The organism is Arthrobacter sp. TJ-270, from assembly GCF_058269075.1.
On record NZ_JBZCNB010000009.1, the window covers coordinates 1 to 56,899 of the forward strand.

Below are 56,899 nucleotides of genomic sequence, written 5' to 3' on the forward strand. Positions count from 1 at the left end.
CTGAATTTCGTGATCAACTGCAACCTGCAGCGCCTGGACGGGCCTGTCCGGGGTAACGGGAAGATCATGCAGGAACTCGAGGCATTCTTCCGCGGTGCGGGCTGGAACGTGATCAAGGTTGTCTGGGGCCGGGAATGGGATGACCTGCTGGCCCGGGACACCACCGGGGAACTGGTGAACATCATGAACGAAACCGCCGACGGTGACTACCAGACCTACAAGGCCGAATCCGGCGGGTTCGTCCGCGATCACTTCTTCGGCAAGACTCCGGCCACGAAGGATCTCGTGGCGGACATGACCGACGCCCAGGTGTGGGGCCTGAAGCGCGGCGGGCATGACTACCGGAAGGTCTACGCGGCGTACAAGGCTGCCACGGAGTTCAAGGGCAAGCCCACCGTGATCCTGGCCAAGACCGTCAAGGGCTACGGCCTCGGACCGCATTTCGAGGGCCGCAACGCGACCCACCAGATGAAGAAACTGACCATTCAGGACCTGAAGGAGTTCCGGGACTACCTCAGAATCCCGATTCCTGATGAGGTGCTGGAAGCGGATCCGTACGCACCTCCCTACTTCCATCCGGGACCAGAGTCGAAGGAGATCCAATACCTGCTGGACCGGCGTCGTGCACTTGGCGGGTTTGTTCCTGAACGCCGTCCTCACGGTGCAGCTGTGGATTTGCCGGGCGACAAGACCTATGAGGTAGCCAACCGGGGTTCGGGGAAGCAGCAGGCTGCCACCACCATGGCCTTCGTGCGTCTGCTCAAGGACCTCATGCGGGACAAGGGCCTGGGGTCGAGGATCGTTCCGATCGTGCCGGACGAATCGCGTACCTTCGGCATGGATGCCTTCTTCCCGACGGCGAAGATCTACAACCCCAAGGGCCAGAACTACCTTTCCGTGGACCGGGACTTGGTCCTCGCCTACAAGGAGTCACCGGCAGGTGCCATCCTGCACCCGGGCATCAACGAGGCAGGCGCGGTGGCTGCCTTTACTGCTGCGGGCACCGCCTACGCGACGCAGGGTCAGCCGCTGATCCCGATCTACGTCTTCTACTCGATGTTCGGATTCCAGCGCACCGGTGACTCCTTCTGGGCCGCCGGTGACCAGATGACCCGCGGCTTCATAATCGGCGCCACCGCCGGACGCACCACCCTCACCGGCGAAGGCCTGCAGCACGCAGACGGACACTCACCCATCCTCGCCGCCACCAACCCTGCCGTCATCACCTACGATCCGGCCTACGGGTACGAGCTTGGCATCATCATGCGCGCCGGACTTGAGCGCATGTATGGCGGGAAATCCGATGATCCCAATGTCATGTACTACCTGACGGTTTACAACGAGCCCATCGTCCAACCTCCGTTGCCGGCCGGGCTGGACGCAGACGCCGTCATTCGCGGCATCTACCGATTGAAGCCGGGCAACGACGACGACTGCAAGCCAAAAGCCCAACTTCTCGCCTCCGGTGTTGCTGTGCCGTGGGCGCTCGAGGCGCAGGAACTCCTCTCGGACCACTGGGGTGTTTCCGCTGATGTGTGGTCGGTGACCTCCTGGACCGAACTGCGACGCGACGCGCTCGCCGCCGAGGAAGACGCCTTCCTCAACCCCGGCACCGAAACGCGCGTCCCATTCATCACCGAGCAACTCGGTGAAGCACCTGGACCGATCGTCGCGGTCACGGACTACATGAAAGCCGTACCCGACCAGATCCGGCAGTTCCTCCCGCAGGACTTCGCCACCCTCGGCGCCGACGGCTTCGGCTTCTCTGACACCCGCGCCGCCGCCCGGCGGTACTTCAAGATCGACTCACACTCCGTCGTCGTACGCACCCTCGAACTCCTCGCCAAGCGAGGAGAGGTCGATCAGGACGCACCACGCCAAGCCATCGAAAAGTACTCCCTGCTGACCCTGCCCTGACGCTGAGTTGGCAGGGTCAGGAGGAGGAGGAGCCCGCCCACTCGAGGAGCTTCTCCAGCGGCCAGGTGGTGATGATGCGCTCGGCCGGCACGCCGTTGGCCTCGGCCCGTTGTGCACCGTACTGGAGGAAGTCGAGCTGTCCGGGGGCGTGGGCGTCGCTGTCGATGCTGAAGAGGCAGCCGGTGTCGAGGGCCAACTTGATCAGGTCATCGGGGGGATCCTGCCGCTCAGGCCGGGAGTTGATCTCCACCGCCACGTTGTTCTCGGCGCAGGCGTCGAAGACTTTCTCGGCATCGAACTCGGATTGTGGACGCTGCCCGCGGGAACCCTGCACCAGGCGGCCCGTGCAGTGGCCAAGGATGTTGGTGTGCGGATCACGAATGCCGCCGAGCATGCGTGCGGTCATGGTCTGGCGGTCCGCGCGCAGTTTGGAGTGGACGCTGGCGACGACGATGTCCAGCCGGCCGAGCATCTCCGGGGACTGGTCCAGCGTTCCGTCCTCAAGGATGTCCACTTCGATGCCCTTGAGCAGGCGGAAGCCGTCGCCGTCGTCGTCGTTGATCTGGTCCACGATCTGAAGCTGCTCGGTAAGGCGCTCCGCGCTCAGGCCGTTTGCGATTTTCAGGTTGGGGGAGTGGTCGGTCAGCGCGAGGTATTCGCGGTTGAGCGCGCGGGCGGCGTCGACCATGAGCGGGATGGGGCTCCCGCCGTCGGACCAGTCGCTGTGGCTGTGCAGATCACCTCGAAGGAGGGCGCGAAGTTGGGAGCCGCCATCGGCGAGTGCTTCCTCTGACCGCTCCCGCAGGTCGGCGAGATAGGACGGGACCTCACCGTCGAGCGCCTGGGTGATCACCTCTAAGGAGCGCGCTCCGATGCCTTTCATGCGTTTGAGTCGGCCGTCGCGGGCACGCTGTGCGAGTTCGTCAGGCTCAAGGTCGGCGATTGTGGCGGCCGCACGGCGGAAAGCCTGCACCTTGAAACTGGGAGCCAGTTCCCGTTCCAGCCAGAAGGCGATTTCGTTCAGGGCAGCGGTGGCTTCCATAGGCCTATCTTCCATCATTTCCGTCCTGTAGCCGTTTCCGCACGGGCGGTTTTGAGATGTGATGCAGATAACGCTTGACAGTAACCGTGTGACACGGACTACACTGAAATCGGAAATCAACTTCCACAATATAGAAACCTTCTGGTTCCTAGACTATCGCCGGAAACATCGAGTCAAATCGAATTCGTTCGAGGGTAAGGGTGTTCAGCGCTGGCGGTAGCGCTCTAACGAAAGCTGACACCCATGCGCCTTGAAACCCTCAACACCTGTACCCCCGCTGACGCCGCAGCGCAATTGACACCCTGCGTTGATATTCCGCGCTGGGTGAGCGCCATCGTCGATGCACGGCCGTTCTCCTCGGAAGCTGACCTGATCGCCTTCGCCGGGACTGCAGCGCATCCGTGGACGGAGGACGAGATCGACGGCGCCCTGGCGCACCACCCGCGCATCGGCGAAAGGGCCCAGGGGGACACCACCGAAGCGACCATGTCCCGGGGTGAGCAGGCGGGCGTCAGCACCGCCGTCGAAACCCAAACCGCGCTCCTCGAAGGCAACCGCGCCTACGAGGAGAAGTTTGGGCGTGTCTTCCTCATCCGGGCCGCGGGACGCAGCGCAGAGGACATCCTCGCCGCGCTCGACGAGCGACTGCTCAATCCGCCCGAGCAGGAGCTGGACATCATCGCCCAGCAATTGCGTGAAATCGCCATCCTTCGACTCAAGGGAGTCCTTGCAGCATGAGCCGCAGCCACATCACCACCCACGTGCTCGACACCGGAACCGGACGCCCCGCCGTCGGGGTCGCAGCCCGCCTGGACAGGCAGGCGCCGGACGGTTGGCAGGAAGTAGCGAAAGGAACCACCGACGACGACGGCCGCATCACCTCCCTGGGGCCCGAAGCACTGGAGGCGGGAACCTACCGGATCGACTTTGAAACCGGCAGTTACTTCGCCGCCACCGGCACCGAGACGTTCTTCCCGTCCGTCTCTCTCATCTTCGAACTCACCGACCCGGCACAGCATTACCACGTGCCACTTCTGATTAGTCCCTTCGCCTATTCCACCTACCGAGGAAGCTGACAATGACTACGCCAACCATCGAATCAAGCTCCACCGCACCCAACCCCGACGAGAACGCCGCGACCGGCGGCCGCATTGTCCTGGGCCGCAACCAGTACGGGAAGGCGGAATGCCGGCTCGTGAAGATCACGCGCGACACGGCCCGCCACCAGATCGAGGACCTCAACGTCACCTCGCAGCTGCACGGCGACTTCGAGTCCGCACACACCGAGGGCGACAACTCGAAGGTTGTTGCCACCGACACACAGAAGAACACCGTGTACGCATTTGCCCGCGACGGCGTCGGCTCCCCTGAGCAGTTCCTGCTGCGCCTGGGGAAGCACTTCACCGAGAGCTTTGACTGGGTCTCCGGCGGCCGCTGGGAAGCGGAGCAGTACTTCTGGGACCGCATCAGCGATCATGACCACGCGTTCTCGCGCAACAAGTCCGAGACCCGCACAGCGGTCCTGCTCATTGAGAACGGTGTGCGCCACATCGTCGCGGGCATCGAAGACCTCACCGTGCTGAAGTCGACCGGATCCGAGTTCCACGGCTTCCCCCGCGACCGGTACACCACGCTTCAGGAAACCACCGACCGCATCCTTGCCACCGATGTGAGTGCCCGCTGGCGTTACGCGCCGGACACCACGGACATCAACTTCACCGAGATCTACGCCAGCGTGCGCGGGATCTTCCTCGACGCTTTCGCCCAGACCCACTCACTGGCCCTCCAGCAGACCATGTTCGAGATGGGCAAGCAGGCGCTCGAGGCGCACCCGGAAATTGAGGAGATTAAACTTTCCCTGCCGAACAAGCACCACTTCCTCGTTGACCTCGAGCCCTTCGGTCTCGACAACCCGGGCGAGGTCTTCTTTGCAGCCGACCGTCCGTACGGACTCATCCAAGCCACCGTCGAGCGCGAGCGCACCGACGCGGCTCCCAGCGAAGCGGGGATCTGGGCCAACATTCCCGGATTCTGCTGAGAAACGGCTGGGGCGGACGCCTGAACAGCGCCGCCCCAACCGTGAACGGCCGCACACCGGCACGTGTCCGGCCGTTCATCCAACTACTCATGTGAGACAAGGAAGTCATACTCATGAAAGCAGTCAGTTCTACGAAACAACAGGCTAAACCACAGCGTCCCGAGGATGAACGGCTGCCTATCGGCCGTACCTTCACCTACGGATTTCAGCACGTCCTCACCATGTACGGCGGAATCATCGCTGTGCCGCTCATCGTAGGCACCGCCGCGGGCCTATCCCAGGAGGACATCGCCGTCCTGATTGCCTCCTGTCTCTTCGTGGGCGGCGCCGCTACCATCCTGCAGAGCTACGGCATCAAGTTCTTCGGCTCGCAGCTCCCACTCGTTCAGGGTGTCTCCTTCGCGGGGGTCGCCACCATGACCGCCATCCTCAGCGGCGGCGGTGGCCTCCAGACCGTGTTTGGCGCGGTTCTCGTGGCCTCCCTGATCGGTCTGGTCCTCGCGCCCTTCTTCGCAAAAATAATCAAGTTCTTCCCACCTGTGGTCACCGGCGTCATCATCACCACCATCGGGCTGACCCTGATGCCGGTGGCGGCCAACTGGGCAATGGGTGGCAATCCGACCGCCGATAACTACGGCAGCCTCACCAACATTGCGCTCGCCGCGGGAACACTTGCTCTGGTCCTTCTCCTGAGCAAACTGGGCAACGCCGCAATCTCACGCCTTTCCATCCTTCTCGCGATCGTGGTCGGCACGGTGATCGCCGCGCTCCTGGGACTGGCCGACTTCTCGAACGTCGGGAACGGCGCCATCTTCGCCTTCCCGCAGCCGTTCGCCTTCGGCTGGCCGGTATTCGACCTCGCCGCCATAATCTCCATGACAATCGTGATCCTCGTCTGCATGACGGAGACGACGGCGGACATCCTCGCCGTGGGTGAGATCGCAAAGACGAAGGTTGACTCCCGCCGCATCGCCGACGGACTGCGCGCCGACATGCTCTCCAGCGCGCTTGCTCCGGTCTTCAATTCCTTCGCCCAGACAGCGTTCGCGCAGAACGTTGGCCTTGTGGCCATCACCGGCATCCGCAGCCGATACGTTGTCAGCGCGGGAGGACTGATCATGGTGATCCTCGGCCTCCTGCCCATCCTGGCCCGCCTCGTTGCGGCAGTTCCGACGCCGGTGCTCGGCGGCGCAGGCATCGTCCTTTTCGGCACGGTGGCCGCCAGCGGTATCCGCACCCTCGCGAAGGTGGAGTACGAGGGCAACATGAACCTGGTCATCGTCGCCGTGTCACTCGCCTTCGGGATGATCCCCGTGGTGGCACCAACGTTCTACGATGAGTTCCCCACCTGGTTCGGCATCATCTTCCACTCGGGCATCAGTTCCGCGGCCATCATGGCGGTGCTGCTCAACCTGCTCTTCAACCACCTCAAGGCGGGCAACCCGAACCGCGCCTCCGTGTTCGTTGCCAGCCCGCCCCGCATGGTGCGGACGGACGAACTCGCCGCCCTACAGGACGGCGACAGCTTCCAGGGCGGCAAGCTCGTGGCCGCAGACGGCACGGAGATCCCCGTGGTGACCGCGGCGCAGTACGTTGTGGTGAAGGAGAAGCTGGACAACGGCGAAATCAGCTGTGTCGAGGACATCCGCAAAATCTGCGACGAGTCACCCGACAAGGAGCACTAAAGCTCCTGCCTGCCTTCGCACACAGGGAGGCAGGCAGGGATCCCACACCTGGATCAGCAGACAGGACCACTGAGCTGACGGCACACCCCGCCGTCGCCGGTGGTCCTGTGCCGTTTCACCTACTGAAACGAGAAGGCATATGTCCACACGCATCTGGGTCCGCGACCCCCTCGCCATCTTCACCGCCAACGATTCCGACGCCGGTGGCGGGGTGGTCATCGAGGGCACCGCCATCGTGGAGCTCGTCGGAACGGGAACGACGCCGTCGTGCGGCTACGATTCCGTCTTCGACGCCCGCGGCCACGTAGTGCTCCCCGGCCTCATCAATACGCATCACCACTTCTACCAGACACTCACCCGCGCCTGGGCACCCGTGGTCAACGTGCCGCTGTTCCCCTGGCTCGTGAATCTCTACCCCGTATGGGCACGGCTCACGCCGCGCGACCTTGAGCTGGCGACGACGGCGGCGCTCGCCGAACTGCTGCTCTCCGGCTGCACTACAGCTGCGGACCACCACTACCTGTTCCCCGGCGGTATGGAGGAATCCATCGATGTGCAGGTATCCGTGGTCCGGGAACTCGGCATGCGTGCCATGCTGACGCGTGGTTCCATGACCCTTGGCGAGGACGACGGCGGCCTGCCGCCGCAGCAGACCGTGCAGGATGCCGAGGTGATCCTCGCGGATAGCGAGAGGCTGATCAGCCAGTACCACGAACGCGGTGCCGGAGCGCAGGTTCAAATCGCACTCGCTCCGTGCTCCCCGTTCTCCGTGACGACGGACATCATGAAGGCAAGCGCCGCCCTCGCGGAGCTGCATGACGTCCGGTTGCACACGCACCTGGCGGAGACACTCGATGAGGAGGACTTCTGCCGTGAGCGCTTCGGCATGAGGACCGTCGAGTACCTGGACAGCGTCGGCTGGCTGGGGTCGAGAACCTGGCTGGCGCACGGAATCCACTTCGACGACGGTGAGATTGCGGAACTTGGGGCGGCCGGCGTCGGTGTCGCCCACTGCCCGACGTCGAACATGCGGCTCGCGTCCGGTATCTGCCGGGCGGTTGAACTTGAGGAAGCGGGTGTTGCGGTGGGGCTGGGTGTGGATGGGTCGGCGTCGAACGATGCCTCCAACCTGATCCTCGAGGCCCGTCAGGCTCTCTACGTCCAAAGGCTGCGGTACGGTGCTGAGCTGGCTACGCCCGCACGGGCGCTCGGATGGGCGACGCGGGGATCGGCGGCGGCGCTTGGACGGGACGATATCGGGCAGCTCGCAGTGGGGAAGCAGGCCGACCTTGCACTGTTCCGACTGGATGAGCTGCGCTTCTCGGGTAGCCACGACCCTCTCTCTGCCCTGCTGCTGTGCGGGGCGGACCGGGCGGACAGGGTCATGGTCGGCGGGCAATGGCGCGTCGTGGATGGCGCCGTCGTCGGGCTGGATCTGGAGTCGCTCATCGCTGAGCACACGGCAGCGGCGCGGCGGCTCGTGGGATGAACGGCGTGCATATGGTGCTCCTTGCCGAGCAATATTGCGCGACGACCCGCCGTTCCCAATCGATTTCAAAGGTTTCTCAACTAACTTTCCTAAGCTGGGACAAGACTTCTCGCCCATTTATAGGAAGGCCTCGTGGACCCGCACCCCGAAAGTGCCCATCGTTCCACTGCGCCGCGCCGTGCCTTGATTGTCAGTACATCGCGTGACCGCGGTGCGCTTGCTGCGGCCCGCTCGCTCTGTGCCGACGGCTGGACGGTAGGGGTGGGTACCCCAGAAGGCAGGGGGATGCTCTGTACTTCCCGGGCCGTCTCCGCCAGTCACCTTGTCCCTCGTCCCCGCGGGGACGGTGATGCCTTCATCGGGGGCGTCCGTGCTGCCGTGGAGGCCGGCAGGTACGACGTCGTCTTCGGCGGCGGTGATGACTGGATGGCCGCCCTCGCTACCTACCGCAGCAGAATCCCGACGACGGTGGCACACCCTTCGCCGGAGGCGGTCGGGAAGGCCTTGGACAAGGTGCTGCTCGCTGAGAGCGCGGGTCGGGTAGGACTGCCGGCGCCGCGAACGGTACCGGCAACACCGGATGCGCTGGCTGACTGGGACGGTCCGGTTGTTGTGAAGTCCCGGGCCCACTGGTCGCCCGGACAGACCCGGCCGCACCGCATCGAGGCACGGCTGTTCGACAGCGTGGCCGCCGCCAGGGAACGCGTGGAGTACATGGAGCAGCTCGGGGCCGAACCGCTCCTTCAGGAACCCATTCGGGGGCAGCTGGGCGCACTGATCGGGTTTTTCCGGGACGGAAGACTCGAGGGCAGGGTCCAGCAGCAGACACCGCGCCTGTGGCCCACCCCGAACGGCGCCTCCGCACGTGCAACAACAGTCGCCGTCGACCACGCGCTCGCGGAGAAGGTCGAAGCGCTGCTCTCAGACATCGGCTGGTGGGGATTGGTGGAGCTGCAGTTCCTGACCGACGACGACGGCGTTTCCCACCTCATCGACTTCAACGGCCGCTTCTTCGGGTCGATTGCCCTGACGAATGCCGCCCGCCCCGGGCTGGCGGACGCGTGGGGCCGGCTGGCGCTCGGTGAGGCGGTGCCGCACCTGGCTGATGCGCCCCCCGGATTCAGGTACGCGTGGACGGCGGGCGACCTGCGCCGCGCGCGTATCGAACGGCGTGGCGGACTTGTTGCGGACGTCCTCGACACCCTCCGCTGGGCGAGTATGTCAAAGCACAGCGTGTGGGACCCGAAGGACCCCGGACCAACCATGCACCTGATTACGTCCAAGCTCCTGCGGAACAAACCGGCCACGCTTCGGCCTTCCGTCACCTCGTAACCGGCGGGTCAGCGGCGCCGTGCCGCGCGCAGCATGTCGAACGGCACCCGTCCCTCGGGAGCGCGCAGCACCATCAGCCCGAGCGCGTAGGTTCCGCACACCGAGATCGCGACCACGGAAACCGTCATCAGCGCCGGCCCGGGCACCAGGTTCAGCAGGAGAACTCCTACAGCGCCGGCGACGGCGGCCAGGAGAGCCGCGCGCAGCAGGAGGACAAGAGCAGCATGCAAGTCCACGCCGTCGTGCCGGTGTCTGAGAAGCCAGGCGTTTGCGACGGCCGCGAGCACCAGCGATGCGCTTGTCGCCAGCGCGATACCGGCGATTCCCATGACCGGTGCCAGCAGGATGTCGCCGACCACGTTGACCACCATGGCAATGACCGAGACCACCACGGGTGCTTTTGCGTCGCCGAGCGCATACGCCGTACTCACAACCACCTGGCGACACCCCAGGGCCAGTAGGGCGGGCGTGTACCAGAGAACAGCCGTGGCGGTGTCCTCGATGTCCTCCGGAGAGAAGGCACCGCGGCCGAAGGCGATCTCCACGAGCGGTTCAGCGGCAACCGCCAACACGACGCACAGGGGTACGAGGATCGTCACGGTGACGGAGAGGCCGCGGTTCACAAGGCGCCTGAGCTCCGGAAGGTTGCTCACGGAGGCGCTGATCGCCGGGTAGAGCGGCACGAGCAGTGAGGCAATGAGGAGCTGCTCCGGCAGGTTCACGAGGCGCCACCCGTAGGAGAGCGCAGTGATGGCGCCCTCCTCCAGCGTGGAGCCGACCGCGCGGTCCACGAGCGTGTTCACGTTTCCGACGGCGCTGCCCACCAGCATCGGTGGCACCAGCACGGCAATCTCACGGAAGCCCGGATCCTTCAGCTGCAGGCGCGGGCGCACCCGTGTGCCGAGGCTGCGCAGCGGGGGTATCTGCAGCAGGAGCCGCGCGCCGGAGCCGACCACGAATCCGACGGCGAGGGCCGTGATGCCATAGCGGGGACCGAAGAGTCCTGCCGCTGCGATCATGATCAGGTTGAAGGGGACACCCTGCAGGGACGCCCATGCGAAGCGGCCGTGTGACTGGGCCAGCGCGGCGAGAAGGTCGGTACCCGCGACGAGCACTGTAGCGGCGAGCACTATTCGGGTGAGCGCCGCAGCGGTGGCCGTTTCACCGTCGTCGAACCCCGGTGCCAGCAGCGACGTCACCGGGCCGGCGAAGATCCCCATCACGATTCCACCCACGCCGAGGACCACCATGGTGAGGGTGAAGGCGACGTCGAAACCGGTGTGGCCCCTGCACCCGTTCTCCTCGGCAGCCGCTTCCCGGGAAACCACCGGAATGGCGGAACGGGCCATCGCATAGGCCACGAGGCCGAGCACGATGTTCATCAGGCCCTGCGCCACAAGGTAGGCGTCCAGTTCAGCACCTGCCCCGAACACTGCCGCGATGACGACGTCGCGAAGGAAGCCAAGGAGTGTGGATACCGCGGTGAGGCCGGTGACAAGGACAGCCGCCCTCGAGATTGACTTACCCCCGAGTCTGGCCACGAAATCCCACACTATCCTTCCTGAGCGGCACACGGCTGCACCTGCCGGCCGGAGTTGACAGAATACATGCCCCCTTTCCAGCGACTGTCGTTACGCGCCAGACTGGTCCGGTTATACCGCTCAACCACAGGGAGGTCTCATGAAGTTGGAACTTTCGGCAACAGTGCTCGATTCGCCCGACGCGCGGGCGCTCGCCGACTTCTATCGGCGCCTGCTGGGTTGGGAGGTGACGTTCGAGGACGATGACTGGGTCATGCTCAAGGCGCCCGACGGCAGCGCTGGGCTGTCTTTCCAGACCGAGCCGGAGTACGTCAGGCCGGTCTGGCCGGCGGGCGAAGGGGACCCGCAGATGATGATGCACCTGGACATCCGCGTTGAGGACCTCGACGCTGCCGGTGCGCACGCCGTGGAGCAGGGCGCGGAACTTGCGGGGTTCCAGCCGCAGCAGGACGTCCGGGTCTACCTCGACCCTGCCGGCCACCCGTTCTGCCTCTTCGTGGACTGAGCTGGTCCTACGTCCTCACCTGGCCTAACGTGATTCGCCGGCGTCGATTCCACCTGATCCACTTCCGGCGGCACTGCGCTCCTGGATGGTCAGGACAAGCCTGGCATGTGCGTCGTCGGTGAGGGGATACCACCGCATGACGCCAACGGCGAGGAGAAGGACGAGCGCGGGAGCAAGGCCGGCGGCTACACGGATGCCCAGTTCCGCCGTCGCGCTTTGCTCTGTCACCCCGGAAACATAGCCGCCCCAGGCGAGGGCGAAGCCGGCCAACGCGCCGCCGAGGGCCATGCCGACCTTCCGCGTCGAGGCCAGAAGGGCGTAGTTGGTTCCGTCGGTGCGGTGCCCTGTCTTCCACTCCCCGTACTCGACCGTGTCCGCGACCAGGGCCCACAGCAGAATGCTGACGGCGGCTGCTCCCGTCAGGGAGAGGAACATGCCCCCTACTGCGAGCCAGACGAGTTCCTCAGGGGCGGCGAACACCAGAACACCGCCGGCCGCGCCCAGGAGCCCGCCGGAAATGTAGATGCACCGCTTCCCCCAGCGTTGAACGAGGCGCGGGGTCATCAGTGCAAGAACAAGCGTGATGACCACCTGCGCGCCGGTCAGGAATGCAAACAGTTCCAACCGGCCAAGGACATCCCGCAGGTAGAACAACTTCGCGGTGTTCGTGACCACGTTGGCTGTCATGAAGAACAGGGAGCTGACGCACAGGACCTGTAGCGGTACGTTCCGGGCAAGCGTCGCTCGAGCCTCCCGCAGGGAGAGCTTCGGTGCAGAGGAGGGAAGCTGCTCACGTGTAGCCAGTGCGGTGAACAGGTATAGGAATGTTCCGACGAGCGCGAACCCTATGGTCAGTGTGGTCAGGACATCCTGGATGTCGGCACCGCTCTGGAACTGCGGTGCAATAAAAATGCCGAGGAAGGCCGTGGTGGCCAATCCGCCCATCGTCCGGGCGCTCGCCAACCGGGCGCGGTCCCGAGGGTCCCGGGTGAGGGTGCCGGCCAGGGCTCCGTACGGGACGTTCACCAGGCTATACGCGAGGCAATACGCGAAGTAGGAGATGTAGGCGTAGATCAGCGTGCCGTCGGAATCGAGCGTGTGAATGTGGAACATCGCCACGGACAAGCACAACGGGACGGCGCCGAGGAGGAGAAAGGGGCGGAATTTCCCAAGCCGCCGGTGGTGGTTACGGTCGGCAATCCTGCCAGCGAACACGTCGGCTGCGGCGTTGAACAGTCCCGCCAGCAGCAGGAGAGTTCCCGCGGCAGCGGCCGGGATGCCGGCGACATCCGTGTAGTAGACAAGCAGGAACATGCCCGCGGTGGAGAAGGTCATGCTGTTCGCGATGTCGCCGGCACCGTAGGCGGCGACGCTGGTGAAGGGGAGCCGTGTAGGAGTCACTCGCTTCGTCATGGTCCCCGCTTCGGTACTCGTTCGGACTCTGAGGCCCGCCGGAAAACGTTTTCCTAAGCGTAGCGCTCCAGAGCTGCCCGCGCGCGGATGACCTTCCGACTCAGGGGGGAGTAACGAGGGCTATCGAATGCCGTTACCGGGGCTGCTGTGCACCGTGTTGGGCATGCCGGGCCGCCGTCTCGATACGTTCCCGGTGTTCGGCCCACTCATCGGCGCTGCGCTGCGGCATGTTCGGGTCATCAGGACCGCGCCCCATGGCGCCGTCGAGTTGCTCGCGGAGGATGTCCGCGTGGCCGAGGTGCTGGGCAGTCTCGACGCACATGTGAACGAGGATCTGCTGGAGGGTCACTCTGCGGCGTTCCGGTGACCACCACGGAACCTCACCAACGGCATGAAGCGGAAGCGCCTCGATGGTGGCGTCCGTGTGCGCGGCGGAAAAGTGATGGAGTTCGATGATCTCCTCGCGGGTCTCCTCTGCGGTGAGCCACAGATCTGCTTCCGGTGCGGCGTCGTCTTGGAACCAGGGGAGGTCCCGGCCACTGGGTCGGTTGAACACCTCGCCGAAGTAGCCCAACTGGACGCTTGCGACGTGCTTGACCAGGCCCAGCAGGTTGGTTCCCGTAGGTGTAAGCGGCCTGCGCGCGTCATAGTCCGCCAGGCCTTCCACCTTGGTCAGGAGGTCAGCGCGGCGCAGGCGCAGGTATCGGTGCAGAACTTCTTTATCGTCCATGGTGGCACTCTACTGGCTGCCTCTGACAAGGACTATGGGGACTCAGCCAGCCTCCAGATCCCGACGGCGGAAGGCAAAAGCTCCCGCAGCGACCAGCACCAGGGCAATCAGCGCCGCCGTTGCGACAGGAAGAAAATCAAGGTCTTCTGCGGGTACACGCGGCATCAGGCCGAACGGCTCGGCATCGGTGACGGCGTCGGGCAGGTTCAGCAGGGGACCGTAGAGCCCCACGATGATTGAACTCACCAGTAGGAGCCACACCCACCACCGGCCGGCGCGCAGTGCGCCGTAGGAGACTGTTGCCAGACCGGCGAAGCCCATGACAAGGGGAAGATAAACCAGGCCCGCGAGGGCGAAGTCCTCGACAAGGGTCGGGTCGCCTAGCGAGGTTCCCGCCCCCACACCCAGGCCAAGTCCCGTCGCCAGAAGCATGACCGCTGACCCAAACGTGGTGACCGCGAGCGAGCTGACCAACCAGCCTGTGCGGCTGACCGGCGTGGCGAGGACTGCGCCGGTGCGACCGTCAGTTTCCTCGCCCCTCAGCCGGTTGACCGAGACCACCGCGTACACCGCCACCGCCATCGCGAAGAACGCGATGAAGGAGGCGAGCGTTGCCCGCAGGACATCCCCATCCGCGCCCTGGCCGAAGACGGCAGCCAGCTGGGGCTGCACTTCGAAGCTTTCCACGATCCCCTGCCCCATTGAGCCGGTCAGCAGGGCGAAGATGAGGAGACCGGTCACCCACCCGATGATGTTGCCCCGTTCCATCCGCAAAGTCAGTCCGACGGGATGGATCAGTGACGCACGGGCGCTGCCTCGACCGCTTCGCGCCGGAAGCAGGCCGGCACCGAAGTCGCGGTGTGCCGTCAGCAGCACCGCACCAGCCAGCAGCACAGCGAAAAGCCCGATGCACAGCAGGAGCGGCCACCACCGCAGGTCAGTGAAGGCCCGTGTCTGCTGCGCCCAAGCGATGGGTGAAAACCAGGAGAGCGCGCTCCCTCCAGGCTCCTGCGCATCTCCAACGCCGCGCACCACAAACGCCAACGCCAACGCTGCCCCCGCCATGCCGGACGCGGTTCGGGCGTGCTCGCTGAGCTGTGCCGTCACCGCAGCGACGCCGCCGAAGACCAGACCAACGAGGGACATTCCGGCAGATACAGCCAGCGTGTCCTCGAGGACCAGGCCGCTGCTCAACAGGCCGGAAGTGAGAGCGGCCCCGATGGCAGCGTTCGCCACCAGCAGCGCAAGGATGGCGGCGGCCAACGGCGCACGCCTCCCTACGACACCGGCCCGGACCAGCTCCGCCCGGCCGCTCTCCTCCTCCGCACGCGTATGCCGAATCACCAGGAAGATGGACATCAGCGCTGCGGTGACCGCGAGCATGCCGAGGAGCTCGTTGGTCACCATGGCCCCGAAGGTGTAATTGTCGGCGCCGTACCCGGGGCCGGTAAGGAGGGCGCCGGAGGGTTGCTGCATGATGTTCGCGCGGGTCTGCAGCGCGGCCTGGTCAGGGTAGGCGAGCGGGATCACGGCGGCGAAGTAGGCCGCCATCCCGCCTATCCCCAGCGCCCATGCCGGGATCCGTATGCGGTCCCTGCGCAGTGCGAACCGGAGTAGGCGGACGGTTCCGGTTAGGGTTCCGACGCCGCTCTCGGTAGCTCTATGTTTCCGCTGTTCCGCGATGAGTGTGGCGTTCATGGAGCTCACCTCCTGCCGCTGGAGGCGGCGGCGTGGCGCTCACCGTCTCCATACTGGTGGAGGAAGAGTTCTTCCAACGACGGCGGCGTGCTGATCAGGCTGCGGACGCCCAGCGGAATGAGATGTGCCAAGGCGGGCGGGAGGGCGTCGTCGTCGGCTGTGAAGTGCACCCTGTCCTCCTCCTGGCGGACGTCATGGACGCCCGGGATGGAAGCGACCGTTGTCGCGTCGCCATCGCTAACAACGACGACGGCGGTGCGCCGGAGGTGCCGAAGCTCGGCCAGTGTGCCGCTCTGCACGGTCCGGCCCTGCCGGATGATGGTGACGCGGTCACAGAGCGCTTCCACCTCGGCGAGGATATGGCTGGAGAGCAGGACGGTGCGGCCTGCGGCCTTGACCTCCCGGATGCACTCCTGGAACTCGCGCTCCATGAGGGGATCCAGGCCGGAGGTGGGCTCGTCCAGGATCAGGAGTTCGACGTCGCTGGCCAGGGCCGCGATGAGTGCCACCTTCTGGCGGTTCCCTTTGGAGTAGGAACGCGTCTTCTTGGTGGGATCGAGGTTGAACCGTTCGAGGAGCTCACTGCGGCGCGTGCGATCGAAGCTTCCGCGCAGGCCGGCAAACAGGTCGATTGCTTCGCCGCCGGTGATTTTGGGCCAAAGGCTCACATCACCGGGTACGTACGTGAGCTGGCTGTGAAGCTCGACGGCGTTCCAGGGATCCCGTCCGAAGAGCCGTGCAGTACCGGAGTCCGCCCTGAGCAGCCCCAGGAGAATCCGGATGGTGGTCGACTTTCCCGCACCGTTGGGGCCGAGGAATCCATGGACTTCGCCGGGATCGAGCGTGAGGTCGAGTTGGTCGAGTGCGCGTACGGAGCCGAAACTCTTGTTAAGCTGCCGCACTTCGATGATTGCTGACATGGGAACACCTTCTGGGAAGAGTGTTGGAAATACCGGGGTGAGACTGTGTTGTGAAAGCGCGGAGGAGTCAGGGCTGCGGGGGGTCGCCGACATACATGAGGTAGGCGTCCAGCATGGAACGGTCGGTCAGGAGGCCCTGGGTGAAGAGCTCGGTACTGGGCAGGCCCATACGGGCCAGGTAGCCCCGCATTGCGCCGGCGAAGTCCGAGGGGTCGGCCGGCGGGTTGAGGGTCAGGTCCAGCAGCAGGGCGCCGAATCCCTGGACGGTGAGGTACCGGGCGCGGGCCTTCTCGTCGAGTGAGGGAAGGATGGTCCCGGCTTTGACCCCTTCCGCTATCCATTCTTCTGCGTCCGCCGCGAAGTGGTCGATGAAGGACCGCGCAAGATCACCTCCGGCCTGCAGGCTCTGCAGCGCGTAGCCGACCAACGGTGCTGACTCCTCCACGGAGGCCATAGTGAGCAGGAGTTGGTCAGCGGACGCTGGTCGGACTGCCTGCTCCTTGTACTCACGGATCCTCTGGAGAACGTAAGCGTCACAGTTCTCACGGAGGCCCTGCTTCGACCCGAAATGGTGCAGGACCAGTGCCGGACTGACGCCGGCGGCGTCAGCGATGGCGCGCACACTGACGTTGAAGCCCGACCGTCCGAACAGCTCGACAGCCGCGTCGCGCAACCTCGCGCGAGCGGTGAGATCGGTGCGGTCAGCGTCGGCCGCGTTCTTCGAGACTAAACGCATGTTCAGTATGCTAAACGGGTGTTCAGTCGCAGGCAACAGGGTTAAGGGCGGGGCTGTTCCAGGTCCCGCCGCATGATCCATCGGGGGCGTCCGGCACTCGTTGCCTTCGTTTCGGCGACCCGCTCGAACCCGACTTTCTCGAACAGCGCTGTGGTGCCGACGAAGGCCAGCGTCGTGTTGATGCGGGTGCCCTCGGCGTCGACCGGATAGCCCTCGATTGCCGGAGCGCCGCGTGAACCGGCAAAGGTGACGGCTTCCTCCAGGAGCCGGGTGGCAACACCACGACGTCGGAATCCCGCCTTGACCACAAAGCAGATGACGCTCCACACCGGAAGATCGTCCAGTTGCTGAATTGTGCGCGAGCGGGTGAGCCGCCCCATATTGGCCCGGGGTCCGACGGCGCACCAGCCCACGGGTTCGCCATCCAGGTAGGCGAGGAGTCCGGGCGGTGGATCCTCACCGCACAACTGCCGCATCCGGGCAGGCCTGCCTTCGGCGCCCAAAGCACTGAGCTCGGACGACGCCAAACGGGGAGACAGGCACCAGCAAGCCCCGGCGCCCGGCGTTTTCGGCGCAAGGAGGGAGGCGACGTCGTCGAACCGGTCAGCTGTAGCGGGATGGACCTCAACCGTCATGGACGCATGATACGCCGCCCTGCGTGAACCTAGCTGGCGAGATTGAGGTCGTCCGAGATGGCCTGCGCCGCGGATCGGAGCAGCGGTACGGCCTTGTCAGCGAACCCCTCATCCACCCGGGAGATCGGTCCGGAAACCGAGATGGCGGTCGGAGTGGGAGCGTTGGGCACGGCCATCGCGAAACAGCGGACCCCGAGCTCCTGCTCCTGCTCGTCGATCGAGTAACCGCGCTCGCGGATCTGGTCCAGCTCCTCAAGCAGCTGATCAACTGAACTGATGCTCTTCTCGGTGGGCGTGGGCATCCCAGCCCGCGTCACGATGTTGCGCACGGTCTCGTTGTCCAGCTGGGCCAGGATGGCTTTCCCGACGCCGGTGTCATGGGTGTGTGCCCGGCGCCCCACTTCGGTGAACATACGCATCGAGTGCGAAGAAGGTACCTGGGCGATGTAGACGACCATGTCGGAATCGAGCACCGCCATGTTGGAGGTCTCGCCCAGACGGTCCACCAGCATCTTCAACTGCGGACGCGCCAGCGCGCCGAGCTGCTTGTTGGCGCCCTCGCCCAGCCGGATCAAGCGCGGACCAAGGGCGTAGCGACGGTTGGGAAGCTGGCGGGCGTAGCCTTTCATCACCAGCGTGCGCAGGAGCCGATGGATGGTGGGCAGCGGTAGGTCTGTGGAGGAGGACAGCTCGCTTAGAGTGACCTCGCCGCCCGCATCGGTGATCAACTCCAGCAGTTCGAATACGCGCTCCACCGACTGGACGCCGCCACCTGCAGCCTTCTCAGCCATTGGATTTCCTTCCTCATTGGATCGCTCGCGCTGCTCAGCTCGACCCCTGTGCATAGTTTCCCTAACCATATCGTAATTCCACCTGATGGAAACTAGTTTCCCCTCGTTGTTGACATCTGGAGGAGGGGTGACCATGACACGAAGACCGGCTTGTGTTTCCGTAAGACAGATAATAATATCCATAATACGGAAACACAGAGCAGGCCGGGAACGGCCGCACCCAGGAGGATCTTCAATGGCGAGTCCTAGCCCCGGCTACTCAATCACCCTGCGCGTCCAGGCGCCGTCGAGCTTCACCGCTACTGCGGAGCTGGCCGCTGCCGTCGGCTCTGCCGGCGCATCAATCACAGCCCTCGATGTCACCGAGTCGCACCACGACAGCATCGTGGTGGATGTCAGCTGCAACACCACGGACGCCGCGCACGGTGAGCGCGTCCGCGATGCGCTCAACGCGCTGGACGGCGTTCACGTCAAGAAGCTCAGCGACCGCACCTTCCTGATGCACCTCGGCGGAAAGCTGGAAGTCGTCCCCAAGGTTCCGCTGCGCAACCGCGACGATCTCTCCCGCGCCTACACTCCCGGCGTCGCACGCGTTTGTCTTGCCATTGCGGAAAATCCCGACGACGCCCGCCGTCTGACCGTTAAGCGCAACACCATTGCTGTGGTCACAGACGGCTCGGCCGTGCTGGGCCTCGGCAATATCGGCCCGGCTGCCGCGCTGCCCGTGATGGAGGGCAAGGCCGCCCTGTTCAAGCAGTTCGCCAACGTGGACGCCTGGCCCGTCTGTCTGGATACCCAGGACACCGAGGAAATCATCAGCATCGTCAAGGCGCTCGCGCCCGTGTACGGCGGCGTGAACCTTGAAGACATCGCTGCACCGCGCTGCTTCGAAATCGAGAACCGGCTCCGCGCGGAACTGGACATCCCGGTTTTCCACGACGACCAGCACGGCACCGCTATCGTGACTCTTGCCGCGCTCACCAACGCGCTCCGCGTCGTGGACAAGCGAATCGAGAACGTGCGCATTGTCGTTTCGGGCGTCGGCGCCGCCGGGTCCGCCATCATCCAGCTGCTACAGGCCCAGGGCGCGAAGAACATCGTCGCGTGTGACCGCAAGGGCGCCATCCACAGCGGGCAGACCCACACCGACGAGCACCGTCGCTGGATCGCGGAGAATACCAACCAGGACGCCTTCGCCGGATCACTCCATGAAGCGCTGGCCGGTGCGGACGTCTTCATCGGCGTCAGCGGCCCGAACATCCTCGGCGAGGAGCAGGTCGCTTCAATGGCTGACCAGGCGATTGTCTTCGCGATGGCCAATCCTGATCCCGAGATCGACCCGATCATCGCCGCACGCCACGCCGCCGTTGTCGCCACCGGCCGCAGTGACTTCCCGAACCAGATCAACAACGTGCTCGCCTTCCCGGGCTTCTTCCGGGGACTGCTCGACGCCGGCGCCTCCGACATCACGCCGGAAATGCTCGTTGCCGCGGCTGTCGCAATCGCCGCCCGGGTGGACGATGATGAACTCAACGCCAGCTTCATCATTCCCAGCGTCTTTGATCCGCACGTCGCAGGCGACGTTGCCGCAGCGGTTGCCGCAGCAGCTCACCCCTCCGCCGGTTCAGCGGATCAGAGCCCCGCCGCAGTATCAGCAGAGTAGGAGCAGGACATGTCTATCGAACTCACGGATAAGGCGCCGGTCGACGGCGCGGAGACCATCCTCACCCCGGAGGCGCTCCAGTTCATCGAGAAGCTGCACCAGGAGTTCCTGACAACGCGGAACGAGCGGCTGACCGCCCGCGCGGAACGCCGGGAGGAAGTGGCGAAGACCGGCAGGCTGGACTTCCTTCCGGAGACTGCCGAAATTCGCAAGGGCAACTGGACCGTCGCGGCAGCACCCCCGCAGCTTCAGGACCGCCGCGTGGAGATGACCGGCCCGGCATCCCCGGTCAAGATGGCCATCAATGCCCTCAACTCGGGCGCCAAGGTGTGGCTTGCGGACCTCGAGGATGCAAGTTCGCCCACTTGGTACAACGTCGTTGATTCCCAGGTGAACCTGTACCGGGCGGCCCGCGGATCGCTGAGCTACACCTCGCCCGAGGGCAAGGAGTATGCGCTGCGGACGGACGCGCCGCTCGCCGTCGTCGTTGCCCGCCCACGCGGCTGGCACCTCCCCGAGAAGAACATCACGATCGACGGTAAACCGGCCATCGGTGCGCTGGTGGACTTCGGGCTGCACTTCTTCCACAACGCCAGGCACCTCCTCGAGACCGGCAGCGGCCCCTACTACTACCTGCCCAAGCTGGAGAGCCACCTCGAGGCGCGCCTGTGGAATGACCTCTTCGTGTTCGCACAGGACTACGTCGGGGTCCCGCAGGGCTCAATCCGCGCGACCGTGCTGATCGAGACCATACCGGCGGCGTTCGAGATGGACGAGATCCTCTACGAACTGCGCGACCATGCCTCCGGGCTGAACGCCGGCCGCTGGGACTACCTCTTCAGCATCATCAAATACTTCCGCGACGGCGGTGAATCCTTCATCCTGCCTGACCGCGCGTCGGTTGCCATGACGGCTCCGTTCATGCGGGCGTACACCGAACTTCTGGTGAAGACCTGCCACCGTCGCGGCGCGTTCGCCATGGGCGGCATGGCCGCGTTCATCCCCAACCGCCGCGAACCCGAAGTCACGGCCCAGGCCGTCGAGAAGGTCCGCGCCGACAAGACCCGCGAGGCAAACGACGGCTTCGACGGCTCCTGGGTTGCCCACCCCGACCTCGTGCCGGTGTGTCGTGAGGTCTTCGATGCCGTGCTGGGCGATAAGCCGAACCAGATTGACCGCCAACGACCCGAGGTCGAGGTCACTGCAGAGCAACTCCTCGATGTGGAATCCGCCGACGGCGACGTCACCGAGGTGGGCCTGCGCGCCAACCTGTATGTCGCCGTCGCCTATGTTGCGGTGTGGCTCTCCGGCAACGGCGCAGTCGCCATCCACAACCTGATGGAAGATGCAGCAACGGCAGAAATCTCCCGCTCCCAGGTCTGGCAGCAGATCCGGAACAAGGTGGTGCTGGCCGACACCGGCAATACGGTCACCCCCGAACTCGTGAACTCGATCCTCGCGGAGGAAACCGAGAGGCTTCACGGCGAAGTCGGCGACGAAGCGTTCACCAGGTTCTACGAGCCGGCAAGCCGCCTCATCGCAGACATCTGCGTCTCCGAGGACTACACGGATTTCCTCACCCTCCCCGCCTATGAGTTGGTGAGCTGAGTGGAGTTCGCTCTCGGTTTCGACGACTATGCCGCGATCGACTCTAAACTCACGGACACCGATCGCCTCCTGCGCTTCAACTATCCCGGCGACAGCGGCGCGCGGCAGCCCGTGCATACGGTGTATGTTCCGGCCGACCGCTATCAGCCTTCGCTCCCGGTCGACTGGGGGCGTGAGGCGATCGCCGCCGTCGAACGCGCCGGCGGCATGGGCGCGCTGTGCAGCACTTTGAACGTGAACGACGACGTCGGCACGCTGGTGAGCGCGAAGCTCACCGCCGAGCCGATCGAGGACCTGCGGCTCGACTTCGAGGACGGGTACGGCGACCGGCCCGACGACGAAGAGGACGCCGACGCTGCCCGCGCAGCCATCGCTGTTGCACGGGCTGTGCGCGACGGGATCGCGCCGCCGTTCATCGGCATCCGCTTCAAATGCTTCGAGGAGCCGACCCGCCGTCGTGCGCTGCGGACGCTGGATCTCTTTGTGGGCGGACTGCTCGCTGAAGGTCCGCTTCCCGAGGGCCTGGTGCTGACACTGCCGAAGGTGTCGACGGTGGCACAGGTCGAGGCCATGGTGTTCGCATGCGAGCGACTCGAAGCCGTGCATGGCCTTCCGTCAGGAAGGCTCCGGTTCGAGGTGCAGATGGAAACGCCGCAGCTGATCCTGGCTGCCGACGGCACCGTGCCTGTTGCACAACTGCTTCACCGCGCGCAGGGCCGGGTATCCGCCCTGCACTACGGCACGTACGACTACAGCGATTCGCTGCAGATTGCCGCCGCCTACCAGTCGATGGAGCACCCTGCGGCCGACTATGCCAAGCAGGTCATGCAGGTGGCGGTCGCGGGCACCGGTGTCCGGCTGTCGGATGGGTCGACCAACATCCTGCCCGTCGGCACCGACGCCGAGGTGTCTGCGGCATGGGCACTGCACGCCCGGCTGGTGCGGCGCTCGCTGGAACGCGGCTACTACCAGGGGTGGGACCTGCACCCTGCGCAGCTGCCCAGCCGGTTCATCGCCACGTACGCGTTCTACCGGGAGGGCCTTCCGGCAGCGGCCACGCGGCTTCGGAACTACGTGCACCGGATCGAGAGCGCGATCCTCGATGAGCCGGCAACCGCCCGGGCCCTTGCCCGCTTCGTCCACCGCGGCGTGCTCTGCGGCGCCGTCACCGAGGCCGAAGTGAACGATCTGTCCGGCATATCCCTTCCCGACCTGGAAGCCCTCGCGCATCCGCGGAAACTTCCTGAAACAGCTGAGAACATCTAAGGACTAACGTTGAGCAACTACTACGCACCCGAATCCGTACTGCCTCCGCAGACGGACCTGCTGACCGGACGCGCCGTCGTCACCGAGGCCTACACCGTGATTCCCCGTGGGGTCCTTCGCGACATCGTGGTGAGCGAACTCCCTGAATGGACGGGAACCCGCACCTGGATCCTGAACCGCCCGGTGGCCGGCGGCGCGACGACGTTCGCCCAGTACCTCGTGGAGGTATCGCAGGGCGGCGGATCCACTGACCCCGAACCCGAGGCCGGAGTCGAGTCCTTCGTGTTCCTCCTCGAGGGCACGCTCACCGTCAAACTCGACGGCGAACTCCACGACCTCACGCCGGGCGGCTTCGCGTTCGTCCCGCCGGGTGCCGACTGGGAGGTGTCCAATTCCGCGCCGGAGCCCGCGAAGTTCCAGTGGATCCGCAAGGCCTACCAGCCGCTCGCCGGGCACACCCCGAAAGCGCGTGTGGGCAACGAGCAGGACATCGAGCCCGGCGCGATGCCCGGCACGGAGAACAAGTGGCGCACCACCCGCATGCTGCCGACCGATGACATGGCCTACGACATGCACATCAACGTGGTCACCTTCGAACCCGGCGCTGTCATTCCCTTCGCAGAGACCCACGTCATGGAGCATGGCCTCTACGTGCTGGAAGGCAAGGCCGTGTACCGGCTCAACCAGGACTGGGTGGAGGTCCAGGAGGGCGACTACATGTCACTTCGGGCCTTTTGCCCCCAGGCCTGCTACGCGGGCGGGCCGTCCAATTTCCGGTACCTGCTGTACAAGGACGTGAACCGGCAGATCAAGCTCACCTGACCAGGGGCTTTCGCGTCCAGGGCCAGGTGATCAGTGCCCAAAGGGTGAGGGCGACGGCAACTTCAACGGCCAGGTACCAGGGCCAATCTCCCATCAGGTCCAGCACTGAGGCATCGGGAGGCTTGGCGTTGAGAAAACCGTAGTTCGTCCCGGCGATCGCGTTGAACCCGAACACCAGCACAGCCCACACAAGGGTGGCCGTCACAACCGTGGCGTAACCGCGCCAGTTCGGCCGCATTCCGAGACCCCAGGTGAGATATACGGTTGCCCAGAACACCAAAGCGTGCTGGACCCAGTAGTCGATGAAGTAGATATCCGGAAAACCGGGTCTGACAGCAGGAGTGATCATCGCCTGCGGGATCAGGGTAAGCCCCCAGTAGTAAGTCATCGAGAAAGCCCATTTCCGCCGGGTCCACAGGGCGTAGACAGTCACCATCCAGGCGAGGTCCGAAATGTGCAGCGGCAACGAGGAATCAATGTCCCATTGGGAAGGTTGGAGCCGGAAGACCAGCATCGTCAACGCGTACGCCAGGAGCACCGAGGCGAACGCACGTGAGAAGGTACGGCTGCCGGGGCTGCACCGGTATCGACGCCCGAGGATCACCAGCAGTGCCGAACCGACGGTGACTACAACCAGGAGGCCCCAGTGCGTGATTCCGTACGGGGTGAATACCCGGACCGCCCAAGGCAAATCCATGGTGACAGCCTAAGGTTAAGCCGGCTGGTAGGCGGGGTAGTCCGTGTAGCCCTCGGCGCCGCTGGTGTAGAAGGTTGCCATGTCCGGTTCGTTGACCGGCAGGTCTTCCTTCCAGCGACGCACCAGGTCGGGATTGGCGATGGCCGGACGGCCGACGACGACGGCGTCGGCCAGGTCGTTCTCGACCAGTGCGATCGCCTCATCCCGCGTGGTCATGATGCCGAACCCTGTGTTCAGCAGGAACGCGCCGTCGAACTGTTCGCGCAGTTCCCGGACGAGCTCACCGGCGGGCTCCTTATGCAGCACGCTGAGATACGCCAGGCCCAGCGGTGAAATAGCCTGCGTCAGCAGTGAGTAGGTGCGGCGGAGATCCTCATGGTCGAGTTCGGTTGCGCCCTGGACGTTGTGTTCCGGAGAGATGCGGATGCCCACGCGCTCTGCGCCGACTGCTTCGGCGACTGCCTTCACTACCTCGACAACGAACCTCACCCGGTTCTCAGGCGAGCCGCCGTACTCATCATCGCGCTGGTTGGCAGCGGGGGAGAGGAATTCGTGGAGAAGGTAACCGTTGGCGGAGTGCATCTCGACGCCGTCGAACCCGGCCTTGATGGCGTTGAGTGAGCCCTGGACGAACTCCTGAATGACGCCCTGAATCTCCGCGGGCGTCAACGCATGCGGCACCGGGTAGGGCTGCTTGCCCTTGTAGGTGCGGGTCAGGCCATCGATAGCGATGGGGCTTGGGCCGACGACGGTACGGCCGCCATTGGTGTCCCCGTGGGTGACGCGACCCGCGTGCATGACCTGAGCGAAGATGCGGCCGCCTTCAGCATGAACGGCGTCAGTGACCCGTGACCAGCCTTCAAGCTGTTCCTCGGTCACCAGTCCCGGCTGGCCAGGAAAGCCCTGGCCGGCGTGGCTGGGATACGTCCCCTCGCTGACGATCAGCCCAAGGGATGCGCGCTGACGGTAGTGCTCGACCACGATGGGCCCGGGAACACCGTCCTCGCCGGAACGGCAGCGGGTAAGCGGCGCCATGACGAGGCGGTTGGGCAGTTTCAGCTCGCCAAGGGTGATCGGGGAGAACAGCATGCGGGAGGTCCTTTCACGAAAGCATTCATAGGATGAAGCACCGTTGCGGGAGAAGCTATTCCGGGTGGGACGTGGATCACATGCGAAGGCTAGTGCGCCGTAGGCTGGAAGACGCATTGGACAGCGGGCTGAGTGGATGGTCGGCGGTAACCAGCAGGAGGAAGTTCTATGTGGTCCAGTCTGGCGGTGAGCCCAGCGGAAGCTCTGTATGTCGTGCTCTCGGCGGTGGGAATCTACTGCACGTTCCTGATCTTGATCAGATTGCTGGGACAACGCACCATGGCGACCATGTCAAGCTTCGACCTGGCTGCGGTCATTGCGATGGGAGCGGTGGCGGGCAGGGCAATCCTCGGTTACACCCCGACCCTTGCTGCCGGCGCCCTTGGGATTGCAACGCTATTCACCCTGCAGGCAGCTGCTGGGCAGCTGCGCAGAACCCGTCTGGGTGCGTCCGCGGTGAGCAATAGTCCGATTTTGCTCATGGCAGGCCAGGAGATTCTTCACGAGAACCTGGTGCGTGCCCACATTGTCGAGGAGGACCTGTACGCAAAGCTGCGGTTGGCCGGGATCCGGGATACCTCGGAAGTGGCTTGCGTGATACTTGAATCTACGGGCGCGGTCAGCGTGCTGCGGCGTGGAGAACTGATAGACCCTGAGCTTCTGACCGCCGTACGGGATGCCGACCGGCTGCCGGCTGTGCTGCTCAAGCCTGGACCTCTGGAGCGCTGACCGGCTTAAGAACTCAGCCGTGCGCGGCCAGAATCGAGCGGGCTTCCTGGCGGGTGCTGCCGGAACTTTCGATGTGCGCGAGTTCGGCGGGGATGGCCCGGCCCTTTTTGCGCATCGCGGTGGCCCACAGTCGGCCCGCGCGGTAGGAAGAGCGCACCAGCGGGCCGGACATGACACCCAGGAAGCCGATCTCGTCCGCCTCCTGTTGAATGTCCACGAACTCCTGCGGCTTGACCCAGCGGTCGACGGGAAGATGGCGTTCGCTCGGACGCAGGTACTGGGTGATGGTGATCAGGTCGCAGCCTGCCTCGTGGAGATCGCGGAGTGCCTGCGAAATCTCCTCCCTCGTCTCTCCCATGCCCAGAATCAGATTGGACTTCGTGACCATGCCGAGGTTCCGCCCCTGGGTGAGAACGTCCAGTGACCGCTCGTACCGGAAGGCGGGACGGATTCGCTTGAAAATCCGCGGCACCGTCTCCACGTTGTGCGCGAAGACTTCGGGCCTGCAGTCACAGATCGCCTCGATGTGCTCCGGTTTACCTGAGAAGTCCGGGATCAGGAGTTCGACGCCGGTGCCTGGGTTCAGCTCGTGGATCTTGCGGACGGTCTCGGCGTATAGCCAGACCCCCTCGTCCTCGAGATCGTCGCGGGCCACACCGGTGACGGTGGCGTAGCGTAGTTGCATGGCCTTGACCGAGCGCGCCACCTTGGTGGGCTCGAACCTGTCCACGGGGGAGGGCTTGCCGGTATCGATCTGACAGAAGTCGCAGCGCCGGGTGCATTCAGACCCGCCGATGAGGAACGTGGCTTCCTTGTCCTCCCAGCACTCGAAGATGTTGGGACAGCCGGCCTCCTCACAGACAGTATGGAGACCCTCCTTCTTCACGAGGTTCTTGAGCTGGACGTATTCCGGCCCTATCTGGACTTTCGCTTTGATCCATTCAGGTTTGCGTTCCACCGGTACTGCTGAGTTGCGCTGTTCAACGCGGAGCAGCTTGCGGCCTTCTGGTGCCAGTGTCATGGGTTCTCTTCCTTCAGCATTCGACGACGTTGACGGCGAGGCCGCCCAGAGCCGTTTCCTTGTATTTGGAGCTCATGTCCTTGCCGGTCTCGCGCATGGTCACGATCACCTCGTCCAGTGATACCCGGTGCGTACCGTCACCCCAGAGGGCCATTTTGGCCGCGTTGATTGCCTTGGCAGCAGCGATCGCGTTGCGTTCGATGCAGGGGACCTGCACCAGTCCGCCGATCGGATCACAGGTCAGGCCCAGGTTGTGTTCCATGGCGATCTCCGCGGCGTTTTCCACCTGCTCCGGGGTCCCGCCCATCACCTCGGCGAGGCCGGCCGCTGCCATGGACGACGCCGAGCCCACCTCACCCTGGCAGCCCACCTCGGCTCCGGATATGGAAGCCTGCTCCTTGTAGAGCACCCCGACGGCGCCGGCAGTCAGCAGGAACTTCACCACGACGTCGTCGCGGTCCTCCTGCGTGGGGTTTTCCATACCGGGCGCGAAGTGCAGCGCGTAGTACAGCACGGCAGGGATGATGCCGGCGGCCCCGTTGGTGGGAGCGGTGACCACTCTGCCGCCGGATGCGTTTTCCTCATTGACGGCCAAGGCCACCAGGTTGACCCATTCCTGCCAATACTTTGGGTCTCGGTCCTTGTCCTCCTTCAGAAGCCGCTCATGCCAGTCCGGAGCACGACGGCGGACCTTCAGCCCGCCGGGCAGCAAGCCTTCGCGCTTGAGGCTACTTTCCACACAACTCTCCATGACCGAGTAGATGTGCAGCAGGCCGGCGCGAATGTCCTCCTCCGACCGGGAAACCTCTTCGTTGATCAGCATGACCTCACTGATGTTGAGTGAGGCCAGTCTGCAATGCTCCAGCAACCCGGCGGCGGTACGGAAGGGGCGCGGGAGCTCCTGCTTCGTCTCCTCCAACTCCTGTCGGGCGCTGGCCTCCTCGCCTTCGCGGAGGATGAAGCCGCCGCCGACGGAGTAGAACGTTTCCGCGGCAAGGGCGGTGCCCTCGCCGTCGTACACAGTGAACGTCATACCGTTCGTGTGCCGCGGAAGCACGGTGAGCGGACGCAGCACCATGTCCTTGACCCCGTATGGCAGGCAAACGGCGCCGCCCAGTTGCAGCGTCCCGGTCTCCGAGATGACTGCCAGGCGCTCTTCAACCTCATCAGGCAGGATGACCTCGGGATGGTAACCCTCCAGGCCGAGCAGGATCGCTGTCATGGTGCCGTGACCGTGGCCGGTCGCCGCGAGTGAACCGTAGAGGTCCACACGCAGCCACTTGACGTGAACCAGCTTGCCGCTGGCCTTGAGTTCCTCCACGAACACCGCAGCAGCCCGCATGGGGCCCACCGTGTGTGAGCTTGAGGGTCCTATCCCGATGGAAAAGAGGTCGAATACTCCAACAGCCATGGTCGTTCCTTACTTGGGTAGGATCCGCTCTCAGGCGAGGTTTGAGACGCGAGGGTAAAGCGGGTGCGCATTCGCGAGTGCCTCCACCCGGGCACGCAAGCCCGACAGGTCCGCGCCGGCGTCGGCAACTAATGCTTCGGCGATGATGTCAGCGACCTCCGCGAAAGCTGCTCCGCCAAAGCCACGGGTAGCCAGTGCCGGAGTGCCGATGCGCAGCCCGGAGGTAACCATCGGCGGACGCGGGTCAAAGGGCACGGCATTGCGGTTCACCGTGATGTCTATTTCCGCGAGCCGGTCCTCTGCCTGCTGCCCATTCAGTTCACAGTTGCGCAGGTCGACCAGGACCAGGTGCACGTCGGTTCCGCCAGAGATGACGTTGATTCCCTTGGAAGTGACGTCGGGCTGGACCAGGCGGTCGGCGAGGATGCGGGCCCCGGCCAGGACTCGCTCCTGACGTTCCCTGAACTCCGGCGAGGCGGCGATCTTGAAGGCAACCGCCTTGCCTGCGATGACATGTTCCAGCGGTCCGCCCTGCTGGCCGGGGAACACCGCCGAGTTGATCTTCTTGGCGATGGCGGCGTCGTTGCTCAGGATGATGCCCCCGCGCGGACCGGCCAGGGTCTTGTGCGTGGTGGAGGTGGTGACATGCGCGTGCGGCACCGGGGAGGGGTGCAGCCCTGCGGCCACGAGACCGGCGAAGTGCGCCATGTCGACCATGAGGTACGCGCCCACGGAGTCGGCGATACGGCGGAACTCGGCGAAGTCCAGTTGACGGGCGTATGCAGACCAGCCGGCCACGATCAGCTGCGGCTTGTGCTCCTGTGCCAGGCGCTCCACCTCGGCCATGTCGATCCGGTGGTCGTCTTCGCGGACCTGATACGGAATGACGTTGTACAGCTTGCCGGAGAAGTTGATCCGCATGCCGTGCGTCAGATGCCCGCCGTGGGCCAGGTTCAGGCCCATGATGGTGTCCCCAGGCTTGATCAGCGCGTGCATCACCGAAGCGTTGGCCTGTGCGCCGGAGTGCGGCTGTACGTTGGCGTACTCCGCGCCGAAGAGGGCTTTCAGACGGTCGATGGCCAGCTGCTCGATGACGTCCACGTGTTCACAACCGCCGTAATACCGCTTGCCGGGGTAGCCTTCGGCGTACTTGTTGGTCAGCACGGAGCCCTGCGCCTGCATCACGGCCGCGGCCGTGTGGTTCTCGGAGGCGATCATCTCGAGGCCGGTGCGTTGGCGGTTCAGCTCGTCATCGATCTTGGCGGCGATTTCCGGATCCAGGTCGGACAGTTGTGCGTTGAGCGACGGTGAGACAACCTGCTCGAAAGCCGCAGTGGCGGCGGCGGGGTTCACAGTTCGCCGCCGTTTGCTGCCGCGTACTCTTCGGCAGACATCAGGGGGCCTTCTTCGGCCACGGTTACCTTGAAGAGCCAGCCTGCACCGTACGGATCGCTGTTGATCAGCTCCGGATTCACAACCACATCTGCGTTGGTTTCGATGACCTCGCCCGTAACGGGGGCATACAGGTCCGATACGGACTTGGTGGACTCCACCTCACCGCAGGTTTCGCCGGCCGTGACGGTGTCCCCGACCTCAGGGAGATCGACGTACACGATGTCGCCGAGGGCATCGGTGGCCACGGCGGTGATGCCGATCGTAACTGGGCCGGATCCGTCCCCGGCAACCCACTCGTGCTCCGCGGAGTACTTCAGTTCAGCAATAACCTTGCTCATATTTTTCCTTTACGTTTGGAGTTCGTTTGAATGCAGCCGGAGCTATTTTTGGCGCTTGTAGAACGGCAGCGACACAACTTCGAAGGGTTCGGCCTTGCCGCGCAGGTCGATGTCCAGGGCAGTGCCCGCTTCGGCATGCTCGACGTCGACATACGCCATGGCGATCGGATATCCAAGGGTGGGGGAGGGCTGCCCTGAGGTCACTTCGCCGACAACGTTGCCGTCCTTGAGGACGGGGTAGTGGCTACGGCCGGCTCGGCGGCCCAGGCCCTTGAGGCCCACGAGCTTGCGGCCGGTGGTGGAGCCGGCACCGGCCGCCTTGAGCTCGGCCAACGCGGTCTTGCCGATGAAGTCCGATTCCTTGGCCAGCGAGATGACCGGGCCGAGGCCTGCGGCGTAGGGGTTGCCCTCACGGGAAAGCTCGTTGCCGTAGAGCGGCATGCCCGCCTCGAGGCGCAGTGAGTCCCTGCATGCAAGACCGGCAGGAATAAGGCCCTCGTCAGCGCCGGTTTCCAAAAGCGCTTCCCACAGGGCCGGAGCATCGACGTTGGAAACGTAAATCTCAAAGCCGTCCTCACCGGTGTATCCGGTGCGGGCAAGGAGAAGCTGCTGAACAGTGCCGTTGACCGTGATCCCCACTTCAACAGCGGCGTAGTACTTGAGCTCCGTGACGAGGTGGTGCTGCTCGGCCGGGACCAGCGTCAGCAGGATGGCCTCGGTGTTGGGACCCTGGACGGCGATCAGGGATGTTTCGGCTGAGACATCGTTGACGATCACGTCGAAACGGGCCGACCTTTCGGCCAGTGCCGTCGCGACCACTGCGGCGTTGCCGGCGTTCGGCACCACAAGGTACTTCTCCTCGCCGCGGCGGTAGGAGATGAGGTCATCGATGATGCCGCCGTCTTCCTGGCAGATCAGTGAGTACTTGGCTTTGCCCACGGGCACCGTCGACAACTTGCCGGCCAGCGCGTAGTCAAGGAAGGCGCCGGCGTCCGGGCCGCTCACCCAGACTTCGCCCATGTGGGACAGGTCAAACAGGCCGGCAGCCTTGCGCACGGCGTGGTGCTCGGACAGTTCGGAGCTGTACTTCAGAGGCATCTGCCAGCCACCGAAATCGGTGAAGGAGGCGCCGGCCACCTTGTGCTGGTCATAGAGCGATGTGTAGTTCTCAGTCATCGTGGAATCCTTAGTTCTCAAAAGCTGTGAGCGGAGGGCAGGAGCAGACGAGGTTGCGGTCACCCGCGGCGCCGTCAACGCGGCCAACGGGCGGGAAGTACTTGTCCCGGGTCAAGGAGGAGACGGGGAACGCTGCCTGCTCACGCGGGTATGAGCGTGCCCAGTCGGAGGAGACGACGGCGGCAGCCGTGTGCGGTGCGTTGCGCAACGGCGAGTCCTCGACGGAGAAGTCACCGTCGGCCACCTGCTCCATTTCTTGCCGGATGACGATCATGGCTTCGATGAAACGGTCGATCTCCGCCACATCCTCGGACTCGGTGGGTTCCACCATCAGCGTTCCTGCCACAGGGAAGGACAGCGTGGGGGCATGGAACCCGAAGTCGATCAGGCGCTTGGCGACGTCCTCGGCCGTGACTCCCGTGCGCGCCGTGAGTTCGCGCAGGTCCAGAATGCATTCGTGCGCCACGAGTCCGCTTTCACCCGTGTAGAGCACGGGGAAGTACTCACCCAGCCGCGAGGCGACGTAGTTCGCCGCCACCAGGGCCGATTTGGTGGCCTCGGTCAGACCTGCACCGCCCATGAGCTTTACGTATGCCCAGGAGATCGGCAGCACTCCAGCGGAGCCGAAGCGCGACGCCGAGATCGGAACGCCGGCCGTGTTGGTACCTCCGCGGTTGGCGTCACCCGGCATGAACGGTGCCAGGTGGGCCTTTGCAGCCACGGGTCCGACGCCCGGTCCACCGCCGCCGTGCGGGATACAGAATGTCTTGTGCAGGTTCAGGTGGGAGACGTCGCCGCCGAACTTGCCCGGCTGTGCCAGCCCAACGAGGGCGTTCAGGTTGGCGCCGTCGACGTAGACCTGCCCGCCCGCGGCGTGCACGGCGTCGCAAACCTCGCGCACATCCGCGTCGTAGACGCCGTGCGTGGACGGGTAGGTGATCATGATTGCCGAGAGTGCATCCCTGTTGGTCTCGATCTTGGCGTCCAGGTCCGCGTGGTCGATGGTGCCGTCCGCAGCCGTGGCCACGACGACAACCTTCATGCCGGCCAGGACGGCGGAGGCCGCGTTGGTGCCGTGAGCGGAGGCCGGGATCAGACAGACGTTGCGCTGGGCTTCCCCGCGGGAGGAATGGTAGCCGCGGATGGCCAGCAACCCGGCGAGCTCGCCCTGGGAGCCGGCGTTGGGCTGGATGGAGACCTGGTCATAGCCGGTGATTTCGGCGAGGTCGGTTTCCAGCCCCGAAATCAGTTCACGCCAGCCTTCAGTGTGGGAGTCCGGCGCGAACGGGTGGATTGAGGCAAATTCCGGCCAGGAGATGGCTTCCATCTCGGCGGTGGCGTTGAGCTTCATGGTGCAGGAGCCCAACGGGATCATGGTGCGGTCCAGTGCCAGGTCCCGGTCGGAGAGCCTGCGGATGTAGCGCAGCAGCTGGGTCTCCGAGCGGTGCGTGTTGAACACCGGATGCTGCAGGTATTCGGAGGTGCGCAGCACCGTGCCGGGCAGTTCGAACCCCTGGGGTTCCTTCACCGGACCGGCACCGAAGGCGGCGGACACGGCGGAGAGGCTTTCCGGCGTCGTCGTTTCATCGACTGAGATGCCGACGGTGTCGGCGTCGATGAAGCGGAGGTTTATCCCGCGTGCTTCGGCCGCGGAGATGACCTTGGAGGCATCGCCCGGTGCGCGGACGGTGAGGGTGTCGAAGAAGGAACCGCTTATCAGCTCCCAGCCGGCAGCCCTGAGCGTGGTCGCCAGTGCCCGGGCGTTGTTATGGACGGTCTCCGCGATGGCCTTGAGCCCATCAGGGCCGTGGTAGACGGCGTAGAACGAGGAGACGATGGCCAGCAGGGCCTGCGCGGTGCAGATATTGGACGTGGCCTTTTCGCGGCGGATGTGCTGCTCGCGGGTCTGCAGGGCCAGGCGGTAGGCGGGGACCCCGGCGTTGTCCTTGGAAACGCCGACGATGCGTCCCGGAAGCGTACGCTCCATGCCCTCGCGCACCGCCATGTACGCGGCATGCGGCCCGCCGAAGAACAGGGGGACGCCCAGGCGCTGGCTGGAGCCGACGGCGATGTCCGCGCCCTGCTCGCCCGGAGGGGTGATCAGGGTGAGGGCCAGAAGGTCCGCGGCTACGGTCACCAGCGCGCCGCGGTCTTTCGCCTCGGCAATGACGGCGGACTGGTCCCACACGCGGCCGGAGACGCCCGGCTGCTGGAGGACGACGCCGTTGATGTCGCCGTCGGGCAGTCCTTCCGAGAGGTCAGCTACCTCGACCTCGAAACCCAGAGCTTCCGCGCGGCCCAGCACGACGGCGATGGTCTGCGGCAGGGAGTCGGCGTCGAGGACGGTCTTGCCATCACGTGCGGTCTTGTTCTTGTTCGCGCGCCGCATCAGCAGCACGGCCTCGACGACAGCGGTGGCTTCATCGAGGAGGGAGGCGTTCGCAACCGGAAGTGCGGTGAGGTCCTGAACCATCGTCTGGAAGTTCAGCAACGCCTCAAGCCGGCCCTGGGAAATTTCCGGCTGGTACGGCGTGTAGGCCGTGTACCAGGCGGGGGCTTCAAGGACGTTTCGGCGGATGACCGGAGGAGTGACCGTGTCGTAGTAGCCCTGGCCGATCATCTGGACGGCGGTTTTGTTCTTGGCGGCCAGGCTGCGCAGCGCTGTAAGCACCTCGACTTCGCTGAGGGCGCTGTCCAAGCTGAGGGGTTTGTCCTGCCGGATGGAATCGGGGACGGCGCTGTCGACGAGGCCATCGAGGCTGTCGTAGCCGACGGCCTTGAGCATGGTGTCGATGTCGGCCTTGCGGCGGGAACCGATATGGCGGTCTGCGAAGGTTGAACGGGATGAGTGGATCGTCACGAGGAACTCCATCATTCAGGTGATGCGTTTGCACCACGATGATCTGGGTTCCTCCCCGCTCTGTATTGGACCTGAGAGTTTCCGCGTTGCCTGTTGTTGCCAGGCCTCACTTGCACCGTCGGTGAGTCCGGTTACCCGGACTGCTTTCCAGAGTTGCCTCGCCGCGGCGGTACGTGGGCCTGAGAGATTCCTGGGGAGGATTTGCTCCTACGGCGCCTGCTGAACGTACCGGCAGGACTCTCCCGCCGCGGATCCAAGGCACGCATCACTTGAGGGTGACACGCTTCACACCATACCGGTTACTTGAAGGTTCACGCAAGCCGGTGCTGGTCACCGGTTCACCAGGCATCGCCCGGTACGATGACCTCGCCTGTCGCGGTGCCATCCCGGTTAAGCATCCAGCCTACCCGCTTGCGGACGTTGGCGATCACGACGCTTTCAACCAGCTCGAGGTCGGGGATGCGCTCTGCCGCAGTCTGTTCGACTGCCATGATGTCGGCGGCCGTGCGCAGCCACATCATGAACATGAAGTTCGTCGCACCGGTGGTGGAGGCGCACAGGCGTAAGGCGCCGAAGGATCCCAGTTGCGCCGCGGCGTCGTCGTGCCGGCTGGCCGGAAGGCGCGCGAACCACTGGCAGATGATGGGGTACCCGACCAGCCCGTTGGCCACCTCACAGCGAAAGGACAGGACGCCGGCGTCCAGTATTTTCTGGAGTTGCCGCCGGGCAGTCGCCGGGTGCAGGCCGACTACCTCCGCGATCTCGGCTGCGGTGGCGCGACCGTTGCGGCTCAGCTCCTGAATGATCGGACGGTACTTTGGCGGGAGCGCGCCACGGTGGGGGGCACGAACGCCGGCCGCATGTAGGAGTGTTGTCCGCTGGCCGGGGGTCAGCGTGTCGAGCCGCCAGCTGTACGCGCCATAGTGCAGCTTCGTGCAGAACGATGTCTCGTATCGAGTCAGACCGGGTACCTGGTCCAGTTGCGGGTACACGAATTCGACCAGCCAGGTCGGGGTTGGGGTGATGACTGTCAGCATCATGTCCCGGTTCCGGTAACACTCTTCGATAGTGAAGACATCCGGGATTGCGGCGATGGCGCGCACCGCATCCTCCCGTCGGGCTGGATCACACTGCACGTCGTGGAACGACAGGGACATCTGGTCCGGGCGGCCGACGGGATGTGCCGTAATCCAGGCCGCTCCGGCCGCCACCAGGCGGTCCCACCGTGCGGCAAGGGAGGTGGGATGCCTGCCCAGTGCCTCGCCGACAACTGTCCATGGCAGCCGGGGGCCGATCTGTAGTGCGTTGATGAGCCGCAGGTCCTCTTCATCGAGATCCATGCTTGCCTCCGTGATCGCTTTCTTCAGAAAAATCCTCCGGTTTGTAAATTATCAGGGATTTCGGTTCATGTGGTGCAGCTCACTTCACAATGAATAACAAGTGTTCTACCCGTCAGTGACTTACCCGGAAGGCTCCCCATGACGCCCACCCAGATCGTGGAGAATGGCAGCTCGACGAACATTCTCTCCATCGCCAACATGCCCGTGCTGTGGGCGTGTGCACTCGGCGTATTCGCCGTCATCATTCTTCAATCCATCATCTACATTCGCGCCGCACGGAAGGCGGCTCCCGCAGCGGGGATCAGCGGCGCCGAACTTAAAACGTCGTTCCGCTCCGGCGCTGTTGCAGCGATCGGACCGTCACTCGCCGTCGTGCTCGTCGCGATTGCGCTGCTGGCACTCTTCGGTACGCCGGCCGTCCTTGTGCGGATCGGACTGATCGGATCGGCCGCCTACGAGACCGGTGCCGCCAACATCGCCGCGACGACCATGGATGCCACCCTGGGCGGGGCCACATACACTCAGCAGGTCTTTGCGGTCGCGTTCTTCGCGATGAGCATCGGCGGTGCGATGTGGATGCTCACTACGCTGATTGCAACTCCCCTGCTCAAGCGGGGCGAGCATAAACTTGCGAAGGTCAACCCGCTGATCATGACGGTCGTTCCGGCCGCAGCGTTGCTTGCCGCCTTCATCTCTATCGGAATCGGTGAAATCCCCAAGAGCAGCGCCCACCTCATCACCCTCCTTACAGCGGGAGCGGTCATGGCGGTCTGCCTGTACCTGGCAAAGCGGTTGAACCGGGTCTGGCTGCGCGAGTGGGGGCTGGGCTTCGCCATCGTCGCCGGCCTCGTCGTTGCCTACACCGCCCACAGCGCCGGTCTCGGACCAGTCGCGTGACCGCCCAATTGGCCGGAAGGAACAATCCCATGAGCACAACACTGAGTCCTGAACAGGTCACAGCTGATCTCCAGGAATTCGACCGCACAACCTCCCGGTGGGGGCGGCTGACCATGATCGCCGGACTGCTCATCTCCGTGGCGGGACCGCTCTATCTGGTCCTGTTCGGGAACCTCGGCATAACGGCCACCCAGCTGTGGACCGCCCTCGCCGCCGTCCTTGGCACCTTCTTTGTCATCTGGCTTGTGGAGCCGATCACCTACTTCCCGATCCTGGGCCCTGCCGCGATGTACCAGGCATTCATGATCGGCAACATCTCAAACAAACTCCTGCCCTCGGTGCTCGTTGCGCAGACCAGCATCGGCGCCAAGCCCGGAACGGAGCGCGGCAACTTCGCCGCCATCATGGCCATCTGCGGAGCGGCGGCCGTCCACCTCCTGTCGCTGCTGGTTTTCGTAGGAATCATGGGAACCTGGCTGATCAGCGTGGTTCCGGCCGCGGTAACCGACGTCGCCCGCCTCTATGTCCTGCCGGCGGTCATGGGAGCAGTCATCGTTCAGGCCATCATCTCGATGAAGCAGCTGCGGCCGACGCTGATCGCTTTCGCTGTGGTCCTGGTGGTGCAATTCGTTCTGCTGCCGATGGTGCCGGGACTCGCGATGGTCTCCACAGCGATCTCGGTCATCGCCACGATCATCATCGCCTGGTTTGCTCGTAAGGAGACCCAACCCGTCTCCTGAACACCGTGAGCAGTCGACCGAACGTTCCGCAAGAGAGAGACCACGAGAAATGATCACGACACTGGCAACCCCCCTGCTCACTGACGAGCAGCGCGCCGAAATGCACGATCTGTACCGGCACCTGCATGCCAATCCTGAGCTGTCCATGCAGGAGCACCGGACATCCGCACTGATTCAGGCCGAACTTGAAGAAACAGGGATCGAGAACTTCCGCTGCGGTGGCACCGGTGTAGTGGGAATTCTGCGCAACGGGGACGGTCCCGTGGTCGCCTTTCGCGCGGACATCGACGGGCTGCCCATCCGGGAAGACACCGGCGTGCCCTACGCCAGCACCGCCACCGGCAAGCTCGACGACGGCACCGAAGTCCCCGTCATGCACGGGTGCGGACACGACACCCACGCGGCAACGCTGCTGACGGCAGCAAAACTCCTCGCCGGTTCCAGGGACCGCTGGGCTGGAACCATCGTGCTGATCTTCCAGCCCGGTGAGGAAACGGCGGCCGGAGCGAAAGCCATGGTTGAGGACGGACTCTGGGACAAGGCGCCGAAACCGGAAGTGGTGTACGGGCAGCACGTCATGCCCGGGCTCTCCGGCACCATCCAGTACGCCACCGGGCACACCATGACGCAGGCCGACTCCTGGAAAGTCACGCTCCACGGTCGCCAGTCCCACGGGTCTCAGCCGCAGGACGCCGTCGACCCGATTGTCCTGGGGGCGCACATCATCACGCGGATTCAGACGATCGTCTCCCGTGAGGTGGATCCACGGCGGGCGGCGGTGGTCACGGTCGGAACTTTCCATGGCGGGCTGAAGGAAAACATCATCCCCGCCAGCGCCGAGTTCACGCTCAATGTGCGTACCTTTCACGATGCCGTCCGCATGAAGGTGCTTGACGCCCTGCGGCGGATCATCACGGCGGAAGCGAACGCATCCAACGCCCCGGAGCCGACCATCGAGGAGCTCTACACCTTCCCCAAGAACTACAACGACCCCCAGGCCACCGCTCAGGTGGTGGAGGCGTTACAGCAGGAACTGGGGGAGGAAAACGTCAAAGAGGTTGAGCCGCTGATGGGCTCGGAGGACTTCGGTCTGCTCGCGGAGTCCATCGGCGTCCCCTCCGTCTTCTGGTTCTTTGGCGGCCATACCCAGGAGACCCTGGATACAAATCCCGTCCCGATGAACCATTCACCGTTCTTCGCGCCCGCCATGGAACCTACCCTCTCGACCGGGGTGCAGGCTGCGGTGGCGGCCATCCTATCCAAGGTAGGCGCCTAGGGGCGGCGGCTACACCTGCCGGGCTGCCGTCCCTACCCGGTACCCGCTGCCCTTGTGGTCCTCCGGGAGCCGGTCGCCCTTGCCGAACAGCTTGTTACGGAGCGTTCCGGGAGCGTATTCGGTCTGGTATGCACCGCGCTTCTGCAGTTCCGGCACAACGTACTTCACGATGTCCTCGAACGTTCCGGGAGTGATGGCATAGGCCAAGTTGAACCCGTCGACGTCGGTCTCGTCGACCCAGGCAATAAGCTCGTCGGCGACCTCCGCGCTGGAACCGACCAGGTGGTTTCGAGACGGGTGATGATGGTGATCAGCTGGCTCCGTAGGATCTGGTCTGAGAACCCGACCGATTCCGCCTGGACCTTATTCGTCTCCTCGATACGCCGCGATAGTATTTTGCCGCGCGGCGTGAGGCTGATGCGTATTGAGCGCCTGTCCTTGATGTTGCGGGCCCTGGATACCAATCCTTTGAGTTCGAGCTTCTCCAGGATTTTTCCCATGGTTTGAGCCTGAACATGAACCAGGCAGGCAAGATCCATTTGGCTGATCGGACCACTGTCTGACAGCGCCTTCAGCGTAGTTGCACCTGCTTGGGTGACGTTCAGATCCATCAGACGCAAGTTCTGATGATGCTCGTTGAAACGGGCGGCGGTACTTAACAGGCGACTGGTTGTCCACTGTGCTGTATTCACGTGCACCTACTTAGGCGTGCAACCGGGAAACAATTCATGTCCGTGCTCTTCGAAACACACTAGGGAACCGGAATAGCCCCAGACGGACACTCACTTCAAGCAACCTTACCTTCTGCTGCGACCAAGCGCCGGGACGTCGAGAAAGAGGCCATGCATGGCCTCCTCCGACAGTGCGGCGTGGATATAGCTGCCTGAGCTTTCAGGCAGGCAACGGGAGGTGCGGGTACTCCGGCTCGCGCTGCTGGAACTGCAGCACGTCCTTGTTCTGAATCACGCCGTCGCGGATTTCGATCGCGCGGCTGATGGTCTCGTTTTCCGCCCAGGCCGCGGGACCGGCAATTACGGTTTCCAGGAAAGGCAGCAGGGCCTCGCTGATCTCCCAACTGGCGGAATTCCAGAGGTAGGAAGGGCTGTGATCCACCGCGTAGTAATCGATGTGGTTGCCTACCGTGAACATGGGCTCTGCGAAGGTGGTCGGTTTCGCCCAGCTGAAGCCCATTCCCTCATCGCAGGACACATCCACGATCAGGCTGCCGGGCCGGAAAGCCTCAAGGTCTTCGGTGCGCAGGTAGGTCAACGGCGCGTTGGGGTCCTGCAGCGTGCAGTTGACCACTATGTCGCTCTCGGCCAGGAACGGCGCCAGCGGAACCCGTCCGCGTTCGGTGATGACCTCGCTGAGGAACGGCGCCTCGGTGTTGTGGTCGAACTGAGCAATCCGTACTGAATGGATGGGTGAACCCACGGCGGCCACTCCCCGGTTGGTCAGCACCTGGACGTCGTGGATGCCGTGGGCGTTGAGAGCCGTGACGGCGCCGCGCGCCGTCGCTCCGAAGCCGATGACGACGGCGCTCAGCCTCCGGCCGTAGTCCCCGGTGGAGCCGGTCAGGGCCAGGGAGTGCAGCACGGAGCAGTAGCCGGCCAGTTCGTTGTTCTTGTGGAACACGTGCAGGCCGAACCCACCGTCGCTGGCCCAGTGATTCATCGCCTCGAAGGCGATCAGTGTGAGTTTCTTGTCGATTGCCAACTGGGTTATGGCCCTGTCCTGGACGCAGTGCGGCCATCCCCACAGGACCTGCCCGTCGCGGAGATCAACAAGATCGGCGGGCTGCGGTTTCGGCAGGAGAACGACGTCGGCCTCTGCCAGCAGCTGCGCTCGCGGGGCGATGCGCCCTCCAAGCGCTGCCAGCTGGGAGTCGGAAACGCCGAAACGCTCGCAGTATCCTTCTTCCAGGATCAGGTGCTGCCGAATCCTGGGGGCGATGCGCTGCAGATGCAGCGGGTGCATAGCCAGGCGTCGTTCATCAGGTTTTCGCGTGCTGGAAAGGACGCCGAGGGTGAGTTGGGCCGTCGTCACGGTCACTTCTTTTTGGCACTCGGAGACTTGGCGGTGGCCTTCTCCAGCGAACTGGGCGGTTCTGCCGCAGCCCTCTTGTCGGCGCGTTTTTCCTTGATTGACTTGCTGGATTTCTTGGATGCTGCTTGACGGGGGGACTTGTCAGCCATGATCGCTCCTGTAACGGAACCGAAGGGGGTTCCTGACTTTGAACGTTACAGGTACCGGCCTAATGCCGCCTGGAATGAACTAAATATAGATCCGCATCGTGGAAACAATATTCCGCCAAAAGGGTGTACGCTAGATCACACCGAAACTACGTAACGAACACTCTGGTCACGGACCTTCCACGCGGTCCGGGATTGTCCAGGCGGTTCGGTTGGCGCGTCGGTCCGGTTCGTACGGGAGCGTGAATGATGGACGGAATCAAGGTAACCGTCAACGGCAAAGTCCGGGACTGCAGCGGGACAAACCCCCACACTCGATTACTCGACTGGCTACGGGACGAAGGTCTTACAGGATCCAAGGAAGGCTGCGCTGAAGGGGAATGCGGCGCCTGCGCCGTCCTGGTGGCCCGCCCTGACGGATCCGATCGCAGTCGATGGACCTCGGTCAACGCGTGCCTACCTCCGGCGCTGGCCTTCGACGGCCAGGAAATCATCACCGCCGAGGGGCTAGGAAACGTCTCGGATGCCTGTACTCCTGAGGATCTGCACCCGGTACAGCGTGAAATGGCGGACCGCGGCGGTTCCCAGTGCGGATACTGCACCCCCGGATTCATCTGCTCAATGGCGGCCGAGTACTACCGGCCGGAGCGCAGCGCGGCGGAGAGCGCGAAGGAAACCGGAACCGCCGTCGTCGGTGAAGAGCACGCAACCGACCACGAGTGCGGCCCCAACGGATTCGACCTCCACGCCCTGAGCGGGAACCTGTGCCGCTGCACCGGCTACCGGCCGATCCGCGACGCAGCCTACGCACTCGATACACCGACGGACTCCGACCCGCTGCTGGACCGCCAGAACCGGCCGGCCCCTGAGCCGCGGCACACGCGCGTCAGCGGAGAGGCCGAATTCATCCGCCCGCAGTCGCTCGAGGAAGTGCATCAGACCCTGCGGGACAGCTCGGACGTGAAGCTCGTCGCCGGGGCCACGGACCTCGGCGTGGAAGTCAATCTCCGGCATTCGCGGCCGCCGCTGGTCCTCGCGATCGACCGCCTCGAGGAACTGCGCTCGTTGAAGTTCGACGCCGACTCCATCGAGATCGGCGCCGGCCTGACACTCTCGGAGGTGGAGCGGGCACTCGACGGCAGGATTCCGCTGTTGAGCCACCTGTTCCCGCAGTTCGCCTCACGCCTGATCCGCAACGCCGCGACCTTCGGCGGAAACCTCTCCACAGGCTCACCCATCGGCGACTCCGCGCCGGTTTTCCTGGCGCTCGATGCGAGGGTTGTCCTTTCCTCCACCGACGGTGAGCGGGAGGTGCCGCTGTCGGAGTACTACACCGGCTACCGCCAGAGTGTCCGCAAGCCCCATGAGATGCTCCGGGCCATCCGAATTCCGCTGCCGCTTGCCGAAAGCGCCGCGTTCTACAAGATTGCCAAGCGGCGCTTCGACGACATCTCCAGTGTGTCGGTGGCCATCGCGCTCCAGCTCAGCGACGGCGTCGTAAGCTCCATTCGCATCGGGCTGGGTGGCGTGGCGGCCACCCCGATCCGCGCACTGGCAACTGAAGAGGCGCTGGTTGGCCAGCCGTGGACATCGGACACGGTGGCGGCCGCCGCCGTCGTTATGGCCGGTGAAGGGACGCCGATCGATGACATGCGAGCCAGCTCGCTCTACCGTTCGGCCATGCTGAGACAGGCCTTGCTGAGATTCCATGCCGAGAACGCTCCTGCACTGGAGGTGACCAAGTGAAGTCGCTCGCAGATCGTCCCGTGAACCCGGTGGTCGGTGTTCCCGTATCCCACGAAAGCGCCGCCGCGCACGTAACCGGAACAGCGCTGTATACGGATGACCTCGTGGTCCGGAGCCAGAATGTCCTGCACGCCTGGCCTGTTCAGGCGCCGCATGCGCACGCCCGCGTCGTGAATCTGCGCATCGAGCCCGCGCTCGGGGTTCCGGGCGTGGTGAGGGTACTGACGGCGTCGGACGTTCCGGGAGTCAACGACGCCGGAATCAAGCACGACGAACCGCTCTTCCCCAGCGAAGTGATGTACTACGGCCATGCCGTGTGCTGGGTGCTGGGGGAGTCGCTGGAGGCTGCGCGTCTCGGGGCGGAGGCAGTCGAGGTTGACTACGAGCCGCTCCCGTCGGTGATCACGGTTGAAGAGGCCATCGAAGCCGAGAGCTTCCAGGGGAACCGGCCGACAGTCGCGCGCGGCGAGCCGGACCCGGCTCTAGAGAACTCAGCCCACCGGTTCCAGGGCGAGTTCGAGTTCAGCGGACAGGAACACTTCTACCTCGAAACCCACGCCTCGTTCGCGTACATTGACGAGGCCGGGCAGGTGTTCATCCAGTGCAGCACCCAGCACCCCTCGGAGACGCAGGAGATCGTTGCGCACGTGCTGGACCTTTCCAGCCACGATGTCACGGTGCAGTGCCTCCGGATGGGCGGCGGTTTCGGCGGCAAGGAAATGCAGCCGCACGGCTTTGCGGCCATCGCGGCCCTCGGCGCCACCCTCACCGGGCGGCCGGTCCGGCTGCGGCTGAACCGCACGCAGGACATCACGATGTCCGGAAAGCGGCACCCGTTCCACGCGCGCTGGGACGTAGGGTTCGACGACGACGGCCGCCTCCAGGCGCTCAAAGCCACCCTCACCAGCGACGGTGGCTGGAGCCTCGACCTCTCCGAGCCCGTGCTTCAGCGGGCGCTGTGCCACATCGACAACGCCTACTACGTTCCGAACATTGAGGTCCACGGTCGGATCGCGAAGACCAACAAGACGTCCCAAACGGCGTTCCGCGGCTTCGGCGGTCCCCAGGGCATGCTCATCATGGAGGACCTGCTGGGCCGGTGCGCACCTTTGCTGGGACTGGAGCCGAGCGAGCTTCGCCGTCGTAATTTCTATCAGCCGGGTCAAAGCACGCCGTACGGGCAGCCGGTGCGGCACGCGGAAAGGCTTCAGGCCATCTGGCAGTCGCTCGCGGATCGTTCCGACGTTGCGAGGCGCCGCGAGGAAATAGCGGAGTTCAACGCGCAGCACCCTAACACCAAGCGGGCGCTCGGCATGACCCCGGTGAAGTTCGGCATTTCCTTCAACCTCACCGCGTTCAACCAGGCCGGTGCCCTGGTGCACGTCTACAAGGACGGGTCCGTGCTGATCAACCACGGCGGCACCGAGATGGGCCAGGGGCTGCACACCAAGATGCGGCAGGTTGCTGCGACGGCGCTTGGCATTCCGCTGTCACTGGTGCGGCTAGCGCCGACGCGGACGGACAAGGTGCCGAACACGTCGGCGACGGCGGCAAGTTCCGGTGCGGACCTCAACGGCGGCGCCATCAAGAACGCCTGCGAGCAGATCAGCTCCCGGCTGGCGGAGGTCGCTGCCCGGAAGATCAACATCCATCCCGACGACGTCCGTTTCGACGATGGGAAGGTCACCGGCATCGGCTTCCACGATACGGAGCTCACCTTCGCTGAGTTGGCCCGAGACGCGTACTTCCAGCGGGTCTCCCTCTGGGCCGCGGGGTACTACCGGACGGAAGGCCTGCACTGGGACAGCTCCCGCATGCAGGGCGAACCGTTCAAGTACTTCAGCTACGGTGCGGCGCTCAGCGAGGTGGAAGTCGACCGCTTCACAGGTGCCTATCGCCAGGTGCGAACTGACATCGTGCACGACGTCGGCGACAGCCTCTCGCCGATGATCGACGTCGGGCAGATCGAGGGCGGCTTCGTTCAGGGCGCCGGCTGGCTGACGCTGGAGGACCTGCGCTGGGACACCTCCGACGGCGCTAACCGCGGCCGGATCACCACGCAGTCCGCCAGCACCTACAAGCTGCCGAGCTTCTCGGAGATGCCCGAGGAGTTCAACGTCCACCTGTTCGAGCGGGCCACCGAAAGCGGTGTGGTCTACGGGTCGAAGGCCGTGGGTGAACCGCCGCTAATGCTGGCGTTCAGCGTCCGGGAGGCTCTCCGCGAAGCAGTTGCGGCCTTCGGGCCGGGGGACTGCGCCGTGGAACTGGCCAGCCCGGCCACTCCGGAAGCGGTGTTCTGGGCGATCGAGCGGGTCACCGCGCCGTCGTCGTCCTCTTCTTTGGACGTGGACGAGCTCACCTCCGCCACGAGTTCAGTACGTTGACATGGACTGGCTGGAGGCGCTGCAGCACCTGAGGTCCTCGGGCCTGCCGGGTGTGCTGGCGACTGTGTCGGAGGTACGTGGGCATTCACCCCGGGAAGCAGGGGCAAAGATGGTCGTGGGCGCATCTTCCACCTGGGGCACCATTGGCGGCGGCAATCTCGAGGCGACGGTGATCGACCGGGCGCGCGAGATGATGGCCGCTGGCGTCGCGGAGACAGAGAACGCCGAGTTCTCCCTGAACGAGCATGCTGTGACGCAGCACGGCCGGCAATGCTGTGGAGGGAAGGTGCGGGTGTTGCTTGAGCCGTTCCTGTCCCTGCCTGCGGTGGCGGTATTCGGCGTCGGGCATGTGGGGTATGAGCTCGGCAGGATCCTGTCACGGCTGCCCATGAACCTGTACCTGGTGGACAGCAGGGCCGAGCAGTTGCTGCCCGAGCGTCTGGCCGATGTGACCTCCGGGGTGGCGTCGGTGCGCGCGGTGCACACTCCGGTGCCGGACTCCTTCCTGGGTGAACTGCCCGCTGGCGCGCACGTGTTCATCATGAGCCACGATCACTCCGAGGACTTTCTGCTGTGTGATGCAGCACTTCGGCGAGCGGATCTGGGGAGCGTCGGGCTGATCGGTTCGCGGGCAAAATGGTCACGGTTCCGGCAGAAGTTGGGGGCGGAAGGGTACGCCGAGGCCGAGATTGCGCGGATCCAGTGCCCGATCGGGTTGCCGGACGTGACGGGGAAGGCACCGCCGGTTATCGCGGTGAGTGCGGCGGCCGACCTGCTGCGGAGCCTTTCTTCCCCTGCCACGAGCGAACAGACGTTGGAGGGCAATGCGAAATGACTCATGTGCATGTACGCTGTTGCACCGCATCTATAAGGAGGATCAGTACCACATATGGCTACCGACTACGACGCCCCGCGCGTCCGTGAAGAAGATCAGCCCGCAAACGAGTCGCTTGAGGCGCTGAAGGCTGAGCGTAGTTCCGCCGCGAAGACAGCCGTGAACGACGTCGATGAAGCCGACACCGCCGAAGGTTTCGACCTGCCGGGCGCGATGCTCGAAGAGGAACTTCAGATCCACGTGATTCCCGCCCAGGCGGACGAGTTCACCTGCATGTCCTGCTTCCTGGTTCGGCACCGCAGCCAGCTGGCCCGGGAGAAAAACGGCGCGCAGTTCTGCGCCGACTGCGAAAGCTGACAGTAGGGACGGTAAGCGTCATAGCGGATCGAAGCGGATCAGGAGCGCGCCATGCGCATCCAGATCGGCTTGGAGCGCAGCGCTGCCCGGCGCGACGCCGCGTGCGTCGTCGTGCTGCCGGTTAACCGCTGTTGCAGGTAACGGGTCCCCTGTCCAGACGTTGGTCACGCTGCCGCGAAGCTGACCATGCGCTGACAGGGGCAGTCCAATACTGCGCGCATCGAGGGCGAGTGAACGCGGTTCGTCATGGAGGTTGAACGCGGCAGCCCACTGCACGTCGGCGGGACCGTCGGCGGTCCATAAGACGAGTCCGTCCTCCCGGAACACCTCGCGGCTCGCGGTGGCTTCCGCATGCAACGCCAATACGTCCGGCTTGGTGAATAGCGCAATGGTTGCCGGATCCGACGTCGGTAGATCGCCTCCGATCATCAGTGGCGATCGAGCGATCACCCACAGTGAGAGCAGGGAGATGCGTTCGGCCGGCGTGAGTCCGTCGTCCCTGGGTTCTCCCCGTTCTGCCCGGATGCCCAGGCGACCGAGCGGCAACATATCGCCGTCAGGCCACCCGCCGGGCCCGGCGGCGGGAGCCCAGCGCGCGAACCGGGCGAAGTTCCCCTGCACATCGTCCCAGTTGTCCCACAGATCGTCGCAGATACGCCACATCGTGGCATGTTGGCGGAGATGATCCAGGTGTGAGAGGGACAGGTCGCGGCCGGGCGAAAGACTCAGCTCGATTGCGCGCCCCGTCCGAGCGATCGCCCGGCTATAAGCTTCGATATCCGCGCTCTGGTATGGCCACAGCATGTCATCGGCCTTGATGAAGTCGACGCCCCAATCGGCATAAAGCTCAAGAGTCGAGTCATAGTAGGCCTGCGCTGCGGGGTGCGAGAGATCGAGCCCGAACATGTCCGGGTTCCACTCGCAGACATTCGCCGGATCGGCTATCTCGGCGGCGGAGACGCTGGTCCCGAGCACCGGTGTTCCGAGCTCAACTGCTCGACGAGGTATGCCTCGCATGGTGTGGATGCCGAACCGCAGTCCGAGGGCGTGCAGCTTATCGGCCAACGGGCCAAAGCCCGCGCCCCCGGAAGAGCTGGGAAACCGGACAGGATCCGGGATGAGCCGACCGTAGTCATCGACGAACAGCGAAGCCCCCGGGTTGTAGCCGTGCGAACGAGCATCAGGGTCCGACCAGTCGATGTCAACGACCACGGTGTCCCACCCATAAGGGAGGAGGAAGTCCGCCATGAATTGTGCGTTCGACAGCACCTCTGCTTCAGCGACGGTAGTTCCGTAACAGTCCCAGCTGTTCCAGCCCATAGGTGGACGTCTGGACGGTGTTCGCGCCATGAAAGATCTCCCCGGTTAGCATCGCGACGTGCATCTTGAAGCGCCCGCTGAGATTTCAGGCGCCAATCGATAGCGTAAGTGCCACGCGGTCGCCGCACCCTCCGGCACCGTCACAAAGCGGAGCGGTGCCGGAGGGGAGTGTGGAAGGCCGCGGTCAGCCGCCCATCCACAGCGTGATCGGTCCGCGGGCGAAGTAGACGAGGAACCCGGCGGCCACCACCCACAGGAGGGGGTGGATCTTCCGCGCTTTCCCGGACGACGCGCGGATGATGACCCAGCTGATGAACCCGGCACCGATGCCGTTCGCGATCGAGTACGTCAGCGGCATGGTCACGATGGTCAGAAACGCGGGGAGCGCGATCGAGAAGTTACGGAAGTCGATCTCGCGGATCTGCGCCACCATCATGGCACCGACGACGACGAGGGCTGCCGCCGCTACCTCCAGCGGAACCACCGCGGTCAGCGGCGTGAAGAACATGGCCGCCAGGAAGAGCGCGCCGGTCACCACTGATGCGAGACCCGTCCGCGCACCCTCACCGATGCCCGCCGCCGAGTCAATGAACACGGTGTTGGAGGACGCCGACGACCCACCGCCTGCAACCGCCCCGACACCCTCGATCACCAGTGCCGACTTCAGGCGGGGGAAGTTACCGCGCTTGTCGGTCAGCCTGGCCTGCTTTGCGAGGCCGGTCATTGTGCCCATGGCGTCGAAGAAGTTGGTGAAGACCAGGGTGAACACCAACATGGTGGCGGCAAGGACGCCGATGCGTTCGAATGCCCCGAAGAGGTCGAACGCCCCCACCAGGCTGAAGTCCGGCAGCGAGACGATGTTCGAGGGAATGACCGGCGCGTTGAGGTGCCAGCCGGTGGGATTGTCCGGTCCGCCCGCGCCGAGCCGCAGCGACATTTCGACGATGATCGCGATCACGGTGGTGACGACGATACCGATGAGCAGCCCGCCCTGAACCTTCCGGGCGATCAGGATCCCCATGGTGATGAGGCCGATGATGAAGACCACGGTCGGCACGGTGGTGATGGAGCCGCCGTCGCCCATTTGCACCGGCGGACCGCCCGGCGTGCGGGTAACGAAGCCTGAGTCCACGAAGCCGATGAAGGCGATGAACAGGCCGATTCCCACCGTGATCGCAGCCTTGAGTTGCCGTGGAACCGCGTTGAAGATTGCGGATCGGAGGCCGGTGACTGCCAGGAGCACGATCAGCAGGCCGTTGATGACGACCAACCCCATCGCTTCGGCCCAGGTGACGTCGCCGACCACAGACACGGCGAGGAACGAGTTAATCCCCAGTCCGGCAGCAATGCCGAACGGAAGGTTCGCAACAACACCGAAGAGGATCGTCATGACGCCGGCAGTCAGCCCGGTCACGGCGGCAATCTGGGTGGCCTGAAGCCAGCCTCCCTCGACGTCGAGTGCGGCGGCGTCGGGACTGAATCCGCCGAGGATCAGCGGGTTGAGAATGACGATATAGGCCATCGTGAAGAACGTGACGAAGCCGCCGCGTACCTCGCGGCTCTTCGTCGAGCCGCGTTCGGTGATTTTGAAGTATCGGTCGAGCGGGGTCAGCGCCGCCGGGCGGACGGGTTGGCGGGTTGAACCCCGGCCGGAGGGCTCGGGGTGGCCGCCGGTCTCGGTGAGAATAGCCATGGCGTGCTCCTAGTAATCCACGCGCGCGGCGAGAGTGCTCCACGCTTCGAAGGGGGCCGTGGCGGTTACTTGCGCCGACGGAGTCAGTTTGTGATGCCGCACCGGCATCGACCGGTCCTCCACAGGCGTGGCGAAGTAGTCATAGAACACCGCGTCGTCGAAACCGGCTTTGGCTGCGTCGGTCCGGTCGGCTGCGAAGACGACGGCGTCCACCCGGGCCCAGAGGGCGGCCGATAGGCAGAGTGGGCACGGTTCGCAGCTGGTGTAGAGGGTACTGCCGGACAGATCGAAGGTTTCGAGGGCCGCGCAGGCGTTGCGGATGGCCATTACCTCGGCGTGCGCCGTCGGATCATTGTTGGCGGTGACCCGGTTGACTCCTTCGAATGCCTTGCCGTCGAGTGTCACGATGAGCGCGCCGAACGGCCCACCGGAGTTGGAAACGTTGTCAGTTGCCAGGGAAATGGCTCTGGAGAGGAACTGCTCTTCTTTGGTGGTGGTAGTCACGGTGATACTCCCGAAACGTGGGGCAGCAATCACTCGAGTCCACGGGCGCCAACGAGGTAGCGGTGTCATGCGACCAGACTGCTGCGGTATGGGGATTTGCAGGTCCACCTGGTAGATAGCTCCGGTTCGCGGAGCCCGCCGTTGGCTTCGTTAAATGACGTTAGCAGGGCTTTGTGACGTGCACCATAGTTTTCGCGAAATTTCTTTCTCACCTTGTGGAATTTCCCGCATCTCAGCTCGGGAGGAGGCAGTCACATTCCGACACGACATGCCGAACGCCGCCGAGGCTCCCGGAATTAGGAGCATGCGCTGTCAAAATTCTTATGGAAGCACAGCTACTTGGAGGTCCACACATGAGTGCTCAAGACAACACTGCCGGTCGACTGAAGGCCATCGTTCAGATCCTGGCTGAAAAGCGCGGAGAATCTGTGAAAGGCGCCGACGTGCTGGCAGAAGCGGTGAGCCGCGTCCCGCTCAGCGAGTGGGAGAGCGAAGTCCTCAGTGGCGGCGTCGCCCGCGGCGTCAAGCGCCTGTCGGCAGCCACGGCATCGCTCGTGAAGTCGGGCCTGATCGTCAAGGGCCGCACCGGCTGGACCGTCACCGAGGAAGGCTCGCGTTACGCTGCTGCGCCCAACGGTGTTGCCCTCGCCGGAAACTTCGGCCACCGCCTGGGTGCCGAGGACTGGGCGCCGGCAGCCGAGCAGGTCCAGATGGCCTACAGCCCCGTCTCGCAGCGCTGGGAACTGACCGCGCAGCTGCCTGCGGGCAACTACGAGTACAAGGTCGCCATCGACCACTCCTGGGAAGAGAACTACGGCGCGTTCGGCGAGCGGGACGGCGCCAACCATGTATTCCAGCACGACGGCGGTGTGGTCACCTTCCGGTACGACCACCGCTCGAAGGGCGTCGACGTGACCGTACTGGACGGCGCCCTGGTCTAGGGATTTTCACGCCCCAGTTCGTCCCAGTGGCCTGAGTTGTCGGCGGCGTCTTCCGGCTTGTCCCCGGGTTCGTCGCCGCCAACGTAGGCCGGTGGGACGGCGCCGGCCTCGTGCGTACCCTGCTCCTCCCGGATGTTTGCCGCCGCGTGCCCGGCATGCGGAGCTGGTTCGACGACCGCCTCGCGGGGATCTTCATGGTGCGTGTGCGTGCTCTCAGCGGCGTTGTCAGTCATGGGTGCGATCCTTTCATCAATGAGGCAGGCCGCGCTAGCGTAGTCCAGCGTCCCTGCCTCACATCCGAAAAGGAAGAGCTGTCATGTCTGTGTTGCCTACGGCCGAGTTGCACCTGCATATTGAAGGGACGCTGGAGCCGGATCTGATCTTCGCGCTCGCCGAGCGCAACAGCATTAAGCTGCCCTACGCCGACGTTGAAGACCTGCGCCGTCAGTACCAGTTCGCCGATCTGCAGGCTTTTCTGAACCTGTACTACGACAACATGGCCGTCCTGCAGACGGAGCAGGACTTCGCGGATATGACCCGCGCCTACCTTTCACGCGCCGCGGCGGCGGGTGTCCGGCACGCCGAGATCATGATGGACCCGCAGGCACACCTCTCTCGCGGGATCTCACTCGCCACCTGTGTGAACGGGGTTGCATCCGCGCTGAAGGGCAGCGAGGACGAGTTCGGCATCAGCACCGAACTGATTGCCGCGTTCCTGCGTGATGAACCAGCCGAGGAGGCGCTGGCAGTACTCGAGCAACTGCTGGCGGAGAATGCTCCGATCATCGGCATCGGCCTGGATTCGGCGGAAGTAGGCCATCCGCCGCGCGACTTCGTAGCCCTATACGAGCGGGCCCACGAGGCAGGTCTGAAGTGCATTGCCCATGCGGGGGAGGAGGGGCCGCCGGAGTACGTCCGGGAGGCACTCGATCTGCTGAAGGTGTCGCGGATTGATCACGGCATCCGGTGCATGGAGGACGAGGAATTGGTGGAACGGCTGGTGACCGAGCAGACGCCGCTCACTGTCTGTCCGCTGTCGAACGTGCGTCTGCGAGCTGTCGATACGCTCGCCGATCATCCGCTGCCCCGCATGATGGAACGCGGCCTGAACGTGTGCGTTAACTCAGATGATCCCGCGTATTTCGGCGGTTATGTGGATGACAATTTCGCCCAACTTCAGGCCGTCTTCGATTTCACTGATGATCAGCTGGCGCAGCTCGCCACGAACTCGGTGCGCTCCGCCTTCATCACGGACATGCGCCGCAGGGAGCTTCTTGCCGAGATCGAGGTCTGGCGGGCCGAAAGGCAGTAGTGCCCCGCGATGACGGGAGCCTTACGCGAGCACGTCCTTGGTGCTGAAGCGACCGTAGGCGAGGGCACCGAACACCACAATGTAGCCCGCCTGAAGCAGGGCGTTCGCTGCAAACGAGTCCCACACAATCGGGTCGCGCAGGAGGTCCGCGAAGCCCAGCCAGTACTGGGTGAGCAGCCACGGGTGGATCCACTCCAGCTGCGGAAGCTGCCCGATTACCTGACTCACTACTGAGGCCACCACGGTCGCAGCCATCGCTCCCACGGGGACGTCGGTGAGCGTGGACATGAACAGCCCGACGGCGCACAACCCCAACAGGGACAGCGTCACGTAGAGGCACACCAGGGCAATGCGCAGCAGCGCTTCGGGTACCTCGATGCTCGTGCCTGACAGCAGGGTCACCGGCCCCACCGGGAACAGCAGCGCACCCATGAGTGTGCCCACCACCGCTACGGTGAAGGTGGCCGCCAGGCAGAAGACGACGGCGCCCACATACTTCACGATCAGCAGCCGCCCCCGCGCCACCGGAGACATGAGCAGGTACCGCAGCGTACCGGTGCTCGCCTCCCCGGCGACGGTGTCGCCCGCGACGACACCGACCGTCAACGGCAGGAAAAGCGGGATGGCGACGATGGTCGCGACGACCGCGACGAACAGTCCGTTCTGGCTGACCTGGTCGAGGAACGCCGGGCCACGCCCCCGCGACGGCCCGGAGGAAAGCCTCACGGCAATGGCAATGAGCACCGGTATCGCGGCGAGTGCGGCCAGCAGCGCCCACGTACGGCGGCGCCGGAAAAGCACGGACAGTTCGGACGCGAGGAAACGCCATCCGAAAGACCTACCCCGCGTTGACACGGTCCTTGCACTGATAGCCGCTGTGTCACTGGACAACGTCGAACCCCTCCCCGGTGAGCGCAACGAAAAGATCCTCTAAGCCTGCCTGATCCACGGTGAAGCCGTTCACCCGGACGTCCGCCTCGACGAGGGCCCGCACCACGCGGTCCGGCGGCAGGCCAGCGGGGAGCAGCGCGGTGACGCTGTGCGCGCCGGTGAGGGCGCCGTCGTCGTCGGGTGTGGTTCCGAGGCGCCGCAGGACGGCGTGGGTCTCCGGAACATCAGGGGTGACCACGCGGACACGGGGTTCGCCGGAGCGGCGCAGTTCCTCCAGGCTGCCCTGCGCTACCAGGGAGCCGGCGCTGAGCACCGCGGCGTGTGAGCAGATCTGCTCCACCTCCGTGAGCAAGTGGCTCGAGACAAACACCGTGGTGCCCTCCTCCGTCAGGGAACGGACGAGATGCCGGACCTCGCGGGTTCCCTGCGGGTCAAGGCCGTTGGTGGGTTCGTCGAGGACAATCAGGTCCCGGTGCGTGAGGAGCGCGTTCGCGATCCCGAGGCGCTGCTTCATGCCGAGCGAATACCGGCCCACCGCCTTGTTCGCGGCCTGCGAGAGCCCGACCCGGTCGAGTGCCGTTTCGACGCGCTGCCGACGGGTGGAGGGGGAGACGTAGCGGTCGGCGGCGTCGAGGCGGAGCAGGTTCGCGGTGCCGGAGAGGAACGGATAGAAACCCGGACCTTCCACGAGCGCTCCGACGCGGGGGAGGACCTCCTGGAGTGCGCGTGGGATGGACTCACCGAGCACCCGGACATCCCCGGTGGTGGCGGACGCCAGGCCGAGGAGTATTCGGATGGTGGTGGTTTTCCCGGACCCGTTGGGACCGAGGAAGCCGAAGACCGAACCCCGCGGCACCGCGAGGTCAATCCCGTTGACCACATTCCGTCCGCCCAACCGCTTGGTCAGGCCTGCTGTCTCGATGACGAGGTCGGCGCCCCCGCTCACGCTTGCGCGGCTACTGCCTGCAGGCGTTCAACGGTGACTGAACCGGCGAGGATGCGGCCGTCGTCGGTGATCAGCACGTTCACCAGTGCAGTGGAGAGAAGCTGTCCGCCGTTGACCGGTGTGCTGAGCTGCATCAGTTCTTCCGGGATCTCCTGCTGCCCGGCGGGAACAATGACGACGGAGTCCCAACCTTCGCCGACGACGGTCGGCTTATCTGCCGCTGCAGCATCCATGTCGGCGTGATCATGCATGTGGCCGTGCTTGTGCCCGTCCCAGCGCCCGTGTCCGTGCTTGTGGTCGTCGTGCTCGACCTCGGTGACGGTGGCACCGTCCGGCGGGGTGAACGCGAATACGTCCGCGGCGGGTTCCTCGTAGCTGATCCTGGTGAAGGTGGAGCTGAACGCCGGGGCACCGTTGCCGGCGGTTGCCACCGTAACGCCCAGCGGGAGGCCGGTTTCCCCGTCGACAGCGATGCTCACCGAACCCACGAGCGTTTCCGTTGAGCGCGGGGTCAGAACCAGATCGTAGACCGGGCGCCCGGCGACCATGCGGTCGGACCCGACGGTGACCTCGGTGGACGGTTCGATCTTCGCGAGGAAATGCGCGGCGACGTCGTTGGGTGCGTGGGTTCCGCCGTGGGGCTTTTCATGGCCCTCAAGGGTGGCGTGGATGGCTTCGTTCTCATCCGAGTTGTAGTACCAGAGGTCATCGCCGTTGCGGATAACGTTGCGTTCCTCGAGCCGGTCGAGCACCTGCAGGCGTGCCTGTTCCGGTCCGTTGACGAATACCTGGGCGGTGTGGGAGCCGGTCAGAAGTTCGACGGCGGCGCTCGCCGGTGAGGTTTCGCCGTCGTCGTTGTTGCGTCCGCCTCCGCCTGTCGCCTCAAGGGTGGAGAGGTCAGGAAGGCCGAGGTTGGAGCTCTGCTCCACGGTGCCGGAGAACGCGTCCGCGTTCTTCTCCTGGATGAGCGCGAGGACTTCCTCGGCAGTCTTGTCAGGAAGGTCAACCGCTGCGTTGGCGCTGAACGGAGCCACGAGCGCCGCTGCGCCTACCGCTCCGGCGGCGACGGCTGCCGGAGTCCACTGACGCCATGATTTTCGCCCTGTACGAGTCATCACAAACTTCCTCGTTCTGGTGGTGTACGGAACGGATCCTTCGCGCCACGCTACACCCGCAACCTGAGAATTGGGTTGGAATTTGGGCCCGAATAGCCCACCAGTAGTGCACCCGGCAACTCCCGAAGTCGAGCGCTTACATCAGGACTACCCATGACTGGCAGGTCCCGATTCCTTCCTAACCTCCCGACAACTTCTCAGGTAGAGGGAATGCGGAAGATCGGCAGCGTCACGCTAACCATTGGTCCGATAAGCAGGGCGAAGGCCACTGTGCCGAGGCCCACCGGGCCGCCGAGTATCCAACCGAGTAGCAGGACACTGCCCTCGATGGCCGTGCGGACGAGCCAGATGGGCAAACTGAGGCGTTGGTGAAGTCCGGTCATCAGTCCGTCGCGTGGGCCCGGGCCGAGCCGCGCGCCGATGTAGAGTCCGCTGGCGACGGCGAGGAGGACGAGGCCGCCTGAAAACAGCAGAATCCGCGCCCCTAAGGGGTCAGGCGCTGAGAGGATCGCGAGGCCTACTTCCGCGCTGGGGCCCACGAGAAGAACATTGAGGACCGTCCCGATGCCGGGCTTCTGCCGCAGCGGGATCCAGAACAACAGCACGATCATCCCAATGATGTTGGTCATGAAGCCGAAGGGGATACCCGTCTGGAGCGATGATCCCTGCCCGAGGACGTCCCACGGTGAAACGCCGAGGGTTGCCCTGATCATCATGGAGAGTGAGAAGCCGTAGAGGAATAGACCGGTCAGGAGTTGCGTGCCGCGCCGGACACCGAGAAGGGTCATACGACTAGTGCAACCAACAATTGGCCCGGTATCAAGATGCCAATTGTGAGATCATGGCCCCATGATGGTTCTCTCAGCGCGCCGACTTGTCGCTGACCTCGGTGCCTGGCGAGCGAATGGTCCCGCCTATGTTGCGCTCGCCAACCGGATTCGCCTGCTCATTCTCGATGGGCGGATTCCCCTCGGCACAAGGCTGGCCGCCGAACGCGAACTCGCCGCCGAGCTCGGCACCAGCCGGACCACCGTAGCGGCGGCCTACGCGCGCCTCCGCGCGGCCGGTTACCTCGAAAGCACGCGTGGCTCGGGCAGCGTTGTCACTATGCCCGGGCGCGGCGCAATCCCCGAGGACGATGACGGACCCGCCACTATTGCCCTCGACTTCAGCAAGGCAGCCCTTCCTGCTGCCCCGCAGGTCGGGGAAGCTGCAGCACGGGCCGCAGGCGAGCTCGTTGCCTACTTCAGTGGCAATGGCTATGACCCGCTTGGACTGCCTCGGCTCCGGCGCGCCCTCGCCGATCGGTACACCTCGCGAGGTGTACCGACCGAGCCCGGGCAAATTATGGTCACTTTAGGGGCCCAGCATGCCATTTCCCTCGTGGCGAGAACTTTCCTGAGCCGCAGGGACACGGTATTGGTGGAGGCCCCAAGTTATCCGCACGCCTACGAGGCTCTGAAGTCCGCGGGTCGCCGGCTGGTCCCGGTCGCTGTGGATCCTCGGCAGGGCTGGGACGACGACGGCCTGGAGCAGGCATTCCACCGAGCCCGACCGGCTCTCGCCTACGTCATGCCCGACTTCCACAACCCGACAGGAGCCGTTATGCCGGGACACCAGCGTGAGCGTCTCATGGTGATGGCTGCTCGATACGGCTCGATGGTGGTGGCGGATGAAACCATGGCCGAACTACGGATTGACGGTGTGGCAGGAACCCCGCTGGCCGCTTACGGGCCTGCAGTCCTCATCGGTTCCATGGGTAAGACTGTGTGGGGAGGGATACGGATCGGTTGGATCCGCGCGGGGTCGGATCTGATCCAACGGCTTGAGCAAGCTCGCTACGCACATGATCTCGGCACCCCT

52 protein-coding genes, 1 pseudogene and 1 riboswitch (1 of these 54 cut by a window edge) are annotated in these 56,899 nt (G+C 64.6%); of the genes and pseudogenes, 23 read left to right on the forward strand and 30 right to left on the reverse strand.

Features of this window, described 5'->3' with window-relative positions:
- On the forward strand, positions 1-1,917 hold a 1,917-nt coding region (gene aceE / locus AC4D2M_RS14665), incomplete at its 5' end, for a pyruvate dehydrogenase (acetyl-transferring), homodimeric type (RefSeq protein ID WP_490892630.1).
- Positions 1,918-1,933: 16 nt separating this feature from the next.
- Here the strand turns inward: aceE and AC4D2M_RS14670 are convergent.
- Positions 1,934-2,959 (reverse strand): PHP domain-containing protein, encoded by a 1,026-nt coding sequence (locus tag AC4D2M_RS14670; protein WP_490892631.1) that lies wholly within the window; start codon positions 2,957-2,959, stop codon positions 1,934-1,936.
- Positions 2,960-3,202: 243 nt separating this feature from the next.
- Between AC4D2M_RS14670 and uraD the strand changes: the two genes are divergently transcribed.
- The 6 genes from uraD (at position 3,203) to AC4D2M_RS14700 (ending at position 9,503) form a co-directional block, all read left to right on the forward strand.
- The gene (gene uraD / locus AC4D2M_RS14675; RefSeq protein ID WP_490892632.1) at positions 3,203-3,697 is read left to right on the forward strand and encodes a 2-oxo-4-hydroxy-4-carboxy-5-ureidoimidazoline decarboxylase; all 495 of its coding nucleotides are present in this window, start codon (positions 3,203-3,205) and stop codon (positions 3,695-3,697) included.
- The gene (gene uraH / locus AC4D2M_RS14680) at positions 3,694-4,035 is read left to right on the forward strand and encodes a hydroxyisourate hydrolase (RefSeq protein ID WP_490892633.1); all 342 of its coding nucleotides are present in this window, start codon (positions 3,694-3,696) and stop codon (positions 4,033-4,035) included. Before uraD ends, uraH begins: the two co-directional genes overlap by 4 nt.
- A 2-nt stretch (positions 4,036-4,037) precedes the next feature.
- A complete protein-coding gene (gene pucL, locus AC4D2M_RS14685; RefSeq protein WP_490892634.1) occupies positions 4,038-4,997 on the forward strand; it encodes a factor-independent urate hydroxylase in 960 nt (319 codons plus the stop codon).
- A gap of 113 nt (positions 4,998-5,110) precedes the next feature.
- A complete protein-coding gene (locus AC4D2M_RS14690; RefSeq protein WP_490892635.1) occupies positions 5,111-6,682 on the forward strand; it encodes a nucleobase:cation symporter-2 family protein in 1,572 nt (523 codons plus the stop codon).
- A 139-nt stretch (positions 6,683-6,821) separates the two neighbouring features.
- Positions 6,822-8,171 (forward strand): 8-oxoguanine deaminase, encoded by a 1,350-nt coding sequence (locus AC4D2M_RS14695; RefSeq protein WP_490892636.1) that lies wholly within the window; start codon positions 6,822-6,824, stop codon positions 8,169-8,171.
- Between the two features lie 132 nt (positions 8,172-8,303).
- Entirely contained in the window at positions 8,304-9,503 is a 1,200-nt protein-coding gene (locus AC4D2M_RS14700; RefSeq protein ID WP_490892637.1) for an ATP-grasp domain-containing protein, read from the forward strand.
- 8 nt (positions 9,504-9,511) lie between these two features.
- Here the strand turns inward: AC4D2M_RS14700 and murJ are convergent, their stop codons facing one another.
- Positions 9,512-11,044 (reverse strand): murein biosynthesis integral membrane protein MurJ, encoded by a 1,533-nt coding sequence (gene murJ / locus AC4D2M_RS14705; RefSeq protein WP_490892638.1) that lies wholly within the window; start codon positions 11,042-11,044, stop codon positions 9,512-9,514.
- A gap of 139 nt (positions 11,045-11,183) precedes the next feature.
- Between murJ and AC4D2M_RS14710 the strand changes: the two genes are divergently transcribed.
- A complete protein-coding gene (locus AC4D2M_RS14710; RefSeq protein WP_490892639.1) occupies positions 11,184-11,549 on the forward strand; it encodes a VOC family protein in 366 nt (121 codons plus the stop codon).
- Between the two features lie 24 nt (positions 11,550-11,573).
- Here AC4D2M_RS14710 and AC4D2M_RS14715 read toward each other — a convergent pair whose 3' ends face one another.
- From AC4D2M_RS14715 to AC4D2M_RS14745, 7 genes are all read right to left on the reverse strand, one after another.
- Positions 11,574-12,962 (reverse strand): glycoside-pentoside-hexuronide (GPH):cation symporter, encoded by a 1,389-nt coding sequence (locus AC4D2M_RS14715; protein ID WP_490892640.1) that lies wholly within the window; start codon positions 12,960-12,962, stop codon positions 11,574-11,576.
- Between the two features lie 133 nt (positions 12,963-13,095).
- Positions 13,096-13,692 (reverse strand): DinB family protein, encoded by a 597-nt coding sequence (locus AC4D2M_RS14720; protein WP_490892641.1) that lies wholly within the window; start codon positions 13,690-13,692, stop codon positions 13,096-13,098.
- Between the two features lie 42 nt (positions 13,693-13,734).
- Complete coding sequence (locus AC4D2M_RS14725; RefSeq protein ID WP_490892642.1) at positions 13,735-15,390, reverse strand: ABC transporter permease; 1,656 nt, start codon at positions 15,388-15,390, stop codon at positions 13,735-13,737.
- A gap of 5 nt (positions 15,391-15,395) precedes the next feature.
- Positions 15,396-16,310 (reverse strand): ABC transporter ATP-binding protein, encoded by a 915-nt coding sequence (locus AC4D2M_RS14730; protein WP_490892643.1) that lies wholly within the window; start codon positions 16,308-16,310, stop codon positions 15,396-15,398.
- Positions 16,311-16,377: 67 nt separating this feature from the next.
- Entirely contained in the window at positions 16,378-17,046 is a 669-nt protein-coding gene (locus AC4D2M_RS14735) for a TetR/AcrR family transcriptional regulator (RefSeq protein ID WP_490892644.1), read from the reverse strand.
- 41 nt (positions 17,047-17,087) lie between these two features.
- Positions 17,088-17,681, reverse strand: coding sequence for a GNAT family N-acetyltransferase (locus tag AC4D2M_RS14740; protein WP_490892645.1), 594 nt, complete (start codon positions 17,679-17,681; stop codon positions 17,088-17,090).
- A 29-nt stretch (positions 17,682-17,710) separates the two neighbouring features.
- Positions 17,711-18,472: an IclR family transcriptional regulator gene (locus tag AC4D2M_RS14745; RefSeq protein WP_490892646.1), complete on the reverse strand. Its 762-nt coding sequence runs from the start codon at positions 18,470-18,472 to the stop codon at positions 17,711-17,713.
- A 235-nt stretch (positions 18,473-18,707) separates the two neighbouring features.
- Between AC4D2M_RS14745 and AC4D2M_RS14750 the strand changes: the two genes are divergently transcribed.
- The 4 genes from AC4D2M_RS14750 to AC4D2M_RS14765 are packed head-to-tail and all read left to right on the forward strand — an operon-like array spanning position 18,708 to position 23,831.
- Positions 18,708-20,135, forward strand: coding sequence for an NAD-dependent malic enzyme (locus AC4D2M_RS14750; protein ID WP_490892647.1), 1,428 nt, complete (start codon positions 18,708-18,710; stop codon positions 20,133-20,135).
- Between the two features lie 9 nt (positions 20,136-20,144).
- On the forward strand, positions 20,145-21,743 hold the full coding sequence (aceB, locus tag AC4D2M_RS14755) for a malate synthase A (protein ID WP_490892648.1): 1,599 nt from the start codon (positions 20,145-20,147) through the stop codon (positions 21,741-21,743).
- Positions 21,744-23,009: a DUF6986 family protein gene (locus AC4D2M_RS14760; protein ID WP_490892649.1), complete on the forward strand. Its 1,266-nt coding sequence runs from the start codon at positions 21,744-21,746 to the stop codon at positions 23,007-23,009.
- Between the two features lie 9 nt (positions 23,010-23,018).
- Complete coding sequence (locus AC4D2M_RS14765; protein ID WP_490892650.1) at positions 23,019-23,831, forward strand: bifunctional allantoicase/(S)-ureidoglycine aminohydrolase; 813 nt, start codon at positions 23,019-23,021, stop codon at positions 23,829-23,831.
- On the opposite strand, the gene AC4D2M_RS14770 is transcribed toward AC4D2M_RS14765, so the two are convergent.
- Positions 23,824-24,528: a YwaF family protein gene (locus AC4D2M_RS14770; RefSeq protein WP_490892651.1), complete on the reverse strand. Its 705-nt coding sequence runs from the start codon at positions 24,526-24,528 to the stop codon at positions 23,824-23,826. The two genes, AC4D2M_RS14765 and AC4D2M_RS14770, sit on opposite strands and share 8 nt — an antisense overlap.
- 15 nt (positions 24,529-24,543) lie before the next feature.
- Positions 24,544-25,617: an alkene reductase gene (locus AC4D2M_RS14775; RefSeq protein WP_490892652.1), complete on the reverse strand. Its 1,074-nt coding sequence runs from the start codon at positions 25,615-25,617 to the stop codon at positions 24,544-24,546.
- 186 nt (positions 25,618-25,803) lie between these two features.
- On the opposite strand from AC4D2M_RS14775, the gene AC4D2M_RS14780 reads away from it, so the two are divergent.
- The gene (locus AC4D2M_RS14780) at positions 25,804-26,346 is read left to right on the forward strand and encodes a DUF421 domain-containing protein (protein WP_490892653.1); all 543 of its coding nucleotides are present in this window, start codon (positions 25,804-25,806) and stop codon (positions 26,344-26,346) included.
- Between the two features lie 13 nt (positions 26,347-26,359).
- On the opposite strand, the gene lipA is transcribed toward AC4D2M_RS14780, so the two are convergent.
- The 7 genes from lipA to AC4D2M_RS14815 form a co-directional block, all read right to left on the reverse strand.
- The gene (lipA, locus tag AC4D2M_RS14785) at positions 26,360-27,367 is read right to left on the reverse strand and encodes a lipoyl synthase (protein ID WP_490892654.1); all 1,008 of its coding nucleotides are present in this window, start codon (positions 27,365-27,367) and stop codon (positions 26,360-26,362) included.
- A 13-nt stretch (positions 27,368-27,380) separates the two neighbouring features.
- Positions 27,381-28,778 (reverse strand): L-serine ammonia-lyase, encoded by a 1,398-nt coding sequence (locus AC4D2M_RS14790; protein WP_490892655.1) that lies wholly within the window; start codon positions 28,776-28,778, stop codon positions 27,381-27,383.
- 30 nt (positions 28,779-28,808) lie between these two features.
- Complete coding sequence (gene glyA, locus AC4D2M_RS14795; protein ID WP_490892656.1) at positions 28,809-30,131, reverse strand: serine hydroxymethyltransferase; 1,323 nt, start codon at positions 30,129-30,131, stop codon at positions 28,809-28,811.
- Positions 30,128-30,511 (reverse strand): glycine cleavage system protein GcvH, encoded by a 384-nt coding sequence (gcvH, locus tag AC4D2M_RS14800; protein WP_490892657.1) that lies wholly within the window; start codon positions 30,509-30,511, stop codon positions 30,128-30,130. Before gcvH ends, glyA begins: the two co-directional genes overlap by 4 nt.
- Before the next feature lie 42 nt (positions 30,512-30,553).
- Positions 30,554-31,687, reverse strand: coding sequence for a glycine cleavage system aminomethyltransferase GcvT (gene gcvT, locus AC4D2M_RS14805; protein ID WP_490892658.1), 1,134 nt, complete (start codon positions 31,685-31,687; stop codon positions 30,554-30,556).
- Between the two features lie 10 nt (positions 31,688-31,697).
- Positions 31,698-34,559 (reverse strand): aminomethyl-transferring glycine dehydrogenase, encoded by a 2,862-nt coding sequence (gene gcvP / locus AC4D2M_RS14810; protein WP_490892777.1) that lies wholly within the window; start codon positions 34,557-34,559, stop codon positions 31,698-31,700.
- Between the two features lie 145 nt (positions 34,560-34,704).
- Positions 34,705-34,802: riboswitch (glycine riboswitch) on the reverse strand.
- An 83-nt stretch (positions 34,803-34,885) separates the two neighbouring features.
- A complete protein-coding gene (locus AC4D2M_RS14815) occupies positions 34,886-35,887 on the reverse strand; it encodes an Lrp/AsnC family transcriptional regulator (RefSeq protein ID WP_490892659.1) in 1,002 nt (333 codons plus the stop codon).
- 138 nt (positions 35,888-36,025) lie between these two features.
- On the opposite strand from AC4D2M_RS14815, the gene AC4D2M_RS14820 reads away from it, so the two are divergent.
- From AC4D2M_RS14820 to AC4D2M_RS14830, 3 genes are read left to right on the forward strand one after another with little or no spacing between them, the layout of a single operon-like run.
- Positions 36,026-36,784 carry a DUF5058 family protein gene (locus tag AC4D2M_RS14820; RefSeq protein WP_490892660.1) on the forward strand — a complete coding sequence of 253 codons (759 nt, stop codon included), beginning with the start codon at positions 36,026-36,028 and terminating at the stop codon, positions 36,782-36,784.
- Between the two features lie 29 nt (positions 36,785-36,813).
- Entirely contained in the window at positions 36,814-37,524 is a 711-nt protein-coding gene (locus tag AC4D2M_RS14825; RefSeq protein WP_490892661.1) for a hypothetical protein, read from the forward strand.
- Positions 37,525-37,573: 49 nt separating this feature from the next.
- Complete coding sequence (locus tag AC4D2M_RS14830) at positions 37,574-38,800, forward strand: amidohydrolase (RefSeq protein WP_490892662.1); 1,227 nt, start codon at positions 37,574-37,576, stop codon at positions 38,798-38,800.
- A 9-nt stretch (positions 38,801-38,809) separates the two neighbouring features.
- On the opposite strand, the pseudogene AC4D2M_RS14835 reads toward AC4D2M_RS14830, so the two are convergent.
- From AC4D2M_RS14835 to AC4D2M_RS14850, 4 genes and pseudogenes are all read right to left on the reverse strand, one after another.
- Positions 38,810-39,082, reverse strand: a pseudogene (locus tag AC4D2M_RS14835) (5,10-methylene tetrahydromethanopterin reductase); the annotation flags it as partial.
- Positions 38,965-39,411, reverse strand: coding sequence for a MarR family transcriptional regulator (locus AC4D2M_RS14840; protein ID WP_490892778.1), 447 nt, complete (start codon positions 39,409-39,411; stop codon positions 38,965-38,967). The pseudogene AC4D2M_RS14835 and the gene AC4D2M_RS14840, both read right to left, overlap by 118 nt.
- Positions 39,412-39,691: 280 nt before the next feature.
- Positions 39,692-40,852 carry a N(5)-(carboxyethyl)ornithine synthase gene (locus tag AC4D2M_RS14845; RefSeq protein ID WP_490892663.1) on the reverse strand — a complete coding sequence of 387 codons (1,161 nt, stop codon included), beginning with the start codon at positions 40,850-40,852 and terminating at the stop codon, positions 39,692-39,694.
- Complete coding sequence (locus tag AC4D2M_RS14850; protein WP_490892664.1) at positions 40,849-40,995, reverse strand: hypothetical protein; 147 nt, start codon at positions 40,993-40,995, stop codon at positions 40,849-40,851. Before AC4D2M_RS14850 ends, AC4D2M_RS14845 begins: the two co-directional genes overlap by 4 nt.
- A gap of 246 nt (positions 40,996-41,241) precedes the next feature.
- Between AC4D2M_RS14850 and AC4D2M_RS14855 the strand changes: the two genes are divergently transcribed.
- The 4 genes from AC4D2M_RS14855 to AC4D2M_RS14870 are packed head-to-tail and all read left to right on the forward strand — an operon-like array spanning position 41,242 to position 46,314.
- Positions 41,242-42,738 (forward strand): xanthine dehydrogenase small subunit, encoded by a 1,497-nt coding sequence (locus AC4D2M_RS14855; protein ID WP_490892779.1) that lies wholly within the window; start codon positions 41,242-41,244, stop codon positions 42,736-42,738.
- Positions 42,735-45,122: a xanthine dehydrogenase molybdopterin binding subunit gene (xdhB, locus tag AC4D2M_RS14860; RefSeq protein WP_490892665.1), complete on the forward strand. Its 2,388-nt coding sequence runs from the start codon at positions 42,735-42,737 to the stop codon at positions 45,120-45,122. The genes AC4D2M_RS14855 and xdhB overlap by 4 nt, the downstream gene beginning before the upstream one ends.
- Before the next feature lies 1 nt (position 45,123).
- Positions 45,124-45,957: a xanthine dehydrogenase accessory protein XdhC gene (xdhC, locus tag AC4D2M_RS14865; protein WP_490892666.1), complete on the forward strand. Its 834-nt coding sequence runs from the start codon at positions 45,124-45,126 to the stop codon at positions 45,955-45,957.
- Between the two features lie 54 nt (positions 45,958-46,011).
- The gene (locus AC4D2M_RS14870) at positions 46,012-46,314 is read left to right on the forward strand and encodes a DUF4193 domain-containing protein (RefSeq protein WP_490892667.1); all 303 of its coding nucleotides are present in this window, start codon (positions 46,012-46,014) and stop codon (positions 46,312-46,314) included.
- 18 nt (positions 46,315-46,332) lie between these two features.
- On the opposite strand, the gene AC4D2M_RS14875 is transcribed toward AC4D2M_RS14870, so the two are convergent.
- The 3 genes from AC4D2M_RS14875 to AC4D2M_RS14885 form a co-directional block, all read right to left on the reverse strand.
- Complete coding sequence (locus AC4D2M_RS14875; protein ID WP_490892668.1) at positions 46,333-47,664, reverse strand: glycoside hydrolase family 27 protein; 1,332 nt, start codon at positions 47,662-47,664, stop codon at positions 46,333-46,335.
- Between the two features lie 154 nt (positions 47,665-47,818).
- Entirely contained in the window at positions 47,819-49,327 is a 1,509-nt protein-coding gene (locus AC4D2M_RS14880) for an NCS2 family permease (RefSeq protein WP_490892669.1), read from the reverse strand.
- Between the two features lie 9 nt (positions 49,328-49,336).
- A complete protein-coding gene (locus AC4D2M_RS14885; RefSeq protein WP_490892670.1) occupies positions 49,337-49,831 on the reverse strand; it encodes a nucleoside deaminase in 495 nt (164 codons plus the stop codon).
- Between the two features lie 353 nt (positions 49,832-50,184).
- On the opposite strand from AC4D2M_RS14885, the gene AC4D2M_RS14890 reads away from it, so the two are divergent.
- The gene (locus AC4D2M_RS14890; protein ID WP_490892671.1) at positions 50,185-50,772 is read left to right on the forward strand and encodes a pullulanase X25 domain-containing protein; all 588 of its coding nucleotides are present in this window, start codon (positions 50,185-50,187) and stop codon (positions 50,770-50,772) included.
- Here AC4D2M_RS14890 and AC4D2M_RS14895 read toward each other — a convergent pair.
- The gene (locus AC4D2M_RS14895) at positions 50,769-51,005 is read right to left on the reverse strand and encodes a hypothetical protein (RefSeq protein ID WP_490892672.1); all 237 of its coding nucleotides are present in this window, start codon (positions 51,003-51,005) and stop codon (positions 50,769-50,771) included. The genes AC4D2M_RS14890 and AC4D2M_RS14895 overlap by 4 nt on opposite strands.
- 83 nt (positions 51,006-51,088) lie before the next feature.
- On the opposite strand from AC4D2M_RS14895, the gene AC4D2M_RS14900 reads away from it, so the two are divergent.
- Positions 51,089-52,084 (forward strand): adenosine deaminase, encoded by a 996-nt coding sequence (locus AC4D2M_RS14900; protein WP_490892673.1) that lies wholly within the window; start codon positions 51,089-51,091, stop codon positions 52,082-52,084.
- A 21-nt stretch (positions 52,085-52,105) separates the two neighbouring features.
- Here the strand turns inward: AC4D2M_RS14900 and AC4D2M_RS14905 are convergent, their stop codons facing one another.
- From AC4D2M_RS14905 to yczE, 4 genes are all read right to left on the reverse strand, one after another.
- Positions 52,106-52,939: an ABC transporter permease gene (locus AC4D2M_RS14905; protein ID WP_490892674.1), complete on the reverse strand. Its 834-nt coding sequence runs from the start codon at positions 52,937-52,939 to the stop codon at positions 52,106-52,108.
- A 25-nt stretch (positions 52,940-52,964) separates the two neighbouring features.
- Positions 52,965-53,921, reverse strand: a complete 957-nt coding sequence (locus tag AC4D2M_RS14910; RefSeq protein WP_490892675.1) for an ATP-binding cassette domain-containing protein — start codon at positions 53,919-53,921, stop codon at positions 52,965-52,967.
- Positions 53,918-55,036 (reverse strand): LolA family protein, encoded by a 1,119-nt coding sequence (locus tag AC4D2M_RS14915; RefSeq protein ID WP_490892676.1) that lies wholly within the window; start codon positions 55,034-55,036, stop codon positions 53,918-53,920. The genes AC4D2M_RS14910 and AC4D2M_RS14915 overlap by 4 nt, the downstream gene beginning before the upstream one ends.
- A gap of 197 nt (positions 55,037-55,233) precedes the next feature.
- On the reverse strand, positions 55,234-55,824 hold the full coding sequence (yczE, locus tag AC4D2M_RS14920; protein ID WP_490892677.1) for a membrane protein YczE: 591 nt from the start codon (positions 55,822-55,824) through the stop codon (positions 55,234-55,236).
- Positions 55,825-55,885: 61 nt separating this feature from the next.
- Here yczE and yczR point away from each other — a divergent pair, with 61 nt between their 5' ends.
- Positions 55,886-56,899, forward strand: partial view of a MocR-like transcription factor YczR gene (yczR, locus tag AC4D2M_RS14925; RefSeq protein WP_490892678.1) — the 5' portion only. It continues 402 nt past the right edge of the window; 1,014 of the gene's 1,416 nt are visible here — the first part of the coding sequence; the start codon lies at positions 55,886-55,888; the stop codon falls past the right edge of the window.

Coding starts and splice junctions, on each gene's coding strand:
- AC4D2M_RS14670 (WP_490892631.1), bottom strand. CDS start 2,959: ATGGAAGCCACCGCTGCCCTGAACGAAATCGCCTTCTGGCTGGAACGG.
- uraD (WP_490892632.1), top strand. CDS start 3,203: ATGCGCCTTGAAACCCTCAACACCTGTACCCCCGCTGACGCCGCAGCG.
- AC4D2M_RS14840 (WP_490892778.1), bottom strand. CDS start 39,411: ATGGATCTGAACGTCACCCAAGCAGGTGCAACTACGCTGAAGGCGCTG.
- AC4D2M_RS14875 (WP_490892668.1), bottom strand. CDS start 47,664: ATGGCGCGAACACCGTCCAGACGTCCACCTATGGGCTGGAACAGCTGG.
- AC4D2M_RS14895 (WP_490892672.1), bottom strand. CDS start 51,005: ATGACTGACAACGCCGCTGAGAGCACGCACACGCACCATGAAGATCCC.
- xdhC (WP_490892666.1), top strand. CDS start 45,124: ATGGACTGGCTGGAGGCGCTGCAGCACCTGAGGTCCTCGGGCCTGCCG.
- gcvH (WP_490892657.1), bottom strand. CDS start 30,511: ATGAGCAAGGTTATTGCTGAACTGAAGTACTCCGCGGAGCACGAGTGG.
- AC4D2M_RS14790 (WP_490892655.1), bottom strand. CDS start 28,778: ATGGCTGTTGGAGTATTCGACCTCTTTTCCATCGGGATAGGACCCTCA.
- yczE (WP_490892677.1), bottom strand. CDS start 55,824: ATGACCCTTCTCGGTGTCCGGCGCGGCACGCAACTCCTGACCGGTCTA.
- uraH (WP_490892633.1), top strand. CDS start 3,694: ATGAGCCGCAGCCACATCACCACCCACGTGCTCGACACCGGAACCGGA.
- AC4D2M_RS14710 (WP_490892639.1), top strand. CDS start 11,184: ATGAAGTTGGAACTTTCGGCAACAGTGCTCGATTCGCCCGACGCGCGG.
- AC4D2M_RS14770 (WP_490892651.1), bottom strand. CDS start 24,528: ATGGATTTGCCTTGGGCGGTCCGGGTATTCACCCCGTACGGAATCACG.
- AC4D2M_RS14720 (WP_490892641.1), bottom strand. CDS start 13,692: ATGGACGATAAAGAAGTTCTGCACCGATACCTGCGCCTGCGCCGCGCT.
- AC4D2M_RS14870 (WP_490892667.1), top strand. CDS start 46,012: ATGGCTACCGACTACGACGCCCCGCGCGTCCGTGAAGAAGATCAGCCC.
- AC4D2M_RS14730 (WP_490892643.1), bottom strand. CDS start 16,310: ATGTCAGCAATCATCGAAGTGCGGCAGCTTAACAAGAGTTTCGGCTCC.
- AC4D2M_RS14890 (WP_490892671.1), top strand. CDS start 50,185: ATGAGTGCTCAAGACAACACTGCCGGTCGACTGAAGGCCATCGTTCAG.
- AC4D2M_RS14750 (WP_490892647.1), top strand. CDS start 18,708: ATGGCGAGTCCTAGCCCCGGCTACTCAATCACCCTGCGCGTCCAGGCG.
- AC4D2M_RS14815 (WP_490892659.1), bottom strand. CDS start 35,887: ATGGATCTCGATGAAGAGGACCTGCGGCTCATCAACGCACTACAGATC.
- AC4D2M_RS14830 (WP_490892662.1), top strand. CDS start 37,574: ATGATCACGACACTGGCAACCCCCCTGCTCACTGACGAGCAGCGCGCC.
- AC4D2M_RS14820 (WP_490892660.1), top strand. CDS start 36,026: ATGACGCCCACCCAGATCGTGGAGAATGGCAGCTCGACGAACATTCTC.
- AC4D2M_RS14745 (WP_490892646.1), bottom strand. CDS start 18,472: ATGGCTGAGAAGGCTGCAGGTGGCGGCGTCCAGTCGGTGGAGCGCGTA.
- AC4D2M_RS14900 (WP_490892673.1), top strand. CDS start 51,089: ATGTCTGTGTTGCCTACGGCCGAGTTGCACCTGCATATTGAAGGGACG.
- pucL (WP_490892634.1), top strand. CDS start 4,038: ATGACTACGCCAACCATCGAATCAAGCTCCACCGCACCCAACCCCGAC.
- AC4D2M_RS14850 (WP_490892664.1), bottom strand. CDS start 40,995: ATGGCTGACAAGTCCCCCCGTCAAGCAGCATCCAAGAAATCCAGCAAG.
- AC4D2M_RS14715 (WP_490892640.1), bottom strand. CDS start 12,962: ATGACGAAGCGAGTGACTCCTACACGGCTCCCCTTCACCAGCGTCGCC.
- AC4D2M_RS14725 (WP_490892642.1), bottom strand. CDS start 15,390: ATGAACGCCACACTCATCGCGGAACAGCGGAAACATAGAGCTACCGAG.
- AC4D2M_RS14690 (WP_490892635.1), top strand. CDS start 5,111: ATGAAAGCAGTCAGTTCTACGAAACAACAGGCTAAACCACAGCGTCCC.
- gcvP (WP_490892777.1), bottom strand. CDS start 34,559: ATGGAGTTCCTCGTGACGATCCACTCATCCCGTTCAACCTTCGCAGAC.
- gcvT (WP_490892658.1), bottom strand. CDS start 31,687: ATGACTGAGAACTACACATCGCTCTATGACCAGCACAAGGTGGCCGGC.
- aceB (WP_490892648.1), top strand. CDS start 20,145: ATGTCTATCGAACTCACGGATAAGGCGCCGGTCGACGGCGCGGAGACC.
- AC4D2M_RS14855 (WP_490892779.1), top strand. CDS start 41,242: ATGGACGGAATCAAGGTAACCGTCAACGGCAAAGTCCGGGACTGCAGC.
- AC4D2M_RS14695 (WP_490892636.1), top strand. CDS start 6,822: ATGTCCACACGCATCTGGGTCCGCGACCCCCTCGCCATCTTCACCGCC.
- AC4D2M_RS14775 (WP_490892652.1), bottom strand. CDS start 25,617: ATGCTGTTCTCCCCGATCACCCTTGGCGAGCTGAAACTGCCCAACCGC.
- AC4D2M_RS14880 (WP_490892669.1), bottom strand. CDS start 49,327: ATGGCTATTCTCACCGAGACCGGCGGCCACCCCGAGCCCTCCGGCCGG.
- AC4D2M_RS14740 (WP_490892645.1), bottom strand. CDS start 17,681: ATGACGGTTGAGGTCCATCCCGCTACAGCTGACCGGTTCGACGACGTC.
- AC4D2M_RS14735 (WP_490892644.1), bottom strand. CDS start 17,046: ATGCGTTTAGTCTCGAAGAACGCGGCCGACGCTGACCGCACCGATCTC.
- lipA (WP_490892654.1), bottom strand. CDS start 27,367: ATGACACTGGCACCAGAAGGCCGCAAGCTGCTCCGCGTTGAACAGCGC.
- AC4D2M_RS14825 (WP_490892661.1), top strand. CDS start 36,814: ATGAGCACAACACTGAGTCCTGAACAGGTCACAGCTGATCTCCAGGAA.
- AC4D2M_RS14915 (WP_490892676.1), bottom strand. CDS start 55,036: ATGACTCGTACAGGGCGAAAATCATGGCGTCAGTGGACTCCGGCAGCC.